The sequence below is a fragment of the Shewanella insulae genome, from assembly GCF_009831655.1.
Lineage (GTDB): Bacteria > Pseudomonadota > Gammaproteobacteria > Enterobacterales > Shewanellaceae > Shewanella > Shewanella insulae.
Map to the genome: position 1 here is coordinate 1 of NZ_WRPA01000011.1, position 57,088 is coordinate 57,088.

Consider the following 57,088-nt stretch of genomic DNA (forward strand, 5'->3'; position numbering starts at 1 on the left):
CAGAATCATTTGGGCGATGCTTTACTATAAAACCGAGTACAGACCTGGCTAAACAACAAGAGCAATTACATACCCGAAAAACCGAACACAATTAATGAAGTAACAGGTAATACCGGCCTTCGAAAATGCTGAGAGAGCACAAGGTGTTGTAACACCGAACGGACGATAAGCAGCGAAGGCGCGGTTCTCATTAAGGCCAGAGCACAAAGATGCTCACAAACAGGTCGGATATACGTACGCAGTATTACTTTCTGTTACTCACAAAATGTTTGATCTATCCGAGGTGTCCATATATGTGCTTGTACCGTGCCAAAAGAGTGCTTACAGATGCGTCGTTCCTTCACATCTCACCCATAGGGATATGGAAAATGTCCGCTTGATGTAGGGAAGGTCACCGAGCCTGTGATCACGACATTGGCTCTTCCATGTATCGCCCTAAAATACCAGCCATGCCGATGGTTGAAGCCTCGTCATAGGGCAAGCATGTTGATTTAGGCCTTGATGACTCTAGGACGAATGAGAGAACCAATAATATTACCAAGCAGTTCCTTATACATTAGCTCTATTTCTTCCTTACTTATGCTCCCCCCACGTATGAGCATCTCTTGCATTTGATCCGGCTCTTTAACGAGATAACCAGTAGAAATAAAACCATTTTTTTCATAAAAGGCTTTGCGCTTTATTCGTTGCCGATAGTTTCTTGCCTGCTCATTAACTTCTTCAATATTCAATACCATCCTTTTTTCTGGGTACAGATCACCTAAGGCATCCATGACCTTACTTCCATAGCCCTTAGAACGGATTGATTCTGATACAGCCAAGAATTGTACAAATACAATATCCCTGTACTGAGTGAGATAGATAAGACCAATCCACTCTTCTCCATCATAAAGTACGCTAAAGCCCTTCTTACCCTTTCTCAGTTTAAAACGAAGCAGAAATGTCGGTATGCGTTGCGCACCGGGAAATGCCTCTTTATAAAGCTCGATCACTTTCGAGTAATTACCGTCACTCTTATTAAACGGCCGGAAATTGATGCTCACATCTAGTACACCTAACCTTTTTAGTGCCCGTGTGCCTTTCTCAGCAACCCGCTGAAAACCCAAGCCTTAACTATCTGTAATGCATAGAACTTATCAGCATTCGCTTAAACAAACCAACTGGAAAACCTGCTAGCAGCAGATGTAGCTAAATCGAAGAGATAGAATAAGCTGGTACAGATGCATCTGCGGACATGGATACCAGGCAAAAATCCCACTAAAACCGTGAGGTTTCCCCCCGTAGTCATTTCCCTTATAATCGCCGCTCATCCGTTCAAAGGTAAGCCAAGATGTTCCATATCGCCCTCTATGAGCCAGAGATTGCCCCCAACACCGGCAATATCATCCGCCTATGTGCCAACAACGGCTGCCAGCTGCACCTTATCGAGCCTCTGGGATTCGATCTCGAAGAGAAGAAGCTGCGCCGTGCGGGCCTGGACTACAGCGATCTGACCCGGGTCACCCGCCACAAGGACTTCGAGAGCTTCCTTGGCGCCATGGCTGGCAAGCGCATCATGGCCTGCACCACCAAGGGGAGTCGCCCCCATAGCGAAATAGCCTTCGAGAAGGACGACGTCTTGCTCTTTGGTCCCGAGACCCGCGGCCTGCCGATGGAAATCATCGAATCGATCCCCACCAGCCAGCGCCTGCGCATCCCAATGGCCTCCAGCAGCCGCAGCCTCAACCTGTCTAACTCGGTCGCCATCATCAGCTATGAGGCCTGGCGTCAGCTCGGCTACGAGGGCGCCTGCTAAACCCTTTCTGTGGAGTTTATGAGGCAGGATTAAGGGCGATGCCACGATAGACTTGATAGTCGTCATCGTCCTGATCCAGATATTGCACCTTCTGCAGCCATAACCAGCCATCCCCCTGCGGTGCGAAGCTGAGACGGATCATCGCCGGGCGCTGCTGCACTAGGCCCTTGCCTAAGAGAGAGAAACCCAGCTCATTTCGATAGAGGGTGAAATTGAGGGTCTTGTCCGGATCGACACCGTTGAAGTAGGTGAGCCTTATCTCGCCATCGCCCTCGCGGAACCACCAGGTCTCGCTCAGCGGATGGCTGGCGTGTTCGCTCACCGTGAGCATCAGCTGGCGCCGATCACCGCTGCAGAGTCCCTGTACCCTAACGGCTTTCACCAGCCACCTAGGCCTGGAAGCCTCCCCCTGCCAGCTTCCCGCCAGGGCCTGACAGAAATCGGCCAGGGCTATCTTCTGCGCAGAGACCGAGGGCGACAGCAAGATGGCAGAGAGCACCAACATGATGGCTAAGAGCAAGCGTGGCGATTTAAAACAGTTCAACATCTGGTTTTGTTTGGTGTAAATGGGTTTCTCGATAGGCATTTAACGCCTCGTGTATCGGCACGCCCTCAAGCAGGGCCGCAAACATCTGCCGTTCACAGTCCAAAGAATAATGCGCCTGTATCTCCCCTTGCAAGTGCATCCAGGCCGCTTGGGAATGACGCCGGGTCTTATCCCCCAACATGGCTTCCATCAGACTCAGCGCGGTGATCACATGGTTCAGTCGCTGTGAGATACGATCGTAAAACTGAAACGCCATCACCCCGCTGTCGATAGCCTGCATCAAACCATCGCTGTGAGCCAGGATCGCCTCTGGCGTATCGGCGTTGCCGTGGAGATGACGATTGACCTCGGACAGATGCTCGGCCATCTGGGTAAACAACTGCCCCAGCCCGGTCACGTTATGGTCGCCATCGGTCAACGACAGCTCTATCTGCGCCGTCGCCAGCAGAAGCAGCTTAGTGGTCTCCTGCAGGTGACACCAGTCGGCGTCATCACACACACATGCCTGGCAGCGAACGGACTCTGTAGACGGGTTGGCAGATTCCATGGACATCTCCTGATAAGGCTTGGCTAATACTCGGCTAGTACTCGGCTAATACTCGAGCGTGAACCTTATTAAACCTAGATGAAAGCCCATCGAAATGCGAACCCAGAGGGCGGAAAGCGGCCCCTTGGGAATGCCAGATAAAAAAGGCCCGCCGGGATTAACCGGCGAGCCTTATGCTGTCCCATGACTTAATGCTTACTGCGAGAAGCCGACTCCATTGATCTCCACCTGCTTCACCTCACCATACTGGGCGGCGATATCGGCGATCTTGCTGGCGTTGCCGATCAGCACGTATTGCAGCTTATCCTGAGGGAAGTAGCTCTGCACCAGACGCTGAGTCTCCGCCAGGGTCAGGCCATCGACATTCTTCTGGAAGTCGTTGATGAAGCTGTCGTCGAAGCCATAGAGGTACATGCTCGACAGCAGGCCGGCCAGTTGCGCACTGGTCTCGAACTTAGGCGGGAACTGCCCCTTCACATAGGCCTTGGCCGAGTCCAGGGTAGGCTGATCTATCCCCGCCTGCCATAGACGTGAATAGGTCTTCAGCGCCAGATCGATCGCCTCCTTGGTGGTCTCGCTCTTGGTGAAGGTGCTGATCCTGAACACGCCCCCCTGGGAGTAAGGGGTAAAGGCCGAGCGGGCACCATAGGTCAGCCCGGCGTTCACCCTTAACTCGTCATTGAGCCAGGAGGTGAAGCGGCCACCCAGGATAGTGTTGACCACCTGTAGCCCCACATAGTCAGGATTATTGCGGCTAATGCCCTTACCGCCGATCAGGAAGGTGGTCTCGATGGCGTCACCCTTGTTGACCAGCAGCACCTTGCTTGCGTCTAGCGAAGGCTGATCTTTGGCCAGGTCTTGCTTGGCGATCTCCTCGCCGTTTTGCCAGTCACCAAACAACTTGTCGAGCCTTGCCTTCATCTTAGTCGGCTCAAAGTCGCCGACAACGGAGATGGCAACATTCTGCGGCTGATAGTAGCTCTTGTGGAAGGCGCGCAGCTGGCTGACCGTCAGTTCTGCCAGAGAGTCACGGTTACCCGATGCCGGATTACCATAGGGGTGCTCGCCAAACACCAGCTTATCGAAGTAGCGGTGGATCACCACACGTGGGCTCTCCTTCTCCTGGGCCAGGCCCGCCATCTCGCGCTGACGCAGCTTATCGAACTCACCGTTATCGAAATCCGGTGCACGCAGCAGATCTCGTACCAGAGGTAGCATCTTCTCCGTGTCTTTGGCCATGAAGTCGGCATCGATGAAGCTGCCCTCTTTGCCTGCATCGGCGGCAATCGAGGCCCCGAGGAAGTCGACCATCTGCTCTATGTCTGACTTGCTCTTGCCGTTAGCCCCCAGCAGCAAGGACTTGGCCGTCATGTTGGCCACCCCAGAGGTGGTGTCCTTGACCGCACCGGCGCGCACCACGGCGCTAACGGTGATCAAAGGCACCTCTGTCTGTGGCATCAGGTAGACGGTTAGGCCGTTAGCCAGTTGATACTGCTCATAGGCGGGCATGGTGAAGCTGCCGGTATCGACCGTCTGGCTCTTTGTTGTCGCGGCGCAACCCGAGAGTGCCAGGGCGCCAGCTACCAGAGCTGCCGTACCCAACTTGGCGAATCCTTGGGGAATTTGAGTCAATAGGGTCTTCATTGGTCACTCTCCTCTGTGGCCGCGAGTACGCCAACGGTACGGTTGGCGCGACGTAGATAGGTTTGTGCGACACGCTGAATATCTTCTGGAGTCACCTTGTTATAGGCCTCAGGCGCATTGAACAGCTTGTCATAGCTGCCGAAGTAGAGCTCGTAGGTGCCTAAGGTATTGGCCTTGCCATTAATGGTTTCCATGGCGCGGTAGAAGTTCATCAGTTTGATGTTCTTCACCTTCTCAAGCTCATCCTGGGTCACACCTTGTTGTGCGATGCGATTGATCTCGCCAATCATGGCGCTCTCTAACTCCTTGGCGGTAATGCCAGGGTTGGCGACGCCCATCACATAGAAGAGATTAGGGTCGAAGCTCATCGGCATATAGGTTTCCACCTCGATGGCCACCTGCTTCTCTACCAAGGCTTGATACAAACGCGAGCTGTTGCCCGTGGTCAGGATAGAGGAAAGCAGATCCAGGGCGTAGTAGTCCTGATTCGAGGTCGCCGGCACATGGTAGGCCAGCATCACGTTCGGCGTGCTTACCGATGGCTTCTGCACGAAGACGCGGCGCTCCCCCTTCTGCAGGGGTTCGACCGTCTTCACCTCCCGTGGCGGAGTCTGGGCGGGAATAGGCGCAAAGTACTTGTTGGCCAGGGCTTTGACCTCATTAAGCTTCACATCACCGGCAATCACCACCACGGCATTGTTGGGCGCATAGTAGGTCTTGTGGTACTGCACCAGATCGTCCTGGGTCCAGGCGGCGATATCCGACTCGTGACCGATCACCGACCAGCTGTATGGATGAGCGCGAAATGCCGAGCCCTTAACCTCTTCCTGCAGGGTGCGCCAGTTGGAGTTTTCCAGGCCTGTGGTGCGCTCCGAGGCCACCACGCCGCGCTCGCTCTCTACCATCTGAGGATTGATATCCAGGTGCGCGATACGATCCGCCTCGAGATCGAAGATGGTCTCCAGGGCGTTGGCCGGGAACCAATCTGTGTAGACGGTAAGGTTTTCTGTGGTGTAGGCGTTGTTGGCACCGCCAGCCGCCTCCATGGTGCGGTCGAACATCTTAGGACCAAACTTCTTCGAGCCGTTAAACATCATGTGTTCGAAGAAGTGGGAGATCCCTGTGATGCCGGGCACCTCGTTGCGGGATCCCACCTTCCAAAATAGATACATGTTGGCATTTGGGATGGATGCATCTTCTAGCACCATGATTTTCATGCCATTATCTAGCGTGAAGCTTTTTATGTCTTCGACCTGAGTTGCCTGCGCCCCCATGGAGGAGAGGAGTCCCCCAATGGAGAGGCACAGCGCGATCATCTTTCGCATCATCTGTCGTTCCCTCATTCGTGAGCAGATAGAATTTATCTCGGTATCCGGTGGCGACTCACGCGAGCCGTCTACGTTTATTCGAGAACTATAAGAGGCGAAATTATAAATAAGATCAAGTCTGTTGTAGCGACTATCGCGGGAGAGAATTGTAACTTATTGCTTTTATGCCATGCTTAGACACAAACAGACGACACCTAACATGACGATACCTAAGCCGAGGGAACGCGCCTTGCCACACACCACAGAGATAGATCTAGCCTATCTAAACCGCATCAACTGCAACACAGAGGCGCAGTTGCAGATACTTACCCCACTCAGGCCCATCAGGCTAAAGACCCGACTGATAGGCATTGATCCCGATAACGCCATCATACTCGCCTTAGGCCAGGACAAATACTGGCAGGCCGCCCAGGACTATATCACTCAGGGGCAAGGGGTCGTGGTGCGCCTGATCAACAGCGACGATCCCGAGGCTAACATCCTCGCCTTTCGAAGCCAGATCAAAACCTTGCTCAACAATGCCGGCCGCTGGCTAGTGGTGAATTACCTCAAGGAGTTGCAGAGTGTGGCCCTGAGACAACACTGCCGCATTCCGGTCCACCTGGCCGCCTCGATACATGAACGCCAGGCAGAGGGTCACTCCACCCATGTCTGCTCCAGCGGCTTCCTGCAGGATGTCTCGGTCAAGGGGGGGCCTACATAGGCGAAGAGATAGAAGGGGCCACCCTAGACAAGGGCTACCGTTTACAAGTCAAATTTGAAGAGACGCCAGAGACACTTAGCGTGCCTATCACATTGAAAAATATTCAGTCTCCCGAGCCGGGACGCAGTCAGTATCAATATGGTTTCACCTTAGACGAGAGCCAAGAGGAAGAAACCCCGAACGACTTTGCCCAGAAGGTGATCATCAATCACCTGATGCAGCAACCTAATAATTAGAGATGGCCGGGTTTACAAGCCTAGCTTGGTAAAGAAGACCACATCCTTGTCTATCACCTCCAGCTGCCAGTTAAACGCTTTGGCGATCCACTCGAAGGTGGCCGTGCTGTAGAAGCGGATATGAGTCTGGTCCTGCTTGTAATGCCAGTTGGCAAAGGCGGCTTCGCCCAGCACCCGCTTGGTCATGATAGCCAGACAGGTGCCCGGCTTCATCATGGCATCCAGGCGTTTTAGCAGGGCTGAGGCATCTGCCACATGCTCTATCACCTCTGTCATGGTGATGAAGTCATATTGCTGCTTAAGCAACTGCTCGTCGGGGAAGTAGTAGAGATCATAGTTCTCCATGGCGATGCCCACCTCGCCCGCCATCACGCTGATGGTCGGCCCTGGACCACAGCCGAAATCCAGTCCTCTATGGTCACTGGTCAGTCGCTCGCGCAGGGGTAACCAGGTACGCCCAAGGAAACGCCTGTAGCCCTGATCCCTGCTGTCATTTTGGTGATGATCGTAAAACGCCTTCTCCGCCTCGGGAGTCAGGAGATACGCATCGGGGACGCTCACCAGCTGACACCGATTACAGATCTTATATTCTCTGTGCTTATCGCGATGAAAGCACGCCAGGTTCTCACTATGACAAAGGGGACAAAGACTCACAGGGTATCCAACTAGCTTTTAGGTTTGGGAATTTTTCTTTCTTGGGCCGCGGCTTCGCGCGCCTCTTTAAGGTATTTAGACTCACGACGCTCGCGTTCATTAAACTGACGCTGAGCCTTCTCGCGCTGGGCCTCTTGCCACTCACCCGATTGCTGGCGCTCGAGCACTGCCTGCTCCCTGTCCTGGGTAGCCCTGGCCGCCTCTCTGGCCTTCTTCAGCTGCTCGGCCTCCGTCTGGCGCGCAATCTCACTTGCCTCCTCGGCCTTAGGACTCATACGCTTATGTTCCTTCGCCGCCAGATCTAGGCTCAGGCTAGCCAGCAACACCAAGACGATGCAAGAAATTGAGCGGGTCGACATGAGAGTTATCCTTAACCAGATGAGAATCTGTGCCGATTCTAGCACTATCGCGCGCACAAAGCTGAAAAACCTCAGGCCCATGCCCTGCGGGAAATTGTTAACATATGTCATAAAAATGACTGAAAAACCATGCAAAAACCTATCCTTAGGTTTGAGTCTCTTGCCAATTCGCGGTATTTTTAACCCAATCGGCAAAGAGATAAGCAGCGAAGACACGATGAAGGCTGCTCATTGCCCCATTTGCTAGCCATCACCCGGAGCACCCTATGGGCCCTTGGTTAACCTTACTGGCGCAGCTAGACAGCGCACAGCCTGAGATAAAACGGCAACTCGACAGTTGGCGCCAGGATGAGTGTGCTTACCTGGCCATTCTCAAGGGACACTCCTTTATCGGCGCCAGTCAGGGCACGCTGGACTACTTCCACACCCAGCGAGACAGCTTTATCAATGCCACCCCCTACGACTTCTCACCACGCATTCAAGCCAGCGGCATCAACAGCATAGAGCAGGCCCAGCAGCTAATTGAGCGGGTCCACCAAGGAGAGGTTGTCAGCACAAACTGGCTGCACATGAGTCAACTGGGCCGCGAGCTGCCCACTAGGGTCTCAATGCTGCCGGCGACACATCAGGACGGCCAGGTGATCTTGGTGCGCTTCGATCCTGCCGACCGCAGGGCCAAGAGGCGAGAAGATGTTTCCAACGGCTTCGATCGTCTGCCGCCGCAGCTGATCTCAAGCATATTGGAAGATAGCGCCGAGGCCGTCTACATCAGCAACCGCAAACATAAGGTGATCGCCGTCAATAAGGCGATGTGCCGCATCTATGGTTATAGCGCCGATCAACTGCTCGGCCGCAGTTCGTTGGAGCTACAAGGTTTTTGCGACATCAGCGAGAGGCAAACAGATTTCCTGCAGAGCCTGGAAGATCGCGGCAGCTGGCAGGGCGAGACCCTCAAGACCCGCTCCGATGGCAGCCAGTTTCCCGCCTGGGAAAGCTGCCGTAAGCTGCAGATCGATGGCGAGACCTTCTATGTCACCCTCTTCAGCGACATCAGCGCCAAGAAACGTCTTGAATCGCGCCTGACCCAGCAGGCCATGGTCGACACTCTGACCGGCCTGCCCAATCGTCACCAGCTCAAGCTACAACTGGATCAGGCCCTTGTGATTGCTCAAGAGGAAGGCAAGCTAGGCGCCGTCATCTTCATGGATCTTAACGGTTTCAAGAATGTGAACGATTGCTTCGGTCACGCCACGGGCGACAAGGTGCTGCAACTGGTCGCGGCTCGCCTGGAGGCCAGCTGTATCGACAAGGCAAGCATTGCCCGCCTCGGTGGCGACGAATTTACCTTAGTGCTGAGCGATTGCCAGGATAGAGAGGAGATAGAGGCCATCTCGAAACAGCTGCTGGCCATATTCGACGCTCCCTTCGAGATCAACGGTCAGAAATTCTACCTGGGCACCAGCATAGGTATCGCCCTCTTCCCAAAACACAGCGATCAGGCAGCTCAGCTGCTCAGCTTTGCCGATACCGCCATGTATTGCGCCAAGAAGAGCCCCACCCATGTGCTCTTCTACGATAGCCAGATGCACAGGGATGCCCAATACAAGCTAAAGACCATCAACGACCTGCGCCATGCCTTCAACCTCGACCAATTCAAGCTAGCCTATCAGGTGATCGTCAATCTCGATGGCAGCCAGGTAATAGGCGTCGAGGCCTTACTACGCTGGCATAAGAGTGAGGAGGAGATCGTCGAGGCCTGTGATTTCGTGCCCCTACTGGAAGAAACCGGCCTGTTGATCAACATAGGTCAGTGGGTGCTCACCACCGCCTGCGAACAGGTTGCCAAGTGGCGCGCAGATACGGGCAAGCCGCTACAGGCCTGCGTAAATGTCTCAGCGACCCAACTGGAACACCCGGATTTTGTCCAGCAGGTGACCCGCGCCTTAATCTCCAGCGGCCTGCCCGCCAAAGGCCTGGTGCTGGAGATCACCGAGTCGGCCCTGCTACGCCAACCTAAGCGGGTCAAGAACACCCTGCTCCACCTCAAGGCCTTGGGCGTAAGCATCGCCATCGATGACTTCGGCGCCGGGCTCTCTTCACTCAGTAAATTAGGCAGCCTGCCCATAGACACGCTCAAGATAGATGCGGGCTTTGCCGAGCGCCTCAACGAACCTCAGGGACGAGAGCTCTGCCAGGCCATGATTCAACTTGCTCAGGCACTCAAGATTCAATTTGTAGTAGAAGGGGTCGAGACGCTGGAGCAGAAACAGATTCTGGCGGGCATGGGCCAAGGGTTTGCCCAGGGGTACTTTTATGGGTATCCGACGGCGGCAGAGCAGTTTACCAAGGCAAACTTCATCCTGCATTGAACCGATAACTGTGTCAGCGCCTCGAAGGCAATACTGCCTCCCTGCACGGACAGTAAACTGACACAGCTATCTGACCACTCTATCTTGAGTGACTCAGACTATTAGACCTTAATTCGTTTCAGATTATCGTGATCTACCCCATAGGCTGTTCCGGCAACCTATGGCTGGTTCACAGTTTTATCACCAAGTTATTTGGGCTCGTATCTTTGCCTCACCGCCGCGGGCATGGCCGCCAGACGTTTCTCTACCAGAGCTGCCAGGGCATCATGGAGTGGCGACACATCGCAGCCGGGTTCCAGGGTCTCAATGGCCAGCGCCGCCGCCTCCAGGGTCGACAGGCTATCGTCACGCTTGGCCTTACGTATGGTGTACTTGGAGGGGGCGTCGAGATCCAGATGTACCCCTGTAAACTCAAGCAGCCAGGGATTTAACTGCAACAACTTGTAGGCCTTGCGCCAGGTGCCGTCTAGCAGCAACAAGATCGTATCATGGTGCTGCACAGACGCCTCGAGCGGCTGGCTGGTTTCGCTGGGGTAGAGCAGACACACGGGCCGGCTTTGCGCCGCGAGATATTCCCTCAGGTCGGCAAAATCTTCCGGTGTCTCTCCCACCACCAGCCGCAACTGCTCCCCCATCACCGCCTGCATCAGCTTGACGCTGTTCTTGGCATGGGACACCTCGCTGGGGTGCTGCAACACGATCAGTTCGACGCGGGTAGATAACTGACGAATACTGTCACACAGGCAGGCATTGACTGGGTATTGGCATTGGGGGCAAACGGGACGGCTCACAAGATCCTCGATAGAGATGGCTGGGCGCTAAACCTAACCGAGTTGACACACTGTGCGACTCGGCCACTTAAAACTCACGCATAAAAATCAAACCTTTACACAACAATCGATTAACAAATATAATCCGGCGCTGGGCAATGGCTCGTCTTAAAGCAAGATTATAACGGGCAGCTGAGTGTTATCACAGCATGGACGCTGCCAATATAACTACAAGGAAGAAGAACATGAAAAAACAGCTACTCACACTCCCTCTGCTCCTAGGGTTAACGACACAGGCGTTTGCCGGTGAAGCCGTTAACACCTTTCAACATGAAGCCAATGTAAATTTCGGCACCGACACAGATCACTTCGAGGACGGTGTCTGGAACCTTGACTACCGCTTCTATTTTAAACCTGTGGAAAACAACAATGCTCCCCAAGCACTAGCGGGATTCCTGGCGCAATCCTCCTATCTAGGCGGTATGTATGCTCAGGCCAACGCCTATGACGATACGGTTCGCTACACTGTGGATGGCCGATATGTGATGGACTCCAATTGGTTCATAGGTGCAAATTATCTCTATCTCGACGTGGATCAAGAAGACTTTATTGCGGTGCCGAGGGATGAAGATCAAACCGGTTATGGCATCAACTTCGGCTACTATTTTAACGACAGCTCCGAAGTCGCCATCTATTACCAGTACCAAGGCAACTCAGACTCTTGGAGCCTGATCACAGAGGAGGTCGTTGATTTCGATCTAGACAACAATCTTTATGGCGCTCATATCCGTACCTACTTCCCGCTACAATCGACCACAGGCTTAGATCTAAAGGCCCAGATCGAATATGGCAAACTAGAAAGCAGCAGTGTCATCGCTTCCCGATCGATAGAGAGTCGCTATAAAAATGACACCACTCAAGTGAGTCTGAGCGCCGACTGGTATATCACCCCAGCCTGGTCCGTTGGCGCCGGTTATAGCTGGTTCAATAGTGATGCAAAATCCCAGTTGCCCACCACAGAGAATACCGTTAGCACATACAGCTATGATGACAGCATCAACCTGTTTAGCCTGTCGACGAAATATTGGTGGCAAATCTCCAACAGCTTCGCCGCTAACTTCGCCGGGATTAAGCGATTTTCCGATGAAGATACCGCAGATGACTTCCTTATCGGTATTGGGGTAAACGCCCGCTTCTAACGTCAGCCCTAAAAAAAAGCCTGCATTGAGGTCACTAATGCAGGCTAAAAGGGTGTTGCTAATGGATTAGGTTGCGCCTATCAATGGGCGTGACGCTCTTGGTGCCAGGTGTCCAGGCGGCTGATATTCATGGCAACCAGCAGCAGGCTCGCTAGGCCACCCATGACGACGACCACGGCGTAGGGGGCGGTAAGCGAGGTCTGCTGTACCAGGCCCGCCAGAATCGAGGCGCCGCTCATCTGAATGAAGCCAAGCATGGCGGTCGCCGTACCTGCACGCTCACCAAAGCCCGCCAGGGCCATGCTGGTCGCCGGACCGAGCAGCAGGGCGAAACCGATACACAAGAGCATCATAGGCAGCATGAAGCCGAAGGCGGCCGCGAGTCCCGCCTGTGGGCCTGCCCACTGCACACCAAGCTGCAGCAGTGCCGAGACCAACATGGTGCAGAGGGCTAAGATAACGGTCGGGCGGTTACCCAGCTTTTGAATCACCACTGGCGCCGCGAAACAGGCGGCAATATTCACCAAAGCATTGAGGCCAAACAGGCCACTAAAGGTCAGCTCGGACACCCCTATGGTCTCGATGAGCCACACGGGTGAATAGGAGACATAGGTCAAAATGGCTGCCATGCCCGCCATACAGGCAAAAGCATAGAACATAAAGTGCGGGTCCATCACGACAGGCTTGTAACGCGACCAGCGATAGAGGGCCCCTTCCGTCACCGTATTGGCCGGGCGCGTCTCTGGCAGACGATAACCGACGATGATCATAGTGATGATGGCGTATAGGGTCATAAACACGAAAGTAGAGCGCCAGCCAAACTGCAGTGCCAGCAGGCCACCCAGGGTGGGTGCCAGAGCAGGGATCACACAGATCACCCCGTTAAGATAGCTGTAGTAGCGGGCCCCCTCTTTGGGCGTGAAGCAATCTCGGACGGCACTAAAGACCACGATAGAAGTTGAACAGGCCGCTAGGCCCTGCAGCACGCGAGCCAGTTGCAGCCAGTGAAACTCCATCGCCACCACGGCCAACAGGCTACTGGCAATATAGAGCAGCAGACCACCTAGGGCTATGGGACGGCGACCGAAGCGATCCGCCAGCGGACCGATCAACACCTGACCGACCCCCATGGCAAACAGAAACAGCACCAGCGTCGATTGCACCTGACTGGCCGACACGGCAAATTCGGCCGCCATCACGGGCATAGAGGGCAGATAGATGTCGATGGCCAAGGGACTCAAGACCACCATCAACATGAGTATGGGTAACAGGTTTCGACGCATATTTCTCTAATTTTATGTAGGGGTAAAGGTAATGCTAACTATTTTAGTCCAGCCAAGTTATGAACAGAAATGGTATAATTTCAAAAGCTAATTTCCTGTAAGGAATATCTAATGAATCTCGACAACCTGGCACGAATAGACCTCAACCTACTTGTGATGTTGCAGGTGCTACTGGAGGAGCGCAGTGTGACCCGCGCCGCCAGCCGTCTGCACCTAAGTCAATCGGCCCTGAGCAAGAGCCTCAACCGCCTACGCGATACCCTGGGAGATCCTCTGTTCATCCGCACCGCACACGGCCTAAAGCCCACGGCTCACGCCGCCCTGCTAGGCCAGCAACTGCCGGACATGTTACAGGGGCTCTATCAGCTGACTCAGCCACCGAGTTTCAATCCTGCCAGCAGCAGGCGTCAGTTCTCCTTCGCCATGGTTGAGAGTGCCTACGAGACACTACTCCCCAATTTCATCGGCCCCCTGCTCAACAACGCCCCCAACCTCAGGCTAGACTCCTACCTGTGGACGGAGAAGTCCCTCTCCTCCCTGCAGAAGGGGCAGATAGACTTCGGCATCACGGGAAGAGACATCAACCCACAGTCGGATCTGATCATCGACAGGCTACCTGAGGGCATAGCCCATCAGACGCTGTTTACCGATCATCAGGTCTGTCTGGTACGCCAAGGCCACCCCATGCTGCCGGCCATTCGTAATCATCAGTGGGATCTCGACATCTATCTGGAGATGTCCCATGTGCAGGTGCGCTGCGAGGGTAACGAGTGGTGGGCGTTGGACTACTTTTTGGCAAAAAAAGGACAACGGCGTCACCTGAGCACCACAGTGCCGGACTTCTATGGCGCCGCCAGCGTCTGCGCCCATAGCGATCTTATCTTTACCCTGCCCTCCAGCTTTGCCGCCCACGCCCGCAAGCTCTACGCCCTGGAGGAGCTGCCGCTGCCGTTCGATTTCCACTCGTTGGCCTATGTGCTGCTGTGGCATGAACGTAACGATGACGAACCCGGGCACAAGTGGATTCGCGAGACCATCTGCAAGCGTGTCGCCCAGGCAGTTAACCTGCCCGAGGATGCGTTATCTGCATCCGGTTCAGCTTAGGTTAACCTTGCCCCGATTAAGATAAGTTTCTGCCGCCACCGAGACATTTGGTAACAGTTTACGAAGAAGATTAAACGAATTTAACGTGATCTCGCGGGGCGAATATGGGCACAATCGAGCCATCGCCAAAAGGAGAAACTATGATTTATCATCAATTTCAACAGACGCCTTTCCAGCATAGGTTCTCGGGCACTAAAGGCTGGATGGCCTTCGCTATCGGTTTAGTTGTGATGACATTGGTCTTGCTAGCGCTTCCCTTTGTCATTCTTGTCGGCGCCTTAAGCTTCATCATCCTGAGCCTGTTTGGCCGGGTCTTTCTTAAGCGCCAGCTGGCCAAGTTCCGCCAGCAGGGGAATGCCGCCTTCGGCGGACAGACACAAGGTTTTGACCACAAGGGGTTTTCGTCGCGGCCATTTGAGACCGCTTCGCCCTTTGGCAAAACCCAAGCCCCACGTCAGGGTCGCACCTTCGAGCACGACCCTAACGAATAATCTCGCTCGCCGCCCGCGGCCTTGCCAAGAGGGCGGCAAACGCCTTCCAGGCCTGTGCACTGTCACGGGCTTTTCTCGTAACATACTCCCCGACGCTTTCCTCACCGTGATGATAGTTAAGCACATAGCTGCGGTTAGCCAGATAGAAGCGTACCCGCTGCGCCGCCTTCTCTGGCGTGTAGAGAGCATAGTCCACCAGTAACCGCGCCGCCTCCTTGCGAGTTATCTCGCCGTCGATCAATTGCCTACACACCAAGGTATCCAGATTGGCCAGGGCTTTATAGGCTTCTATCACCTCATGATAATGGCGCAGATCGCCTGCAATCCCTGCCATGGGCATCAACACCTGGTGCTCAAAATCGATTCTCTCCTCCTTCGACATCAGTAGCGACAACCCAAAGTTAGCGCTGCCCTCGGAGAGAAATGAAATGGGACTATAGAGGGGATAGATGGCATATTCCCACCAGCCTAAGCCCTTCACCAGTTCACGCTCCTGCAACAGATTAAACACGTGATGGCCAGGGTAGCCCTCGTGGCTGGCCAGCTCCAGGGCACGCTCAAGGTGCAGAGGATGGTCTTGGTTGAGCTGGATCAGGCTAGTGTAATCTCCCTGATACCAGTTGTAGGCGGTCCAGATCTTGTCTTTGACGAACTCGACCCTGAACTGCTCCCCTTCAGGCAGGGCCAGATGACACCTTGTCAGCAGCCTCGCCTGCTCCACCGCGGCGGTAAACACCTGAGGCACCCTGTCTGCCGGCACGATAAACTGCTGCCGATAGGCGTCAAAACGCTTGGCCAGAGTGCCCTCTCCGGGCAGCAGGTTGTCTAGTCTGGCGAGCGCCTCGTTAAAATCAGTCAGACTATGCTCTGGCGCTCTGGTGTCATACAAGGCCCGGGATTCGGCATCGAAACTCAAGCTCTGTCCCATCGAGCGTTTTAGATAAACCGCCACCGAAGCTAGCTGCTTAGATAAGAAATGATGGCGATCCCGTAGCGACTGACATAACAAGCCATGACGCGCCTGTTCAAGCCGAGACACGAGATCCGCACTGTGCTCAACCAGAGTATCAAGCGACAAATCCTGAGCCTCAACCTGGGCCCGCCACTGGGCCGGCCCATAATAGGCGTCGACATAGAGGGGATCATGATGGCCGATGGCCAACACCAGCTTAACGTATTCTGTGGCCAGTTGGTTGAGAGTGTCGTTGTACTCGGCGCATCGGGTCAAACAAGGTGTCTGCTGGCAGAAATGACAGCGAATAGGTTGAGATAGTGACAAGGCGACTCCACACAGGCTGAGAACAGAGGCACATTTAGCCATAAGCGAATATTGTATGCAATATTTACTGAGTATTAAGCGGGATCGCTCAGCAGTTCTTGTGCGCGTTGCAGGGCCCTCTGCTCCTCGACATCTTGGGTGACGCTCAGGACCTTATCGATCTGCAGGGCCAGAGATTCCCATAGCGGGGCTATCACCTCACGTTCGCGATCATTGCCACGCTGGCGCGCCATCTTCAGCAGCGCCGCCGACCCCACCACGTCGATGCGACCCAATATGCCGTCGGCCAGGGCGATACTCAGCTCTATCATGGCTGGCACGCTGTGGCCATATTTCACCGCTTCTCTCAGGTAGCGTTCGGCCAGGGAGAAGTCATTGCCCAGGGCATTCTCGTTGTTGAGCATCTGCTGGGCGCAGTGCAGCATGGCATCGAGTTGTCCCTGCTCTGCGGCCTCGGCCATCCACTGCTCGCTTGCGAGAGTGTCTGCCTCGCAGCCCTCGCCCCGCGCCAACATGAGCGCCAGGTGATACTGTGCATGGGGGAACCCTGCCTGAGCGGCGCTGGAGATATAGTGAAACGCCTGGGCATAGTTGGCCTGCTGATAGTAGAGCACGCCAAGGTTTGCCATGGCTTCTGACTGCTCGCCATCGGCGGCCGCCTGCAGGTAACGATAGGCCAGCTGAGTATCTATGCTGATCTGCTCGCTACCGACCAGGTAGAAATAGCCAAGCAGGGCCATGGCATTCACCACACCGGCTTCGGCCGCGGCTATGATGGCGCTCTCGCCAGCGGCCACGTCCGCCTTGCCGGCATAACCGTGCAGCAGACTCACACCGTGTTCGTAATTCGCCTCGGGGAGATGGGACGCCGCCAGGGCAAACCAGTGGGCCGCCTGTTTGAAGTTGGCCTCGCTCTGTGGTTCAAGTTCAAGCTCAGTCTCGTCACGCAGAGCCTGCTCCTGCTCCTTCTGCATCAGGGCGCGGGTCTTGAGCGACATGCCCACCAGATACTGCGCCTGAGGATCATTTTCCATCACGGCGCGATAACAGAGATCCCGCCCGGCAAAGGCATCGAAAGGCTCGAAGCGATACTCGGGGACAGGTTCGCCGCAGAGCAGCGGATAGAGAGCTTCCACCAGCTTGATTAGACGTTCGATCGCCTTCTCGGCCAGCTGCTCAAGTGCCTCGGCGGTGAGGTGGTATTTCTCGGGATGCGCCCCACGGTTACCGTCGCTGCGCAGCCTGTGCAGGGCGCGGGTCAGGCGTACGTTTATCACCCTTTGCCGATTGAGCAGCTCGATACGGTCGTAGAGGTTGGGGCTGTCGAAGACAAGCTGCTGGGATGCCGCCAGCTTGTCGGTCAGTCTATGGGTGAAACTACGCACGTGCAGCAGTGCCTGGGTCGGCACGTCGCGTACATAGCTCTTGGCCACGCGGTAGTCTTCACCCAGGTCGTGCGAAAATTGGCTAACCAGTTCGATATCGCTAAGCAAGGTGAAGACTCCGTCTGTGGTGTATTAAAAGGCGCTGCTTTTTAGGATCACACCTGCTCGTCAATGCTAGGACGCGACACCATGTAGAGACGGAACAGGGCGACGTTGACGAACAGACCGAAGAAGGCCACCAGCACCTCGACTACCAGCACCAATGGGAAGCCCACTGATTGTGCCAGGCTAGACAGAGTGCCGCCGATGAGCGACAGCGGAATATAGAGCATGAGCACCAGCAGGGTCTTAAAGGCGATAGGACCGCTAAACTTGAAGCTACCCTTGATAGCCTCCAGCGGCGTCAGGCGCTCGACCACCACCATGAAATTTACATAGGCCAGGCGGGCGAAGATATAGATGCTGATCACCAGACCCACCAGCCAGATAGGGCCGAAGGCCGCAAACAGCATGACGGGTGCCAGGATTGCCAGACCAGAGAAGACACCGGCCAGCAGCAGTGGCGGCACGAAACTCAGGCTGGTCTTTAGCAGTATGCCTGTAGATGGCTCATGTCCATGGGATCTCACCTCCATAAACAGCGTCAGGGCGGCAATAAGCAGTGAAAAGACCAACAAGAGCACCATCATAGCGAGCATGTGGGGCACGCCAAACTGGGGGTTCTCTAGATCTGCGCTATTGATCTCCATTCCCAACCACATCTGAATCCCCACCTGTAGGAACAAGATAGGCACTGTGAGGGCGGCTAACTGGCGAATATGGTTACGAAAGAAGTTATAAGCTTCGGTCAAAATCGCTGATAATGACATGTGACTTTCCATTAGATAGATATAAACCAACTTGTGAGTTCGACAGGATACCGAAATTTGACCGCCAATGCACAACACATGTCTAAAAATAGATACAAACTTGTTGCCCGGCTGCGCTAGAATAGGTCGCCTATTTAGCACTTAATCACCATGGGATGGCGATTCATGAAATTATCCACTATCAGCGCGGTTATCTTAGGCACTTTACTGCTCACCAGCCCGGCATCCGCCGGCTGGTTTGACGACCTCACCAAGAAAGAGGAGGCGCCTCAGGTCGCCACCCAGACACAAAACAACGATCTCGTTGGCACAGTGATGTCTCAGCTCGGTCTCAACCAGACCCAGGCTGAAGGCGGATTGGGCAGCCTGCTGTCCCTGGCGAAGACGACTCTGGGCGGCGACAGCTTCGGCCCTATCGCCGAGGCGATCCCAGGCATAGATGGCCTGCTATCGGCGGCGCCACAGCTCGACAACGACTCTGGCATGTCGGGCCTACTCTCTAAGGCGGGCGATCTCGGTAGCTCACTGCAAGGTGGTGCCCAGGTCTATGATTCTTTTGAGAAGCTCGGCATATCCAAGGAACTGGCTAAGCCCATGGTCGATATCGTTAAGGGATACCTCGATGCCAACGCCGGCGCAGGTACCACAGATCTGCTGATGCAGGGCCTGGGCGCCCTGCTCTAAAGCGTTGATGAAGCAGAGTTCATCTACACAAGATGAACTCTGCCCTTTCCTGGGACTCTAACTTCTACCCAAGTGTTGAAAGGTATGTTCGATGATCGCCAAGCTCAAACAGTTTCTCGCCGCCCAGAACCAGTCTGAGTCACCCGAAGAGAAGGCCAAACACCTGCAATTGGCCGCCGCCTGTCTGCTGCTGGAAGTGGTCTATGCCGATCAGACCCTAGACGAACAAGAAGCCGCACTGCTGCCAGAGCTGCTCACCTCGGCGCTATCGCTGAGCATGCAAGAAGCCCAGGCCCTGATCGCCGAGGCTAAGCTGGTACAGGGCAATGCCACCTCACTGTTTGAGTTCACCAAGGAGATCAACGCCCAGTGTACGCTGGAGCAGAAACAGCAGCTGATCCTCGGCATGTGGACCCTGGCCTACGCCGATGGCAATCTGTGCCGCTATGAAGATCAGATCATCCGCCGTACCGCCGAACTCCTCTACCTCAAGCACAGCGAGCTGATACAGCTGCGAAACGCCGCCATCAATAAGACGCGCTAGGACTTCAAAAGCTAAGGTCTTTAACGCTAGGGCTTCACAAACTTAAGCACGTAACGGCTGGTCTTGCCGCGCACCGCCTCATCGAAGGCCGACAGCGTCAGCTTATCCTCTGGATTCTCCAGCACATCCAGACTCCCCTTCAGCTTAAAACCGGCCGTCTCCATGGCATCGATCGCATGCTGCTTGGCCAGACGGTGCAGCTCATGGGCCGTGCCGGTATCACTACCGGGAGCGGCGTCGTGATCGATAATCGCCACAATACCGCCGAATTTCAGGCTGATAAACATCTGCTCTAATAGCCTTTCCCTGTCGATGGCCGGCCAACCTGGCTCCTGGTAATAGGTGTCGTGAAAGCCCAGAATGAAGAAGATGCGATCTAGGCTTTCGTCAGGCAGTTGCAGCTCGTCGGCCTCGCAGATGATCAGCTCGGCATTGGGTAGACGCTCACGATAGTGGCGCTCGGCCAGATCTTCCTTGGCAAAGGGCAGATAGGCCTGATTATTGTGCACCAGCACACTGCCCTGCTCGCCTACCACACGCGCTAACAGCTCGCTGTAGTAGCCGCCACCGGAGAAGAGATCTAACACTCTCTGCCCTGGCGCCACCTCGAAGAAGTTCAAGATGGCTTCGGAATGTCGACTCCCGTCGCGCGCCTTGTCGCGGGCCAATCTGTCTTGACTCTCGACGGCTGCCCGTATCGCCGACGCGTCCGCTGCATTACTGAAATTGATGCCGCCCAAGCTCAAACCTCCCAATAGCGATAAAACAACAAAATTAAAAGCCTTCACACCTAACCCCCAGTTCATCTGTTTCGCCCTAGGATAAACGTCAAATGTAAATTATTGGTTATGCAAATGTAATCAAAGATATCTTAATTGAGCCCCAGAGTGATTTTTTATTAGCCAAGTCTAAAAAAGGGTGATAACCCTATAAGTTCGTTATTTACATTTGCTTACAAATAGGCGGTATCACTTGTAGCAAAGATAATAAGGTAAGGATGCTTTATGAAAGAAACTGCACTGTTCAAACGAACCTTTATCGCCATCTTAGGTGGCGTGATCACCCTGTCTCTGTTCGCTTTCATGGCCAAGCTCATCGATAACGAACGGCCCACTCAAACATACGCCATTGCAACACCCGACCTAAACCTCTCCTTCGAGCCCAAACCACCAATAGAGAAGCAGCGGGAAACCATCATCGAACCTAAACAAGATCCTGTGCAGCCCCCTAGGCGCGTCGAAGGCTTCGAAGAGAGTGAAACCAGCGAAACCGGGCTGCTACCGGGTGTCATCGAGATGCCTAAGGTCGTCAATACCATCCAAGACTCACCTGCGGTAAACGACACGAGCGATGTCCTGCCTATCATTCAGGTATCGCCTCAGTATCCCGTATCGGCTGCACAGGAAGGAAGGGAGGGCTATGTGCTGCTGGAATTTGATATCACGGCCAGCGGCGCGGTCGAGAACATCAAGGTGATTAAGGCTAATCCAAAACGCATCTTTAACCGTGCGGCCGTCAACGCGTTAAAGAAATGGAAGTATAAACCTAAGATGGAAGAGGGCCGGGTCACGCCACAAACCAGGCAGCAGGTGAGACTCGACTTCAAGCTAGATCAACAGATCTGAATCATATCGCCTTTTCCCAAGGAGGCTGACCAGACAGCCTCCGAACTCACTAAGCCTTTCCAACGGCCTATCCCACACGGCAGGTCTGCTTACGCACCAGATGGGTCTTCTGCCACCAGAGTAGCGGGGCGAGCACAGACACCAGCAGTAGGGCGTAGAGCATGTTTGCCCCCAGCGCCACGGCCATAGCCAGGCAGAAACTAACGCCCATGATCACCAGAGGCAGATAGCGCTTACTCAGCAGCCTGGCCGCCGCCAGCATGGACACCAGATAGATGAGCACGAACACCCCATTGGTCCAGGCGATCAGATGTTCCAGCTCCTGGCCGAACAGGTAGGTCAAACAGATCACCGTCGCCATAGTGAGCAGCACGGCCACCAGCGCCCGTACCGGCACCCTGTGTTGATTGAGATTATCGAAATAACGGGGCAGCACACCTTCGCGGCTGAAGCTCCAGATCAGCCTGGCTACGCTGGCGGTATAGACGTTGACCGTGGATAGCCCGCCGGCAATCCCCAGAATCCCTATCACCTGAGCGCCATAGCCACCTAGCAGATGATCGAAGGCAGTCACCATGGCGAGCCCTTCCCCCTTAGGCACAAACAGCAGGAGTAAGGTGCAGGCGACATAGACCAGGCCCACCAGTATGGTGCCTATGATCATCGCCGGCAGCATATCTTTATCCGGACGCTTGAAATCGTTAGCCAGATGGGTCATCGCCTCGATACCGAGAAAACTCCAGAAGGCGATACCGGCCGCCGCCATCACCAGCCCCATATCGCTTCCCGCCTGGGGCGCCGCCAGCTCGAGATCGCCGAGCTTGGCACCACCGGCGCCGAACAGGATCACCACCACGGAGACGATGGCCAGGGTCAGGGCAAACTGCAACTTGGCAGAGACCTGTATTCCCTTGAGGTTAAGCGCCAGTAAGAGCAGCAACAGGGCCAGCTCGGTCATCAGCTGCTGCCAGCCCACCAAGGGCACCAGGGCATTGATAAATTGGAAGGTCATCAAGATGGCGGCGGGCGTGCCTATGGGCACCACCAGGAGGAAAATCAATCCGGTCGTGCGCCCGGCGGTGCGGCCGAAGGCCTTCTCGACAAAGTAGGCCGGGCCGGCGGCATGGGGAAATACCCCCGCCAGGCGAGCAAATACCAGGGTCACAGGAATGATCGCCAGGGTGAGTAAGATCCAGGCCAGCAGGGCACCACTGCCCGCGGTGGCAATCGTCATCTCCGGCAGGATAAATACGCCTGTACCAAGCAAAGTGGTGGCCATCAGACCGGCACCTTGCCAGCGACCAATAGTACCGTGATTATGTTCCATCTTAGGTTCTGTTAGGGTTATCTATGGCGATAGTATAGACTTAGCGGGTCAAACAATCTGTCAAAGATTTCCGCCGAAACTCAAATTAGAGCCGACACTTTGACGGAATTTTATCAATTTACCGACACTTTGTCGGTCACTTGCTTTGTCAGCAACAGGAGAGGACAGCTTGGACAAGTTTGATAAGGCCATCATCAACGCCCTGAGACAAGACGCCAGACAGAGTGTTTCCAGCATCGCCGAGGCCGTTAGCCTGTCCCGTAGCGCGGTTTCCGAACGGATCAAGAAGCTGGAGCAGACGGGGATCATCCGCGGTTATCAGGTATTGCTCAGCGAATCACAGAAAGAGGGCGTCTCCGCCTACTTCGAGATCCAACACCGCTGTCCCCGCTGCGCCGATGTGGTGCATGTGTTCCAGTCTATCCCCGAAGTTATAACTTGCCGCGGCATCACGGGCGACATGGATCTCCTGGTCTATGTGCAGGCCGACTCCATGCGCCGGCTGCATGAGATCCGCGAATATATCGACGCCCAGACCGACATCATCAAACTCAAGACCCATGTGGTGATGAGCGAATGGATCGACAATCGTGGCTGACGGCTTAACATGGATATTTCCCATGCCTGAACATGAGTAACAGTTTAGGCCTGTGGTTTCCTTTACTATATGCTTAACGATAGACTATCGTTTAACTCTTTCATTGGTTAAACCATTATGCAGATTGAAAAAACCGCCGAATTGAACCTTCTTTGGGGCTCGCTTATTCTAGAGGAGCTGGCACGCCTTGGAGTGCAACATGTCTGCATGGCGCCCGGTTCTCGCTCGACCCCTCTTACCTTGGCGGCAGCCAAACAGACCAAGCTCAAGCAACATCTTCATTTCGATGAGCGTGGTCTGGGCTTTCTCGCCCTGGGACTGGCCAAGGCCAGCCGCGCCCCAGTCGCCATCATCACCACTTCAGGCACGGCAGTTGCCAACCTCTATCCGGCCATAGTCGAGGCTTGGCTGACTCAGGTACCGCTAATCGTCTTGTCCGGCGATCGCCCGCCAGAACTGCTGGGCTGCGGTGCCAATCAGGCGATAGTGCAACCAGCCATCTTTGCCGACTATGCCAAACAGGTCAATCTGCCGACACCGGATATGGCGATACCGCCCCAGGCGCTGCTCACCCTGCTGGATGAGTCGGTTGCCAACGCCAAGCGGCCGGTGCACGTCAACTGCATGTACCGTGAGCCGCTCTATCCCGGCTCCATAAGCGCCGATTTCACCCATTACCTGAGCCCACTGGGTAACTGGCAACATAGCGCCCTGCCCTATAACCAGTATGCCGACACCCAGCTTATCAGCGCACCGACGCCGGACGCCCTGGCACGCTTCGTTCACGGCAAGGGAGTGATCATCGCGGGGACCCTGGCTCCCGAGGAGCAGCCAGAGTTGTTAGTCGAACTGGCACAGAAACTCGGCTGGCCGCTACTGACCGACGCCCAGTCTCAGCTGAGACAGCATGGCGCGGCCATAGGCAACATAGATCAACTCCTGCTGCAACCTAAGGCCAAGGCCCTACTGCAGGAAGCCGACACGGTGCTGGTATTCGGCGGACGGCTGCTGTCGAAACGTCTGATTAGCTACCTGGCCGAGCAGAAATGGAAACGTTACTGGCAGGTGCTGCCACGTCAGACCCGCCTCGATCCCAGCCATAGCGCCAAGCAGGTGTGGATAAGCCCGCTTGCCGCCTTTGCTCAACTGCCCTGGCCGAGATCTTCCGAGGCCAACTGGGCACTACAACTGGTTGGGGCCAACGAGCAGCTGGCAACCCTGTTCCAACAGCAGATAGACGATGCCGAGTTTGGTGAGGCCCAGGTGGTGCGCACCATCGCCGGGCGCGGCGAGCAGCAGCTGTTTATCGGTAACAGCCTGCCGGTGCGCCTCTACGACATGTATGCCCCCATCACACCAGCCGCGCCTAATGTCTTTACCAACCGCGGCGCCTCGGGTATCGACGGCCTGCTGGCCACCGCCTGCGGGATAGCGGCCCACAAGGCTAGCCCGACCACGCTGATCATCGGCGATCTGTCACAGCTGCACGATCTCAACTCCCTGGCACTGGCGGCGAAACAACAGGGCACATTAGTGATCGTCATACTCAACAACGACGGTGGCAACATCTTCAACCTGCTGCCCGTGCCCGACGAGAAGCTACGCAGCGACTATTATCGTCTGGCCCACGGCCTGGAGTTTGGCTATGGTGCGGCCATGTTCGGCCTGCCCTATAATCGCGTCGAGGATCTCGTGAGCTTCAACGAAGCCTACAACGACGCTCTCGCCTACCCGGGTGCCTCAGTTATCGAGGTCTGTGTGGCGCAGGATCAGGCCAGCGAACAGATCGCCCGCATCGCCGCCTGGATCAAGCAAAGCTGATGCTGGCCTACCGATGTGATGGCGACAGCCAGCAGCCTGTCTTAGTCCTGCTGCATGGGCTGCTGGGGGATAAGGATGACTGGCAGGCCATCCTCCCTCGGCTAAGTCGTCACTTTTTCTGTATCGCCCTGGATCTACCCGGTCATGGCGACAGCCCTGCGCTCGATGGCGATCCGCACTCGAGCGGTTTTCGGCGGGTCGTAACACAGATCCTCTCGACCCTAGACAAGCTAAAGATAAGCCACTTTCATCTGCTGGGTTATTCCCTCGGTGGCCGTATCGCCCTGCATCTGGCAAAGCACCTAATACAACAGGCGCCCGAGCGCCTGCTCAGCCTGCATCTGGAATCTTGTCACCCTGGGCTTAGGGATGACGAAGAAAGAGCACTGAGGCTAAAGCAAGACAGCACCTGGCAGCAAAAGCTGCTCTCCCTGCCTATTACTGATTTTCTCGCCCTCTGGTACCAACAGGGAGTATTTGCCTCCCTCGATGATCAACAAAGACAGAAGCTCATCCAGGCGCGAGCCCATAATCGCCCCGAGGCGCTGTCCAGCATCTACCTGCCAACCTCTCTGGGTCAGCAGACGGATCTGGCGCTACTGCCCAGTGAGCTGGCTATCCCCTGGCACTACTATGTCGGCCTACAGGACGATAAGTTTCTCGCCCTGGCGAGCACCTGGGAGGCGAAACAGGGAATATCTGTCACCAAGGTGCCGGGAGCCGGTCACAACGTGCATCTGGCGCAGCCAGAAGCCTTCTGCGATGCCCTCATCGCCCATCTCAGGACACAAGCATGATACTCAGTCAACTAAGCCTCTACCGCTATCAGATCCCCCTGGACAAGCTGCTACCGGTGGGGAAACAGCGTATTGATAACCGTCAGGGGCTGGTCCTCAGGGGCAGTGCGCTAACCGAGCAGGGTGAAGCAGTGACCGCAGAGGTGGAGATTGCCCCCCTGAGCGGCCAGGATGTGGACGAACAACCCCTCAGAGGCTTTAGCCAGGAGCCCCTTGGTCAGGTGATCGACCAGCTCATGCCCCTGCTGGATGAGCTGATAGACAAACCGGTCGACGAGCTGGCAAGACTCGCCCAAGAGACGCAGCTTCCCTCCTTGGCATTTGGCCTGTCGCTACTTCACGCCAGACTCTCGGGGCGACTGCCCGCCGCCAGACGCGGCGCGCGAACGATTCCCCTCATCTATCAGGCCCAAGACGAGGCGCCTCAGGCACTGGATGCCCGCATCGATGCCCTGGAGCGTTCGACTCATGCGGTCAAGGTCAAGGTGGGGCAGACCTCGATGGAGCAGGAGATCGCCATGATCCACCGAATCCTGGCCCGTCGCCCAGACCTCAGGCTGAGGCTGGACGCCAATCGCTGCTTCACCCTGGAAGCGGCAATCGATTTCCTCGCCTGTCTGCCGTTAGAGGCGATCGAGTATATCGAGGAGCCTTGCCAAGACCCAGGCGACAATGCGGCCCTGTACCAGGCCTTGGGGGTGGGGTTTGCCTTGGATGAGACCCTGAATAACCCTGGCTACCAATTTACCATGGCGTCGGGGCTCAGCGCCCTTATCATCAAGCCGATGATCTTAGGCTCGCTGGCGGATCTTCAGGCATTGGCTCAGGAGGCCCATGAGGCTGGCGTGCGGGTCATCCTCAGCGCCAGCCTGGAAGCCAGCCTAGGCATCAATGCACTGAGAGATCTCAGCGAGGCCCTGACCCCTGACGAGGTGCCAGGACTGGACACCCTAAGCGCCTTCAGCGCCGATCTGCTCATTTCTACCGGTAAGAATCGCTGCCTGACACTGGAAAACCTGATCTGCCTGAAACAGGTCACGGGGGAGGCGGTTTGAAACCCAACCACGAAAATGGCCTAGACATTGACCAAGAAAGCATAAGCGTCTCGCCGCTACACCTGATGGCGGCGAAGGTGCCTGGACAGATCGCCCTGCATCACTGGCATGATAGCGGCTATCACCCCCTCGACTATGCCCAGCTCGCACAAAGGGTGCGACAGTGCGCGGGTCAGCTACATAGCCTGGGGTTAAGACCGGGCGACAAGCTGGCCTGCATCGATCAAAACTCTCTGGCGCTGGTGATCCTCTACTGGGCCTGTATCGATCTCGGCGCCATCTTCTGCCCGTTAAACCCAAGATTCCCCAAGGCACAGATCGCCACAATTGCCGAGCGCTACGGTTTCAATCATTTCTGGGCTGGCGAGACCTATCAAGACTTGCTGCCGGAGCCCGGCCTGACGCTCACATTAGACGCAAATAGCTTTGCCTCTGAGTCAGCAACCAAGAGCGAGACAAGTGAACAGGCCTCACCACCCCAGATAGACACTACGCGGCCCTGCAACATCATACTCACTTCGGGCAGCAGCGGCATGCCCAAGGCCGCCGTACACTGCCTCAATAATCATATCGCCAGCGCCCAGGGCTCGACCCAGAAGATCCCCCTTGCTCTAGGGGACAACTGGCTGCTCTCCCTGCCGCTGTTTCATATCGGCGGCTTGGCCATAGTCAATCGCTGCGCCTTGGCCGGGGCGGCCCTGACCCTGCCAGCGTCCGGTCTGTCGTTGGCAAGGCAGCTGGAGGCAATGCCCCTAACCCACCTCTCCCTGGTGGCCACCCAACTAGTGAGATTGCTTAACGACGCCCCCGAGATCCTCAAGGGCCTCAAGGCGCTGCTGCTGGGCGGCGGCGCCATAGATGAGCGACTGATCGAACGCCTGACGCCGCTGGGCATTCCCGCCTTTACCAGCTATGGAATGACAGAGATGAGCTCACAGATCACCACGGCCAGGGCCAATGCCCTGGGCAGTTGCGGCGCGCCCCTGCCCGGACGCGAGCTGAAAATTGTCGATGAGGTGATCTATGTACGCGGCGAGACCTTGTTTCTCGGCTATCTGGGCGATAAGTCGCCCCATGAGATCAATATACCTCTGGATAAGGATGGCTGGTTATGTACCCAAGATCGCGGTCGATTCACTCCCGAGGGCGAGCTGCTCGTCCTGGGGCGCACAGACAACATGTTTATCTGCGGCGGCGAGAATATTCAACCCGAGGAGATAGAGGCTGTGCTTAGAAGCTATCCCGGCATAGAGGAGGCGCTGGTGTTCGGCATTCCCGACCAGGAGTTCGGCCTGCTGCCGGCAGCCATCATAAAGGGGGGATCTCCTTCGCCTGAGAAGCTCGAAGCATTTCTTTGCCAGCATATCGCCCGCTTTAAACGCCCACGGCACTATTACCCCTGGCCCCAGGTTGAGCAGACGGGGCTCAAGTTGCCCCGCAAGCTCGTAATACAGGCGGTGGCCGAGCGCCATGGATTAGCCATAAAAAAACCTGCTTGATAGCAGGTTTTTCTTTAATGCTTTGCCACTCAAGATCGGGGCATTCACATCGCTGAAGTTACATTTCCATGCGGCCCTTGAGCTTGTTCATGGCGTTCTTCTCAAGCTGCCTGATACGCTCGGCAGAAACTTGATAGGTGGCCGCCAGCTCTTGCAGCGTGGTCTTCTCTTCATCCAACCAACGCGCCTGTAGAATATGCTGGCTACGCTCATCAAGGGTCTTGATGGCCGCCAGAAGACGGGTTTGGTTATCGGCTTCGAAGTTGTCGTTTTCAACCTGTGAGGCGATATCAGACGAATGATCCTCGAGATAATGCACGGGTGCATAGTCCTGATCATCATCGTTGTCGCTGGCAAGATCGAAGGCTGGATCCTGGGCCGCCATGCGTGATTCCATCTCGGTCACATCGTTCTTAGAGACACCCAGGTTCTCGGCAACCATGGTCACCTCTTCATCGCTAAACCAACCGAGACGTTTCTTGGCCTTACGCAGGTTGAAGAACAGCTTACGCTGCGCCTTGGTGGTCGCGACCTTAACGATACGCCAGTTTTTCAACACGTATTCGTGGATCTCGGCTTTAATCCAATGCACGGCAAACGAGACAAGACGCACACCCACATCGGGATCAAAGCGTTTTACCGCCTTCATCAGACCAATGTTACCCTCCTGGATCAGATCAGCCTGTGGCAGACCATAACCCGCGTAACCTTTGGCGACATGAATAACGAAACGAAGATGAGACATAATCAACTGCTTCGCAGCCTGAATGTCACCGGTCTCCTGCAGACGTTTCGCCAGCTCATACTCCTCATTCGCCTCCAACATAGGAATGTTGTGCGCAGAATGGATATAAGCCTCTAAGCTACTGCTGCTTTGAGGTACCATTAGTGCCATTGATTGCGTTTGATTTGTCATTAACGCTCCTAACTTCTTATCTTGCATAAATTTAACGCTTTGGGTGCTCAGCGCCGCCTGAAAACGGCATTCCGTGGGAGTATAAAGAAAGGGGATTACGCCCAGGGACAAGCTGATGAACTATTAACTATCTGACAGTCTATGTCAACACTCGAAGCTGAACAGGGTTTAATTTCACCCGATTCTATAGACATTGCAAGTGAATAATAGTTCATAAAATCGCTAGGGGCTGTCGACCACGCCAGCCTGTTTCTGCGGCAATTGAACCAGCGACATACCCTCTAGGAAGGCTCTATCGCCCTCAGATGTTGGCGCACCGACAAGTAGGAACCCAACCAGCCTAGGAAGGAGGCCAAGAGTATCAGCTCGCCCAGCTCAACCAGAGTCAGCGACTGCATTTCCAACGAACTCCCATAGAGGCCGAGCAGGCTGGCCAGGGCGCCGTCCAGATACCAGACCAGCAGGTTGATGATCATCCAGGCCAGTACCCCGCCTATCACCCCAAACCAGATCCCGGTATAGAGGAAGGGACGCTGAATAAAGGCCTCCGTGGCGCCCACCAGCTTCATCACCTCGATCTCGGTGCGGCGATTCATGATGGCAAGACGTATGGTATTGCCTATTACCAACACCACGGCCAACACCAGGAGGGCGGCGATAGCCATCACGGTGCGCTCCAGCAGCCTTACCACGGCCTGTAGGCGCTCCAGCCACTCGATATCCAGGCGACCAAAGCTGACCTCGGGCTCAAGTTCCAGCTTCTTCAATAGCTCGCGAGCACCATTAGGGCTGGCGTACTTCATACTCGGGGTTACCGTGATCACCGCCGGTAGCGGGTTCTCGTCCAGATAGGCCAGGGCCTCACCGAAACCCGACAGGCGCTGAAACTCCTCCAGGGCCTTGTCGCGGTCGATATAGCTGACGGCGCTCACCTCACTGTAGGCGCTTATACGGCTGATGAGGCTCTGTATGCTGCGCTCGCTGCGACCCTCATCGATAAACAGGGAGATCTCGGCGGCGCTGTTCCAGGACTGGGTGATGGTCTCGGCGTTCTTCACCAACACCTGCAGTGCCGCCGGCAGGCTCAGACTCACGCCCAGCACGGCCATGGTCATCAGCGAGGAGACGGGATTGCGCCACAACTCCCCCATGCTGCCCATGGCATGTTGAATATGGCGGATAAAAAACATCACGATTCGACCACTGATAGGAAGCTTACTGCGCACCAATTGAGGTTGCTGACTCATCTTACTCTCCTCAATTATTGGCCGAAGACGCTGGCTTTAGGTTGGGTGCTCGCCAGCTCGTCACCACCCAGGATACGGCCCTGTTTCAGGGTCAGGGTGCGATAACGCATTCTGGCAATCAGGCCCAGATCATGGGTGGCGATCAGCACGGTCGTGCCGGCATCGTTAAAGGTCTCAAACAGGCGCAGGATATCCATGGACAACTTAGGGTCCAGGTTACCCGTGGGCTCATCGGCCAGTAGCAAAGGCGGCTTGTTGACTATGGCGCGGGCGATCCCCACCCGTTGCTGCTCACCACCGGATAACATGATGGGATAGTGACGCTCCTTGCCATACAGGCCTACCATATCCAGGGCCGCCAGCACCCGCTTCTTGATCTCGTGCAGGGCGAAGCCCTCGATCACCAGAGGCAGGGCAATATTGTCGAAGACGCTGCGATCCATCAGCAGGTGATGGTTTTGGAAGATCATGCCGATATCCCGGCGTAGGAAGGGGACATCCTTGGGGCGGATATTAGCGATGTCATGGCCATTGATGGCGACACGGCCGGCATTGGCCCTCTCGATCACTGTGATCAACTTAAGCAGGGTACTCTTGCCCGCCCCTGAGTGGCCAGTTAAAAATGCCATCTCACCGCGTTTCAGATGAAAACTCACGTCGGTAAGGGCCTTCTGGCCACCGGGATAAACCTTGCTAACCTGCTCAAATCGAATCATAAGTACCCAATCTTAGGTTGTTTAAATCAGATTGTAGACATTAGATTGTTGCAATAGTGTCTTGATGGGCCAGCCGAATTCGACTGGCCCTGGCTTTACACCTAGCCGTTTGCTACTTGGCCTCATCCTCATGGCTGAACAGGGCGTCGATAAAGTCTTTCGCATCGAAAGGTCTTAGATCATCGATCTGCTCACCGACACCTATGTGTCTAATTGGTATGCCAAATTTATCGGCGATGGCGAAGATCACACCACCCTTAGCGGTGCCATCCAGCTTACTCATGGTGATACCCGTAACGCCAACCGCATCCTTGAACAGCTGCGCCTGACTGATAGCATTCTGACCCGTACTCGCATCCAGGGTCAACATCACCTCGTGGGGAGCAGTCTCATCTTGCTTCTTCATCACACGAACTACTTTCTTCAGCTCATCCATCAGGTGGGCCTTGTTCTGTAGACGTCCCGCCGTGTCGGCGATCAAAATGTCTATCTTACGGGCACGTGCCGCCTGCAATGCGTCGAAGAGTACCGAGGCGCTATCTGCTCCCGTATGCTGGGCGATCACAGGAATATCATTGCGTTGACCCCAAACCTGTAGCTGCTCGACGGCCGCCGCGCGGAAGGTGTCACCCGCCGCCAACATCACCGACTTGCCCTGTTGTTGATACTGCTTGGCCAGCTTACCGATAGTGGTGGTCTTACCCACGCCGTTGACACCGACCATGAGGATAACGAAAGGTCCATCGCTGTTTTCCGGCACCAATGGAATACTGACCGGCTCCAGGGTCTTCTGCATCTCCTCGCGCATCAACTCGTAGAGGGCCTCGCCATCTTTAAGCTGCTTACGGCTCGCCTGTTCGGTCAGGCTGTCGATCAGGCGACTGGTGGTTTCCACCCCCACATCGGCGATCAGCAGCTGCTCCTCCAGCTCTTCGAACAGTTCATCATCGATCTTCTTGCCCTTGAACAGACCGATGAAACCACTACCAATATTCTCGCTGGTGCGCTTCAGTCCACGTTTAAGACGGGCAAAGAAGCCCTCTTTGGTCGGCTTCTGCTGAGGCTCGGGCTGTTGTTCAACCTGTTCCTCCTGCTCTGCCTGTTCGGCGGCCTGGCGGGCATTCTCCGCCTCGACACGAGCCAGCTCCTCGGCTAGACGTTCCTGCTCTGCCTTTTCGGCAGCCAGACGGGCATTCTCCGCCTCGATACGGGCCTGCTCCTCGGCTAGGCGCTCCTGCTCTGCCTTTTCGGCGGCCAGGCGGGCATTCTCCGTCTCGATACGGGCCTGCTCCTCGGCTAGGCGTTCCTGCTCTGCCTTTTCGGCGGCCAGACGGGCATTCTCTGCCTCGATACGGGCCTGCTCCTCGGCTAGGCGTTCCTGCTCTGCCTGTTCGGCAGCCAGACGGGCATTCTCTGCCTCGACACGGGCCTGCTCCTCGGCAAGACGTTCCTGCTCTGCCTTTTCGGCAGCCAGACGGGCATTCTCTGCCTCGACACGGACCTGCTCCTCGGCTAGACGTTCCTGCTCTGCCTTTTCGGCGGCCAGACGGGCATTCTCCGCCTCGAAACGGGCCTGCTCCTCGGCAAGACGTTCCTGCTCTGCCTTTTCGGCAGCCAGACGGGCATTCTCAGCCTCGACGCTGGCCTGCTCCTCGGCTAGGCGTTCCTGCTCTGCCTGCTCGGCCTCAATTTGGGCCTGTTCGGCTTCAGCCTGGGTCGAAACTTCTACTTCTGGTGCCGCCGCTTCCTGCTTAGATTTATCTTTGCGGAACCAAGAAAAAAAACCTTTTTTTGCCATGTGTAATACCAGTACTCAACTAACTGATTCAAAATTCGCTATAAAGTCGTTTTGCGCCCGTTATTATAACCAGATAGCTAGGCTAATGACGCAGAAAAACACGGCATTTTTTCGCTAATGCCCCAGGCTTTACACCTTTTTCTTATGCTTTACGTTAAAATAGCGACCTCAATTTAGCGCAACAGTCTAACACTTAATCTGGTCAGGCCAAATTCCGCTAAATGAATCCACAAAATACAGGTAGAAAATGGCAAGAAATCGACCCGCGAGCGGACAGGTAAGGATCATCGCCGGACAATGGCGCTCCAGAAAACTCCCGATACAAGATCTCGAGGGGCTAAGGCCCACCACAGACAGAGTCAGAGAAACCCTGTTTAACTGGATCGCGGGGGATCTGCCCGGCGCCCGCGTGCTGGACTGCTTCGGCGGCAGTGGCGCCCTCTGCTTCGAGGCGCTGTCTCGGTACGCCAAATACGCCAAGGTATTTGAACTACAGGCAGGCGCGGCCAAACAGCTCAAGCAGAACCTCGCCACGCTAAAATGCGACTGCGCCGAGGTGGTACAGGGCGACACCTTAGTGCAGCTCAAGACCCCACCCGCCGAAGGATTCGATGTGGTCTTCATCGATCCACCGTTTCGCAAGGGATTAGCTCAGGCCTGTATCGACGGCCTAAATGCCCAGGCTTGGCTGAATGAGGATGCCCTCGTCTATGTTGAGACAGAGCGCGAACATCCGCTCCTGAACTTGCCTACCGGCTGGCTCCCCCTCAAAGAGAAACAGGCAGGTCAGGTGACCTATCGTCTTTATCGAGTAGAACGCCCGGAGGCAGAATAATGAAAATGGTCATTCTCATCGGCAAGGGGATCACCCTGTTTGCCTGGACCGTGATGCTCTACAACCTGTTTGCACCGGCAGAAGGCAACATAGGCATGCTGCTGACGCTACTGCTTGGGATCACCCTGGTGATGCACGGCCTGCAGACGCTAATCTTCCGCACCCTGTTTAAGCCGCTGATGACCTTAGGTTATGGCGATTACCTGAGTGTCATGCTCTTTGGCGTCTTTAGCCTGCTTGAATATCGCCAACGGGTGATGCAGCAGGGCATGACCGACAACCAGGCCTAAATGCAGGTCTTTTGTTAAAGAGAAGCAGCCATCAAAAAAGCCCCATAGAGGGGCTTTTTTGTATCTTATACCAATCGTAGTAAATAACTGAACATACGAGCTTGTTAAAACGTCCGATAACGGCGTTACTATTTTTGATTGTAGAATAAATACTTATCGAAAAATCATGCCTTGTTCTCGACCATTTTTCCTACGCTACTTCTGATCACATACTTACCGTGATTGATATTAATCTCAACCACTAGAGGCCGGGGACTCGTCCCTGATAATTGATCGGGTAATAGCCCTGGCTGTCACGCTTACCCAAGAAGCTTAATGCCTTTTTAAGATCCTCAGGTTGGGCCTCGGTCTCCTTGATCTTGGCGGTCACCTGCACCAGCTTATCAGCCTTAAACAGGGCATGACCACTAAGCCCGAGGGCATTCATGCTGTCATCTGTCTGCACCTTGATGTTGCCATCGACACAGCTAAGCGCCACGGCGACATCACCCAGTGGATACTTGCCGAACTGATTATTCACCTGCAGCTGCTGAGCAAAGAGTTTCCCCGTGAGCTGCTGGCACCAAGGCTCGCCCTGCTCCAGATTTTGCAGCATCAGGCTGAAGTTACCACCAATCTGAGTGCGAAATGGCAGACGCGTGTTACCCACCAGGAATTCACTTGGCGCGTCGAAACGCACGCCGCTAGCGTCGATGCCAGACATAGAGAGGCTCACGAACCCCTTACCGTTGACGGCCGTAGCGCGGCTGCCCACCAGGAAGTCGATGTTGGCCTTGCCGGTCAGAATACCCCAAGGGCTCAATTGCCAACTCACCTGCTCTAGGCGACGCTTCTGCAGCATTAAGGTATCAATCTCACCGGACCAGATGGTGCCTGAGATCCCAGAGGCACTCACCTGCTTTGGCAGGGGCGCCAGCTTAACCGCAAGACTCGCCGGAAACAGGGCGATCAGAAACACCAGATAGACGAGAACGCCGATAACAACTTTTTTCACTAGACTCACAAAAAACCCTTACTACTTTGTTACTGCGAGAACTGGATGCGACGCACCTTGACGAAGCCTTCGGTCTCACCATCGGCCAGATCGACATTCTCCAGGGAGAGCCCCTTCTGTTGCACCAAATCGCTCAGGTAATCCAAGAGCGAATCGAAGGGCACCTCATCCATCCACACCTGGATCTTGTTGCCCTGGGGCTGCATACGGGTGATCTCCAGGCCATAGCTTTTAGCGCTCTGGGTCACCACGGCGCTGAGACTGCCGGAGAAGCCCTTCTTACCGCCGCTTTGCTTGAGGCCAACTATCTTGTTGGCCGTCTGCTTCACATAGTTGAGCGTGCTCTCTTGAGCCGTAAGGTTGCGCCGGGCATCCTCCTCGGCCTGGCTTATCGGTGTCCAGATCCCCCAGTAGAAGATGCCAAGCACCAACACTATTGCGCAAGCCGCCACGAGCTGCTGCTCGCGCAACACTAAGCCATTCCACCACGTCTTAATGTTGTCCATCTTACTTGCTCCTCAGGGTTAAGGTACTGGTCACTTCATCCTCGCCGCTGTTCATTGCCCCCAAGTTTACCTGGAAGTGAGGCAAGATCAGCTCCTTGAACTGCTCAATCTGGGCATAGCTCTTGGCGGTGATCTGCATGCGTAGCTCGTTTCGGCCACTGTCGAAACGCAGGCTGGTCGGCTTAAGCTGCGGCACCTTGTCGAAGCCAACGGCAAGATCGTCGAGCATGGTGAAGAAAGCCATGCCGCCGCCCGCACCCTGCAAGCTGCGCAGCTGACTCTCCATCTGTGAGCGTACGTTCACCATGCGCGAACTGCCCATCACCTGCCTAAAGATCTCACCCGTCTGCTGCTTCAAGCCTTCGCGCTCGACATTCATCTGATGAATGTTGAGTCCCTTGTTTACCAAGGCCAGCACTAAGGCCACCAGGATGACGATGGCGGTATTGCGCCACAGCATCAGGTGCTTACTGTATTCACGCTTAGGGGTATAGATGCCGCTGAGCAAATTTAATGGCGCATTGAGGATCCCCTTGGCTAACACCAACATGGGCAGATCCAGCGGCTGCGGCTTCACCTCGACGCCTTTAATATCCAGATCGCTGTAGCTCGCCAGGGTAATAGGCGTCTCTTCCTCTCCCTCGGCAAGCTTTGGCAGAGCAGCCTGAAACCAGCTGGCATCTAGGCTCACACCACTCCCCCTGCTGGTACGCAGCAGGTAATCCGGGCCGAACTTCATCGCCGCCCACTGGCACTCCTGCAGCGGCAGGGCCAGACAGTCAGGCACCAATTGACGCGCCTTGATACCGGCGTCGCTCAACCAGGAGAGCCAGGTCTGCATCTGCTCGTGGGCGACCACTGCAACGCTCAGAGACTCACCATTACGAGGGCCAGGGACAAAATGCAGTTCATCGACATTCTCGGCCAGACTCTCTTCCATCATGAAAGGTAGGGCCTTGAGCGCCTGACGCTGCCCCTTCTCGGGGAGCTGCACCGACGTGAGGGTGATGGCAGAAGTCGGCACCAGGATATCTACCGGACGGTTACCGGCGCGCTCGGTCAGGGTCGACAGCCCCTGGGCGTCGCTCAGCTCTCCCGAGGCGATGATCTCCTGCTCTTGCTCCGACCATACCAGCCAAGAGCAGCTCTGCTCCGCGCTTCTTCCTAATCGGATAAATAATCTTTCACTCAATGTCTTTCTCCACAAGTCTCATTAAGTTGCTCTCGATGAGCTTGTCCTTTTATTAGCCTAGACGAGCATGGCCCACCTAAGTGATTATTTTTGGCCGCCATATTGACGGGTCAAGACGTCCAGCTGGTTGTTACCGCCCACACGTAATACACTTTGCATCCTAAAGGTGGCGCTATCAACCTTAGCGCCCGCCTCTAATAGAAAATACTTACTCTTGAGGCTAAAGCTCGATTCCAGGTTCTTTTGCTGGCGCAACCCAGAGATGGAACCATTAGACCAGAAGTCTTCCAGGCTGTCATAACCATCACCCGGGCGTTGATTGATGATGCTCTCGGCCTCACCTACGCTGATCTTATTATCAAACATCCCTGCCAGCAGCGCCGCCTGCTCCACCTCAATGGTGTTGACGTTCAACACCTGGCGATCATAGCCGGGGATGATGCAGATGTAGGGGGCCAACTTGAGGTAGACCTCCTGGCTAAAGCCAATGACCGCCCTTAGCTCGCTGCGATGACTCATCAGGGTATTCGCCGCCCGGTAAGGCACGGTGCGCGACTCATAGTCTGCATCTTCGGCACCGAAGGGGCTGGCGACCGTGTCCTCATCGATATAATCTTTCAGCGTATGGGTCAGACGCTCGGCGGAGAAATCATCCATCCCCAGCGCCACCAGCAGCCCCTTAAACTGTACCGCCGCAAGCGGTAACTTAGGCTGGCCATTTTCCACCTCTGTAGTCTCAATCGCCAGGGCGTTGAGGTTAAAACAGGCCTGCAGATCGCTAATACGACCGCCTATCTCTCCCTGCTCGGCAGGAAACACCACATCGGCCTGGGCCCAATATTGCTGGCGATGCACCTTGCCTTCGTCGGCATCGTCTAAGTCTTGCTTCAACACCTTCTTGGCCAGCTCTTCGGCCGATATCGCATACCAATAGGCCTGGTCATACTGCGCCAGGTTAATGGTGCGGCGCACCGAGATCTGGTTGCGGCTGTTAATATTGGTGGCAATGATGGCGATCATGGCCACGATCAATAGAACGACGATCAGCGCCACGCCCCGCTGCTTTCCAGGCAAGCTACCCATTTTCATCTTCCTTGCCACCGGAGCCGCCACCTTTCCCCCCGCCATTGTTACCACCGGAGTTGTTGCCGTTATTGTTGCCGCTGTTATTACCGTTATTGTTGCCCGAGTTGTTTTGATTGTCTTTAGTCAGCATAGCTCCTAAAGGTAATAGAAACTTACGTTGCACCGTACCCAGGCCTTCTACCTCGACTGCCATGGCTATCGCCTTTGGCAGACTGGTGGCATCAAACTTACGTTCCCACTTGTCCTCGACAAAGAAGGAATACTCCACCGAGAGGACATTTTTAATGACTACTGTCTTAATCGGCTCGGCGCCAAACTCCGGCTCGGGATAGGGAAAATACCAACGTTCCAGGTTATTTTCCTGCACCACATAGGCCACAGATTGTAGGCTGCCCCGGGGCAAGAGCCCATCAGGGTTCAACCAGCCGATACGATAGAAGACGATGGCCTCCGACTCGGAGTCGAACATATCTTTACCGGTCTGAATCACGGTCGAACCACGCCCGCCTTCCAACAGACGAGGCGTGCGGGCCACCATCTGGCCAAAATCCCGCTCCAGAGCACCGAAGCCCTGCTGCAACGACTTGAGCCGCTGGGCAAACTCGGCGGTGACTTCATCGTTTTTCATCACAGTGCTAAGCACGGCATTGGCCGCCAGGCCCAACATGGCAAAGATGGCGATGGCGATCAGCATCTCCAACAGGGTAAAACCGCGAGTAGTCTTATTCTTCTTTAAGGACATAGCTACCCACCTGGGCGATGACGCGACTGAAGCGTTCATCGTCACTGACGCTGATGCGGATCATGCGAAAATTATCATCTGTGGTCTTCACCACCTCTTTGCGCCAATACCACTCTTTTCCCGCCAGCTCGACGCTGCCGTCTTTACGACCCAGATCCGGGAATTTCTTCTCCAGGCGGGCATCAACCATCTGATTGCTGGCCACCCACTGGGCCAGAGTGCGCTCCTCTAGGATGGGCATGTTAGCCATCTGCTCACCCAGACTCTTGGTGATAGAGACGGCAGCGATGGCAAATACCATGAGGGCCACGATCACCTCGAGTAGCGTCATGCCGGCGCTTCGGCGCCTAGCCTTGATGCTCAGGCCTAGCCTAGGCTTAATCATCGAATCCATCCTCTCTGCCCAGAGTCAGACGGCCTAAGGCATCGCCCACTACCAGGACTTGGATCTCCTGACCTGCCTCATCCTTGCCGATAAAGGTGAGCTCGAAGGCGCTCATTTCACCGCTGGGAAACAATAGTACCTGCGGCTCGGGAAACTTTTTCTTCTCATCTTCGCTGCGTTCGATAAGCGGCTCATCGAACCAGGACTCATCCTCTTCATCTTCCTGGGTCAGGGGGAGACCATCGAGCACTAAATCCATCTCGACCCCAGGTTCCATCTCTTTAGCCGCCAGCAAACGATCCTGCTGCAGCGGCTTCCATTTGCCCTCATCGTAGAAGACAAATTCATAGTGCCTATCATCGATGACGATGCCGATGAAGTGACCGCTGAGTATGGTCTCATCCAACACCAGCTCGGTGGCCGCGATAAACTGGCGCGCCGTGCGCTCTAGCGCCTTGTGCTGATCGGCACCGCTAGTGGTATAGGTCACCGCGGCGGCAGCCAATCCCATCAGCAAGACGACCAGCAGGACCTCTAGCAGGGTAAAACCGAATTGGCGGACGCCTCGCATAAACAGACTCGACTATGGCTTATTGGAATTCTTGCAGATTCCAGCTACCGATATCGTCTTCGGTACCCGGCTGGCCGTCAGGACCGGCACTGAAGATGTCGATCTTACCTTGCTCGCCAGGGCTCAATAGCAGGTAATCGTTGCGCCATGGATCCTGTGGCAGACGCTTCACATAGCCGTCTGCGCGGTAGTTGCGCGGCTCGGGTGAGATGGTCGGCTTCTGCACCAGGGCTTCCAGACCCTGCTCGGTCGTCGGGTAGATGCTGTTGTCCAGACGATACATATCTAAGGCATTTTCCAGTGCAACAATGTCAGATACCGCCTTCTGAATATCGGCTTTATCTTTGTTGCCCATAAGGTTAGGCACAACCATAGAAGCAAGGATCCCTAAGATAACGATAACCACCATGACTTCCAGTAGGGTAAAACCTTTTTGCTTGTTTCTTGCTTGCATTAATACTTCCTCTATAAAAAATGCCCTAACATCTACGGCTAGGACGGCTGTTGGTAGTCAACGCTTGGGCGTTAACCACTAATCATGTTGTTGAGTTCTAAGATCGGCTGCAGAATCGCCAGGACGATAAACAGGACCACGGCCGCCATGCTGACCACCAGCATAGGCTCGAAAACCCCTAGGGCGATGTTGACGTTAGACTCAAATTCTCTGTCTTGGTTGTCGGCGGCGCGCTCAAGCATCTGCTCCAGCTGACCGCTCTTTTCACCCGAGGTGATCATATAGAGCATCATAGGGGGAAAAAGTTTAGTATTGGCGAGCGCCGCGCCTAGGCTAGTACCTTCACGTACCCTGGCGGTGGCCTCCTCCACAGCCGCCCGCACCCTGACATTCATCAAGACCTCGCTGGCGATACGCATGGCATCGAGCAGGGGAACCGAACTGGCGGTAAGAATACTCAGGGTGCGCGCAAATCGCGCCGTATTCAAGCCCTTACTCACTCGCCCAACGACCGGCATACCTAATATCGCGGTATCGAACTTCATCCGATTGGCGGCGCTGCGCAGTAGCTGTTTGGCACCGATCACCAGGGCAATAATGACGCCCATGACGATCAGACCATAATCGCGGACAAAGTCCGATGAGGCGATCAAAAACTCTGTAGTCCAGGGCAGTTCCTGGCCCATATGTTCAAACTGTCCCACCACCTGAGGCACCACGGCCGCCAGCAAGATGGCGATCACGCTGATGGCGACCACGGTCAATACGATGGGATAGATCATCGCCTGGGTCATCTTGCCCTTGAGCTGCTGTCTACGCTCGGTATAGTCGGCCAGGCGGTTGAGCACCACCTCGAGATGACCAGACTTCTCACCCGAGGCAACCATGGCGCGATAGAGATCGTCGAAGATATGGGGAAATTCGGCCATGGAATCGGCCAGGCTGTAGCCCTCGACCACGCGAGAGCGTACCGCCATCACCATGCTGGCGAGGCGATCTTTTTCACACTGCTGCCCCACGGCCTTGAGGGCCTCCTCCACCGGCAAGCCGGCCGCCACCAGGGTAGCGATCTGGCGGGTGATCAGGGCCAGCTCGGCGACTGAGATGCCACGCTTGAGGCTGAAGCCGCCGCTCTTCGCCTTGGCTTCCTTCTCGACCACTGGAGTGATCTCCAGAGGCATCAGACGCTGCTCGCGCAGTTGCCCCCTGGCATGGCGAGCCGTGTCGGCCTCGACAACCCCTTTCTGCTGTTTGCCCTGGGCGTTTAACGCCTTGTACTCAAATGCTGGCATGGCTACTCCTCGCGAGTGACGCGCAGCACTTCTTCCAGCGTAGTCACCCCGTCGAGGACTTTGATCATGCCGTCATGGCGAATGCTAGGTACCGTCTGACGAATATACTTCTCGATGGCCAGCTCGCCGCGTCCTGTATGGATCAACTCGCGTACGTTGTCGTCCACCAATAGCAGTTCATGGATACCGGTACGGCCACGATAGCCGTTATTACCACAGGCCGGGCAGCCGGTGGCGCGGTAGATGGTGCGGGGATCGTCTTCGCCGATCCCCAGCAGCTCCCGTTCACGCAGATCGGGCGTGTGCTCCGACTTACATTCGGGACACAGGGTACGGATCAGGCGCTGCGCCAGCACCCCGAGGAGACTCGAGGAGACCAGGAAGGGCTCGACCCCCATATCCTGCAGACGCGTGATGGCGCCAGAGGCGGTATTGGTATGCAGGGTGGAGATCACCAGGTGCCCCGTGAGCGACGCCTGCACCGCAATCTGCGCGGTTTCCAGGTCACGGATCTCACCTATCATCACTACATCCGGGTCTTGACGCAGAATCGCCCTCAGGCCACGGGCGAAGGTCATGTCGACCTTGGTATTGACCTGGGTCTGACCTATGCCCGCCAGCTCATACTCGATAGGATCTTCGACGGTCAGTATGTTGGTGTCGATAGAGTTGATCTCGGTCAGGCCCGCATACAGGGTAGTACTCTTACCCGAGCCTGTTGGGCCCGTGACCAAGATGATGCCGTGGGGCTTGCGGATCAGCTCATCGAACTGCTCGCGTATGGTATCTGTCATCCCTAGCTGTTTAAGGTCCAGGTTACCGGCATTCTTATCCAGCAGACGCAACACCACGCGTTCGCCGTGGCTGGAAGGCATGGTCGAGACACGCACGTCGACCGCACGACCTGCGATACGCAGCGAGATACGACCGTCTTGGGGCACCCGCTTCTCGGCAATATCCAGACGCGCCATCACCTTGATACGCGAAACCAATAGCGAGGAGAGCTTGCGGTTTGGCTTGAGCACCTCTTTGAGCACGCCGTCGACGCGGAAACGCACCACCAGCTGTTTCTCATAGGTCTCGATATGGATATCCGAGGCTTCCTCTTTGATCGCCTCAGACAGGAGCGCATTGATCAGCTTGATGATAGGCGCATCGTCGTCGCCCTCCAGCAGGTCTTCTGTCTGTGGCAGCTCCTCGGCCAGGGTAAACAGATCCATCTCGTTACCTATATCTTCCATCAGCTGCTGCGCCTCGGAAGAATTGGCCTGATAGACCTCTGTCAACTTGGTCTCGAACACGGTCGACTCCAACTGAGCCAGTGCCAACTCTTGCCCCGTGTAACGACGCACCTCCAGCATCGCCTCTATCGGCGTGTTGGCTGTGTGATATAGCGTCAGCCTGGCTTCGTCATCCTTGCCCAGCACCAACTCGAATCTGTGGGCGAAGGCAAAGGGCAGACGATCCCGGCTGCTTGAGTGAAATACCTCATCGGATTCGGCCTCTGAGGCTAGCCCGAGCTCACTCGTTACCTGGGCCAGATCCTCGTTTTGCGTGGCTTGGATATCACTCATCTTGCTTATCTTGCTGCTTGTTTTCGTTGATCTGTTTCAGCGCAGGATCTGTCTCACGCATCTTGGTATCCAACCCCTTGCGATCCTTGTAACGCTGAAGCACCTCATTAACTTCCGGTGGTAGGTATTCTTCCTGGTTCCACTCTTCCAACACTGGGACATTTGTATTTGGCATCAGGTTCACACCACGCTCCTGCTGCTCTAGCTGCAGGGCTCGGAAGTAGTTGTATTTACGACCGGCAATGCCTTCCATGGTCACGCCATCGCGTATAATGGTTGGCTTGATGAAGACCATGAGGTTTTTCTTCTTCTTACCGCTAGAAGAGGACTTAAACAGGTGACCTAGGATAGGGATATCGCCCAGGAAAGGCACCTTCTGCACACTCTCCTGCACCTCTTCGTTAATCAGACCACCCAGCACCACAATCTGACCCGAATCGGCCATCACAGTCGTCGTCAGGCGGCGGGTCGCGAAGGTTACATCGACCCCTGTCTTACCGTTAATGCCAGAGACTTCCTGTTCGATGGTGAGCTTAACCGTGGTGCCTTCGTTGATCTGTGGCACAACTTTCAGCTTCACACCCACTTCCTTACGCTCGACCGTCTGGAAGGGGTTACTGTTACCGTTACTAGAATTCTGGCTGCCCGTCAGTACAGGTACCTCATCACCCACGATGAAGGAGGCTTCCTGATTGTCCAGGGTGGTGATAGAAGGCGTCGCCAGGACGTTCGACTTGGTATCGCTCGACACCGCCTGGATCAGGGCGCCGAAGTCACCCATGGCCACGCCCCATGCCATACCATTCACCTTGCCCAGCGCCTGCGCCAGCAGGGTGATATCACCCTTCTTCTTAGGGTTCTCGGTACAAGTACCATTCTCAGTACAGACCTTAGTTCCATCTTCTTCTTGCGCCGCCCAGATACCGGCACCGATCTCGCCGATAGTGGGGCCTAGGTTATTAAACTGAGTACCGCCACCGGCCTCTGTGGCCCATTGCACACCAAAACCGACATCGTCACCCTCGGCGACCTCGACGATAATGGCTTCCACCAATACTTGCGCGCGGCGAATATCCAGCTGATTGATGACGCTCTCAATAGTGCGCATCTGATCTGGCTCGGCGCTAAGCACCAGGGCGTTGGTGTCTGGGTGAGCCATGATGTTAATTTCGTTGCGGCGCTTGCTGCGACCGCCCTGGGCCTGACCGCCATCCTGATCTTTGGCCAGCTTCTCGGCAAAGCCGGTCAGCACTTCCACTAAGTCTTCGGCCTTGGCGTAACGCAGGTAACGCACCTTGGTATTACCTGTGGTCGCCTGTTCGGCATCCAGTTTTTTGATCAGGGCCACCACACGCTGACGACTCTTCTCGTCACCGCTGACGACCACAGCATTGGTACGCTCGTCGGCCACCACCTTAGGCGCCTGACCCGGCAGCTGTGATTGATTGGAACTGGCACGATACAGGGTATCAATAATGCGCACCATCTCACCGGCAGAGGCGTATTCCAGCGCCACAACCTGCACCTCGGTATCACCCTGCTTGTCGACGCGGCGAACGATCTCGACCAGCTTGTTTACCACGGCCGCACGACCGGAGATCATCAAGACGTTTGACGGATCGTAGTTAACCACGTTGCCGCCACCGGCATTGTCGTTGAGCTGACGCAGCAGGGGCGCGAGCTGTTTCGCCTCTGTGTTGTAGAGGGCTACGATGCGGGTCACCATCTCATCGCCAAGGCCAGGGGTGTTGTCGTCGGCGACGCGGATCGCCGAAGTCTTAGCGTCCTTATCCTTGATCACCTTGATGATGTTGTTGTCCATCTCGACCACGGCGTAGCCATAGACCTGCAACACGTTCAGGAAGAATTGATAATACTGCTCATCGTTGAGTAGATCGTAACTGCGCACGTTGATCTTGCCGCGCACGGTAGGGTCGACGATGATAGTCCGGTTCAGGTTCTTACCAACTATGTTGATAAACTCCTGAATGTCAGTGCCCTTGAAATTAGCCGCGTATTGTTCCGACCACGCCACTTGTGGCGCTAACAGCGAGGCGCCCATCACGACGCTCGCGATAAGGTTGCGGCGTATTTTCTTGTTGTTCATTAATGACTTCCTCTAACCCTTTTTATTGCGGCAAACTAAACATGATCTCAACCAGCTGACCCTCTCTTTCGACCATCAGAGAAATTTCGGTCAATTCTGGCAACTGCGCCATCACTTCCAATGCTTGACTCATATCAGTCAGATCATAGCCGTTCATTGATTTTGCTAAATCGTTGGCCTTAAAGCCAGCCTGTTCAAATAATTGTCTGTCCTTGCCTGGGTTTAAGCGATACCCCTGCAGCTCGCCGCCGGCGTTAACCGGTGAAATCGCCAGGTAATCGGTGATCTTGCTGGGATCTTCCAGCAGGGCGTCGCGCGACTCTTCCAGTTCTTTAGAAACGGCGCTGTTGTTGCGCTTATCTATGGTGCGGACATCGCGAGAGGAACGTGCCTCTTGCAACAAGTTATTGGCTTCGCCCTGAGCCTCATACTTGAGGCCATCAAGCATCAGCGTCTCGTAACGACCAGTGTTAGAGATGATAATGCGATCGGCGTACACCTCTTTAAGCGAGGCTGAGGTGCCCTGGATCTTGTCGCCCAGGCTATAGGTGTTCTGGCTACCACGGGACTCGATCACCGCTAGCCCATTCTGCTCGGCAGTCGAGGCCACCACGCCGGTCAACTGAATCGACAGCGAGGTCTTAGGTGCATCGGTGATCTTCTCCTCCACCACAGGCTTAGGCTTATCCGAGTTGGGGTCGGCCTTACCGAAGAGGGCTAATGCTTGCAGCGTAGAGACATTCACCTGGGACGATGACTGACTGCTGGAGACAGGGGTCGCCTGCCATTTTTGTGGGGTTTCAGCGACGGGCACCAACTTCCATGTGATTTGCGCCAAAAGATAGATAGCGATAATCAAACCGAGCCAGAATACGGCCGAACTCAGAGGCTTCTGCGGCACGGCAGCGGCCTTAGATATTACTTTGTCTAATAAATCCATATTATTGTGGACCCTCTATGCAGGCCTCTAATCTGATTATGATAATTTCCTAGCTGTGGCTCATGCTAACCTACACAGCTAATCGCAACAAGCCCATAACAGTCTCTTTATTGGCCTATAGAGGCGATTTATGCTAACTTTACGCGCCTAAAAAGGGTGTGAGGTCTGTCGCTATCTCATCTGTTGGCTAACAACAAGTATGGACTATTTTTTAAGCCTGTGAGCTTGCACATCTTTATACACCTAAGGAGACCTGATCACCATGACCTCAGAGAAAGAGCTTGGCGTTCGGCTCGACAAGTGGCTGTGGGCCGCCCGCTTCTATAAGACGCGTGCAATCGCCAAAGAGATGATCAACGGCGGTAAGGTGCACTACAATGGCCAGCGCACTAAGTCGAGCAAGCTGGCCGAAGTCGACGCCGTGATTAGATTACGACAAGGATATGACGAAAAAGAGATCGTCATAAAAAAATTATCCGAGCAGCGCCAGAAGGCGGTGGTCGCCCAAACCTTATATGAAGAGACGCCAGAAAGCATAGCCAAACGCGAGACCTATGCCGAGGCAAGACGCTTGAATGTGCTTAACAATCCCGCGCCGGATACCAAGCCAGACAAGAAACAGCGTCGCCAACTAATACGCTTTAAAGAAAGCTAACTGTGAGACACAAATGAGTAAAGATATCTTAAACCGTTACCTATTCGACAACGCCGATGTGCGCGGACAAATCGTACAGCTAGAGAAGAGCTATCAAGAGATCTTATCGGCTCACACCTACCCTGAAGCCATTGCCCGTCTGCTGGGCGAGCTGATGGCGGCCACCTCTTTACTCACCGCCACACTGAAATTTGATGGTGATATCAGCGTACAGGTGCAGGGCAACGGCCCGGTATCGCTGGCGGTGATCAATGGCAACAACCTACAACAGCTGCGCGGCGTCGCACGCTGGGAAGGCGAGGTCGCCAAAGACGCCAGCCTACAACAGCTTATGGGCCAGGGACACATGGTGATCACCCTGACTCCGAGCAACGGCGAGCGTTATCAAGGCGTAGTGGCATTGGAGAAGGAAACCCTGGCCGAGTGTCTGGAGCAATACTTCCTGCAGTCTGAGCAGCTGCCGACCGCCATCCGCCTGTTTGCCAACGGCAAGCAAGCCGCCGGCATGTTGCTCCAGGTCTTACCAGGCGAGAACGAGCACAACCAAGAGTTCGAACATCTCGAACAGCTGACCAGCACCATCAAGGCCGAGGAGCTATTTGATCTCGAGGCAACAGAAGTATTGCACCGTCTGTATCACCAGGAAGAGGTTCGCCTGTTCGATCCTATCGAGGTCACCTTCTCCTGTACCTGCTCCCGTGAGCGCAGCGGTCAGGCACTGAAAACCGTGGCGAAGGAAGAGTTGGACGCCATCCTGGCAGAACAAGGCAAGATCGAGATGGGCTGTGAGTACTGTAACTCCAGCTACAGCTTCGACTCCATCGATGTCGAGGCACTATTCAAAAATGCTCCCAAGTCAGATACTCAACAGTAAATCATCGGCCTAATTTCACTAGATAAAGAGGATGCCTGTGCGCATCCTCTTTTTTTTACGATTTTCGCGATCTTCCTCACACATTCAATTCCGCTTAAGTTACAATCGGGCCTCTGCAAATCATGCAGATAAAACAAAAACAAGCTGGCACAGACCGGCCAACCCTACTCGAATGATGGAGACCTTACAGATGGCGGATGGATCTAAGCAGACTCATAGAAATCCCTCTACGGCACAACTAGTTGAGTTTGCACTCGCACGCGGCGAAGGAGAGCTAACGGCGAATGGTGCATTAGTGGCAAAAACTGGCGAGCGTACCGGACGCTCACCCAACGACCGCTTTATCGTGAAAGAAGCAAGTAGCGAAAATGAAATCGATTGGGGTTCGGTCAACAAGCCGTTCGCCATGGATGCCTTTAACGCCCTATGGGATCGCGTTGCGACCTACCTGGCCGACAAGGAGACTTTTGTTTCTGAGCTGGAAGTGGGTGCCGACCCTGAGCACTACCAACCTATTGAAGTAAAAACCGAGACCGCCTGGCATCAGCTTTTCGCCCGTAACCTGTTTATCGTGCCTGAGCAGTTTAACGTCGCCAACAAGCCCGTTTGGCAGATCATGAACGCCCCGGGTTTCGAGTGTGATCCTGCCCGTGACGGCACCAACTCTGACGCCACCGTCATCATCAACTTCGCCGATCGCAAGGTACTGCTGGCAGGCCTTAAGTACGCCGGCGAGATGAAGAAGTCTATGTTCTCAGTGCAGAACTTCCTACTGCCTGCCAAAGGCGTACTGCCAATGCACTGCTCGGCCAACGTCGGCAGCGAAGGCGACACCACCCTATTCTTCGGTCTATCTGGCACAGGCAAGACCACACTGTCTGCCGATCCTAAGCGTTTCCTCATCGGCGACGACGAACATGGCTGGGCACCAGGCGGCGTATTCAATATCGAAGGTGGCTGCTACGCCAAGTGTATCGATCTGAGCCAGAAGAACGAGCCGGTGATCTGGGACGCTATTCGTTTCGGTACCGTACTTGAAAACGTGACTCTGGATGAGCAACGCGTTCCTGACTACAGCAACACAGAGCTGACCGAGAACAGCCGCGCGGCCTACCCGCTGGAGCACATCGCTCAGCGTAAGGAAGAGAACCGCGGCGCTGAGCCAAATGCCGTGGTTTTCCTGACCTGTGACGTATCAGGCGTACTGCCTCCAGTGTCTAAGCTGAGCAAGGAACAGGCGGCCTACCACTTCCTCTCTGGCTATACCGCCAAGGTAGGCTCGACCGAGATGGGCTCTACCTCTGCGATTCAGTCGACCTTCTCGACCTGTTTCGGCGCGCCATTCTTCCCGCGTCCGGCTGGCGTATATGCCGAGCTGCTAATGAAGCGTATCGAGTCATTCGGTAGCCAGGTATATCTAGTCAACACCGGCTGGACCGGCGGTCCACACGGCGTAGGTAAGCGTTTCGATATCCCAACGACCCGCGCCATCGTCGATGCCATCGTCAGCGGCGAGTTGAAGGATGTGGAAACTGTGCACATCGACAAGCTAAACCTGGACGTGCCTGTGGCCGTGTCTGGCGTCGATGCCAAGCTGCTTAACCCGGTCAATACCTGGACCGATAAGGCTGAGTACGACAAGTACGCCCAGCAGCTGGCAGAAGAGTTTGCCGCCAACTTCACTAAGTACGACGTCTCTGACGCCATCAAACAGGCTGGCCCTAAGGCTTAAGCCCTGCGTCCGATAACAGTATAAAAATGGCCCCTCGGGGCCATTTTTTGTTGCCTAACTCTCAGCAAGCCCCGCCTTCCAACCTACCCGTTCGGGTAATGGTAATTTAATCAAAGCCATAGATAATGTCCTTTCAGCCGTATTGGACCTTGGCTAAGTTGTCGTTGTCGGGTCCTTTTCATTGTTAATATTTGTAAGGACACAAATATGCGTTTAACTCACCTTAGCTCTCTGCTGCTCGGTACCTGTCTACTCAGTGCCTGCGGCGGCTCCAATGACGATTCAGATACCCCAACCGACGGTGGCGTGCCACCCACAAGCTTCGATCATCAAGTCATAGGCACTGTGGTGTACCAGGGCGCGGTCGCCGGCGCCGAGGTCTGTGTGGATCTCAACCAGAATGCCAGCTGTGATACCGACGAACCCAGCACCATCGCAGATGTCGATGGCAAGTACCAGATCGATTGGAGCAGCGATGTCGAGATGCCTGTCTATGATCTGATCGCCAACTGGCAACAGGCGGCAGAAACCGCCACTAAACCGGCCCTGCTCAAGGCCGCATTTCGCACCGATGCGCTCAATGCCAATGCCTCCAAATCCGATAGCAATCAGGGCGTGATCTCCATGGAAGGAGTCGGCAAGTTGGTGGCCCTGCAGGAACACGGCGGTGAGATCAACCCTATGACTCATCTGGAGTATCAGCGCGTCGCCCGCATGCGCGCCGCCGGTACCACATCCCTTGATATCGTCACTCAGCGCGGTCTGCTGGCCGCTCTATTGCTGAATATCTACGAGCGCGACGGCAATCCCTATAAACTCAGCGCCGAGCAATCCCTCAGCCCTGAATTTGTCGACACCTACCAACTGCACCGTCATCTCGAGGCGCTGATCGGCGAGCAGCTCGGCGATGTGCTGGCCGTGGATGACATCATGTCGATTACCCGTGACCAGCTAAGAGACCTGGTAGATGAGAGTGGCATGAGCACCGAGGATTATTTAGCCAGCGACCCCATGGCGGTGCGCTTCCTGGTCAACAATGCGCTGATCGCCGAAGAGTATATCGAGACGCCCATAGATGCGAAGATCATGTCAGACGCCGATTGGCAGGTGATAACCACCAATTACCTAGAGGAAGGGCAGCAGCCCAGTATGTTCAATCTGGGCCCTGCAATACTCGAGCATTTTTTCACTCTCGATTATGGTAACCCAGAGCTCTCTTTCATCGGGAGAATTAGTGACAATCAGGTGACAGGTCTGGTCCTCAGGACCCCTGTCGAGGAAGATGATCACCTAGAGTGTTGGAATACCGACATGAAAAAATGGATTAATCCAGATAGGAAAGATCAGGGCTACCAGCCTCCAGCCATGACATTCATTGATAATACTATGAATAGTGTCTACAGCGGTACTAACGTCCCGGTGACAATTGAATTCACCAAATATTCAGGCACTGGCGAGGAGTGGCAGGCCATTCTCAGCACCACACCACCGGCTCTCAAGCTGGCCGAACTCAACTGGCCAAGCCAGGTATATCGCTACCGAATCCATCAGGCGGAAGACGTGATGTGCCGAACAGAGGAGTTCGACACTAAGGAGATGCCACTCCATCAAGATCCTCAGCAACTGACCACGGCGGATGTCGCACGTCTATCTTGGCCATCCCTCTATCCTGACGAACTAGTTATAGACGAAGAAAATCAACGCATTACAAACAAAATGACCGAGGCCACCTTTGAATGGTCATTAATTGACAGTCCGAGTGACCAGTCGATAATCCACATAGTAGAGATCGTCGAGCCTCAGTTTGCCAATTTTGTGCTGGCTACGGATTACCTAATTGACGGTGCTGATATTTTCGAGGTGATGATCAACAAAGGCTCCTCAGAGTATAGTCAGCGTCATCAACACCTAAGCATTACCTATGATGGCGAAGAGGATGGCTTCAACCAACGCTTCTACAAACACCTGGAGGCGATCGTCAAGGGGCAATAGCATTATGCCGGACGCGTTAGAGCTTACTGCTAAGCAAAGGTAAGCCATAGAGTCAGCTAAATAAGAAAGAGGATGGTGAATGCCATCCTCCTTTTCTTTCTCAGTCTCTTTCAACAAATAGTTTCCCCAGCAGTTTGCCAAATGAGTCTCTCTATTCAGCCCAAAACCTCGCCGCTCGCATCCAATACTTAGACTCAGTACTTAATCTCAGCTTAGGCTTTATCTCCAGGATAAGCCCCAATTCACAGACTCCTCCCCTCGCCCGTGCTACGCTGCGCGCCTGCAAGACTATACTCATTTCAAAAGCATAAGTGACGACAAGACGAGGCAAAGGTGAAAACCAAGACAAGTAAGCTACTAGGCAATATCGGGGTACAGGTGGTGATCGCCATGATTATCGGTGCCGCCGTCGGTTTTATAATGGGTGAACAGGCCAGCATGTTTGCACCGCTCGGCACCATATTTATCCACCTAATCAAGATGTTGGTTATTCCTTTGGTGCTGGTCTCCATCATCTCCGGCGCCGCCAGCCTGGGCGACAGCCCCTCGGCGGGCAAGATAGGCATAGGTACCTTTGGTTTCTTCATCCTCACCTCGGGCGTGGCCGTCTCCTTGGCAATACTGCTGGGTAACCTGTTCCAACCCGGCAAGGGTGTCGATTTCACCGCCCACAGCGCCAGTGGCCTGATGACGGTAACCGAAAAACATGGTGCCCTGCCCGGCGTGATGGACACCTTTATCGGCATGATCCCCACCAATGTGTTCGAATCGCTAACCGGTGGCAATATCCTGCAGATCTTAGTCTTTAGCATCTTCTTCGGTATCGCCCTCACCAAGGTGAAGGGGGAAGGCAGCAAGCCGATCCTGGCGGCCCTCAACACCATAGTCGACGCCTTTGTCTGGATGATCAACTGCGTCATGGTGATCGCCCCTATCGGCGTGTTCGGCCTGATGGCCGACTCGGTCGGTACCTTCGGCTTCGACGCACTAGAGGTGGTATTTAAGCTGTTTGCCGTGTTTATCTTCGGCATCCTGCTGTTTGGCTTCCTCTTCTTCCCTTTGCTGGTGCAGCTGTTCTCCAATGTCAGCGCCAAGAAGTTCATCAGTGTCATGAAGAAGCCCCAGGTGATGGCGCTCTCTACCGCCTCCTCCATGGCCACCCTGCCGGTGAACATGGAAACCTGTGAGGAAGAACTGGGCGTCTCTAAACCTACCGCCTCCTTCGTGCTGCCCCTGGGCGCCACCATCAACATGAGCGGTAACGCCATCTACTACGGCCTAGTGGCTATCTTCTTTGCCCAGATGTACGGCATAGATCTTAGCCTGGGCGCCTACATGGCGATCATCTTCACCTCGACTCTGGGCGCCATAGGGCAAGCAGGCGTCCCCGGCCCCTCCTTCCTGGTGGTGGCCGTACTGCTGGCCGCGGGTATTCCCATCGACGGCCTGCCGCTGCTGTTCGCCCTAGACAGGGTGTTTGACATGATCCGTACCTCGCTCAACATCACAGGCGATGCCGCCTGCGCGGTGATCTTGGATAAATACACCAAGGCCGAGTAACGGGCTTTACGACTTTCTCTTAGCCGGGTGCAATCAGCACCTGGCTATCTGCTCCCACCTATCAGCTATCGCTCAATAAGCTGTGCTTTCGCTCAATCCTTCTCTCCGATGCAAATCCAGTCTCAGCATCATTCCCAGCCACTCGAAAGTCAAATAAACCAAACTTTATGTAAAGCACACTTGACTATGCTTCTTTTTTAGCCTAACTTGTTATGTAAAGGGTATTTGACATTTTAAGCAAGCGAGAGGAACTGCACATGAAACAGATCATCGACGCCATCTGCTCCAAGGGGCTACCGTTAAGGGATATTCAAAATGCCAATCGGGTGAACCTGCTCGCCCTGCTGTGGGCGCTCAGCCTAGGCGGCACCTCCTTCCTGGCCCATCAAGGTTATCTGACGACCACCTGGGTGCTGGCAAGCAGCTTCATCCTCCATGGGGTCATCGGCATCTGGATGCTGTTGGCCTTTAAACGCTTCCTGCGCCAACTCGACGAGATGGAACGTAAGATACAGCTCGACGCCCTCGCCTTGGCCGTCGGCGTCAGTATCATAGGCTTCTCTCTCTATTCGATTCTGGATATGGCAGATCTGCTACCGGATCTCAAGGCGGCCTATCTGGTGGTGCTACTGTCGCTCACCTATATGCTAGGGATAATCTTCGGGAGACTAAGTTACAGATGAAGAACCGTCTAAAACCCCTGCGCGCCGAGCATAACTGGACTCAGGCCGACCTGGCGGGCCTGCTGGATGTGTCGAGACAAACGGTCAACGCTATCGAGAAGGGTAAGTACGATCCCAGCCTACCGCTAGCCTTTAAGATCGCCCGGCTGTTTCAGCTCCCTATAGAGGCGATCTTCGAAGATGAAGATGCCTAGGGCATTAGCGACGATCGGTGCCAGTATCGCCGTGGTTGCTCTGCAAAATAAGTCCTCCTCGCCGTTCACTCATGGGATACTTGCATCACAACTGGCGCCGTAACGACTATTGCTCCATAAGGTGGGGCGCCTCGGCACGTGCCAGACACCACACCTGCACCTGGATGTAGCGCGCCTCGAACAGCTTGGCGATCTCCTTAGCCGTGGTGCCGGTTGTCACCACATCATCGATCAGCGCGACACGCTGAAAATCGAACTCCTCTATCAAACGAAAGGCGCCGGCGAGATTGCGCCGTCGCTGCTTACCCGTCAGCCCCGCCTGGGGCGGCGTATCGCTGAGTCGCTCCAGAGCATCTGGCAGCACAGGCAAACCTAGGGCTCGGCCGAGTTCGCTGGCGATAACAAAGGCCTGATTAAAGCCCCTCTCACGCAGGCGACGTGGATGCAGGGGCACGGGCAACAAGGCCTGAGGCAAGGAGATGATCTCCGCCTCAGCCAGCAGCCGAATACGCCTCACCAGAGCCTGCACCAAGGGAGTTAAACCTGCGAGTTGCCCCTGGTACTTGATCGCCGCCACCGTCTCCCCCAGTCCCTGGTGATAACTAGCAGGCGCCACCACCTTGAGGGGCTGGCCCGTCATGCAGCCGCCACAATAGGCTTTCTGCTGAGGCATAGCGCGGCCACATCCCAGACAAGTCGGCGACGAATAGAGCCCGGCATCGAGACAGGTGAGGCAGATGCCTCGCTGTGGCAAGACCACCCTTTGATGGCAGATCATACAGCGATTGGGTAGACTAGCCGCCAGCAGTCGCCGCAGTTGCACGAGCCACTGCCTGCGCGATAAATGCAGATGAGTTCTATCCATTTAACTAACCTTACGATCCAGAGGCATCTTAGTGAGTCAGCAATCCTTGCATATTGAAACTATAGGCCAAGGCCGCCCCATCGTCCTGCTGCACGGCTGGGGGGTGAACAGCGCCGTCTTTACCCCTTTGCATCACGCACTCAAAGATCATCAACTTCTGTGCATCGATCTGCCGGGCTTCGGCGATAGCCCAGCCATAGAGGGAGATCTGGATGCCTGGGTCGACCACATCATGGCTCAGGTGCCAGAGCGGGCGATCTGGGCCGGTTGGTCGCTGGGGGGATTGGTCGCCACCCGCGCCGCCCTGCGTTACCCAGAGCGCATCGATGCCCTGTTGACCATAGCCTCCTCTCCCTGTTTCATGGCGCGTGACGACGAGGGTTGGCCGGGTATTCCCCCGCAAATTTTGGGGCAGTTTGGCGACCAGCTGGAGAAAGATCTCGGTAAGATGATAGAGCGTTTCCTGGCCATCCAGGCCATGGGGAGCGAGACCGCCAAGCAGGACATCAAGCGGCTAAGAGATCTGGTGATGGCCAAGCCGCTGCCGGATGCTGGCGCGCTGCGCACCGGCCTACAGATGCTCAAACAAGTAGATCTCAGGCGTGAACTCACAGAAATCAAGGCTCCCTGGCTCAGGGTATGGGGAAGATTAGACGGCCTGGTGTCCCGCCGGGTACAGCCGCTGATGCCGGTTTGCGAATCACGCTATCAAGATATCATGCTGCCCAAGGCCTCCCATGCCCCCTTCTTCTCCCACAGGGATGCCTTCGTCCAGGGAGTCGAGGCCTGGCTGAAGACGCTTAAAGAATAATCACTTTAACTTCTATCACTTTTTGATTATTATTTAAGCAGTTCTCTGAGGGGGTTTCTATGTTAGTGGTGACCAACTATCCGCAAGTGCCTATCGCGACGACCAACGCCGCGACCGATAGCGCGCGGGTAGAGAGTCAGCAACGCCCACCTATCATACCTGCGCCGCAACTCGCCAAGAGCAACGAGGAACGCCCCTTCAATCCGCAGAACGAACGTGCGGCAGAGCAGGCCAACGTTCAGGCTAAGCTCAACGAGAAGGTGCAGGCCAAGCAGCAGGGACAGGGTCAACATCAACAGGAAGGTCAACATCAACAGCAACAGGCTAAACAGGGGGCTGCGGCCATCATACGGCCGCTGATAATGAAGCCTGCGCTGGCACGTCGCGACATACGTAGCGCGCAGACTGAGACGCCAAGAGAGCCCCAGAAACCTAAGACCCGCTTCGAGAATCAGGCCAGCAGCTTCTATCAGAGCGTGTCGGCCCACATCGCCAGCTTCTACCAGACTCAGACCCTCCCCAAGGGAGAGCCCGAGTTATCCACCTTTATCTGATCGACGCTTCATCCGACGATTTGTTCGATGCCGTGCTCTGCTGCGGCGTCTGATACAGCTGTTGTTGGTAAGCCATGCTACCCCACAGCGCCCACGACAGTGCGGTCTGCTTCATCTCATCGCTCTGAGGCTTATGGGTCAGCGCTTTGTTTGCAAAGTCATAGGTATAACCCGTCGGCTCGCGCTCTGGCTGCAGGATAACCACATCGTCACCCCTTAAATAAGCCATATTCTTGTCGTACTGCATCAGGGCGCGGCCTGGCCAGTTTTCATCCATCTTAGTCAGATCCCGACCCAGCATAGGATAACTGCCAGAGACGCCCATCAAGGACAACAGGGTCGGCGCCAGATCGATCTGGCTCGCCACACGCTGATCCAGCTTAGGCGTGATGCCATCACCAAGAATAATCGCTGGAATGCGGAACTGCTCCACAGGTACCAGAGAGGCACCGCCTACGCGGCTCTCATGGTCGGCCACCACCACAAATAATGTGTCTTTCCAGTAGCTGGACTCTTTCGCCAGCTTAAAGAACTCACCCACGGCGTAATCGGCATACTTGGCCGTGTTGTTACGAGTCTGCTTGGTTTCATCATAAAGCTCGATGCGGTCATCGGGGAACTCGAACGGCTCATGGTTAGAGGAGCTAAACACTAGACTAAAGAAAGGCTTACCCTCCTTATGGAACTGCTCAAACTCGTTATTGGCTCGCTTGAGTAAGTCTTCATCCGACACGCCCCATGAACCGACAAACACGGGATCTTTATAGTCGTTCTGATCCACGATATCGCTAAAGCCGTTGCCCAGGAAGAAGCTGCGCATGTTGTCGAAATGGCTCTCGCCGCCATAGATAAACTGGGTCTCATAGCCGTTCATCTTCAGCAGATCGGCGATAGTGAAGAAGTCGGTCTGGCTCTTACCTAGCTTAACCACGGAACGTGCCGGGGTTGGCGTAAAGCCGGTAGTGACCGCCTCGATGCCGCGCACCGAACGGGTACCCGTGGCGTAGAGAC

At 55.1% G+C, this 57,088-nt stretch carries 58 protein-coding genes (1 of these 58 cut by a window edge); 26 read left to right on the forward strand and 32 right to left on the reverse strand.

Annotation, left to right across the window (positions count from 1 at the left end):
* Positions 1-491 precede the first annotated feature (491 nt).
* A complete protein-coding gene (locus GNT65_RS12560) occupies positions 492-1,043 on the reverse strand; it encodes a GNAT family N-acetyltransferase (RefSeq protein WP_160796712.1) in 552 nt (183 codons plus the stop codon).
* 287 nt (positions 1,044-1,330) lie between these two features.
* Between GNT65_RS12560 and trmL the strand changes: the two genes are divergently transcribed.
* The gene (trmL, locus tag GNT65_RS12565; protein WP_160796714.1) at positions 1,331-1,795 is read left to right on the forward strand and encodes a tRNA (uridine(34)/cytosine(34)/5-carboxymethylaminomethyluridine(34)-2'-O)-methyltransferase TrmL; all 465 of its coding nucleotides are present in this window, start codon (positions 1,331-1,333) and stop codon (positions 1,793-1,795) included.
* A gap of 16 nt (positions 1,796-1,811) precedes the next feature.
* Here trmL and GNT65_RS12570 read toward each other — a convergent pair whose 3' ends face one another.
* The 4 genes from GNT65_RS12570 to GNT65_RS12585 all read right to left on the reverse strand — a co-directional run bounded on the left by GNT65_RS12570 (position 1,812) and on the right by GNT65_RS12585 (position 5,861).
* On the reverse strand, positions 1,812-2,342 hold the full coding sequence (locus tag GNT65_RS12570; RefSeq protein WP_160796716.1) for a hypothetical protein: 531 nt from the start codon (positions 2,340-2,342) through the stop codon (positions 1,812-1,814).
* On the reverse strand, positions 2,326-2,889 hold the full coding sequence (locus GNT65_RS12575; RefSeq protein WP_160796718.1) for a hypothetical protein: 564 nt from the start codon (positions 2,887-2,889) through the stop codon (positions 2,326-2,328). The genes GNT65_RS12570 and GNT65_RS12575 overlap by 17 nt, the downstream gene beginning before the upstream one ends.
* A 195-nt stretch (positions 2,890-3,084) precedes the next feature.
* Positions 3,085-4,533 carry a M16 family metallopeptidase gene (locus GNT65_RS12580; protein WP_160796720.1) on the reverse strand — a complete coding sequence of 483 codons (1,449 nt, stop codon included), beginning with the start codon at positions 4,531-4,533 and terminating at the stop codon, positions 3,085-3,087.
* Positions 4,530-5,861 carry a M16 family metallopeptidase gene (locus GNT65_RS12585; protein WP_160796722.1) on the reverse strand — a complete coding sequence of 444 codons (1,332 nt, stop codon included), beginning with the start codon at positions 5,859-5,861 and terminating at the stop codon, positions 4,530-4,532. The genes GNT65_RS12580 and GNT65_RS12585 overlap by 4 nt, the downstream gene beginning before the upstream one ends.
* 199 nt (positions 5,862-6,060) lie before the next feature.
* Here GNT65_RS12585 and GNT65_RS12590 point away from each other — a divergent pair, with 199 nt between their 5' ends.
* Entirely contained in the window at positions 6,061-6,564 is a 504-nt protein-coding gene (locus GNT65_RS12590) for a flagellar brake domain-containing protein (RefSeq protein ID WP_160796724.1), read from the forward strand.
* A gap of 80 nt (positions 6,565-6,644) precedes the next feature.
* Complete coding sequence (locus GNT65_RS12595) at positions 6,645-6,800, forward strand: hypothetical protein (RefSeq protein WP_160796726.1); 156 nt, start codon at positions 6,645-6,647, stop codon at positions 6,798-6,800.
* Between the two features lie 12 nt (positions 6,801-6,812).
* On the opposite strand, the gene GNT65_RS12600 is transcribed toward GNT65_RS12595, so the two are convergent.
* On the reverse strand, positions 6,813-7,454 hold the full coding sequence (locus GNT65_RS12600; RefSeq protein WP_160796728.1) for a methyltransferase domain-containing protein: 642 nt from the start codon (positions 7,452-7,454) through the stop codon (positions 6,813-6,815).
* A gap of 11 nt (positions 7,455-7,465) precedes the next feature.
* Entirely contained in the window at positions 7,466-7,813 is a 348-nt protein-coding gene (locus GNT65_RS12605) for a hypothetical protein (RefSeq protein WP_160796730.1), read from the reverse strand.
* A gap of 266 nt (positions 7,814-8,079) precedes the next feature.
* Here GNT65_RS12605 and GNT65_RS12610 point away from each other — a divergent pair, with 266 nt between their 5' ends.
* Positions 8,080-10,182 (forward strand): putative bifunctional diguanylate cyclase/phosphodiesterase, encoded by a 2,103-nt coding sequence (locus tag GNT65_RS12610; RefSeq protein ID WP_160796732.1) that lies wholly within the window; start codon positions 8,080-8,082, stop codon positions 10,180-10,182.
* A gap of 188 nt (positions 10,183-10,370) precedes the next feature.
* Here the strand turns inward: GNT65_RS12610 and GNT65_RS12615 are convergent, their stop codons facing one another.
* The gene (locus GNT65_RS12615) at positions 10,371-10,973 is read right to left on the reverse strand and encodes a DTW domain-containing protein (protein ID WP_160796734.1); all 603 of its coding nucleotides are present in this window, start codon (positions 10,971-10,973) and stop codon (positions 10,371-10,373) included.
* Positions 10,974-11,197: 224 nt separating this feature from the next.
* On the opposite strand from GNT65_RS12615, the gene GNT65_RS12620 reads away from it, so the two are divergent.
* Complete coding sequence (locus GNT65_RS12620; RefSeq protein ID WP_160796736.1) at positions 11,198-12,151, forward strand: MtrB/PioB family outer membrane beta-barrel protein; 954 nt, start codon at positions 11,198-11,200, stop codon at positions 12,149-12,151.
* Between the two features lie 80 nt (positions 12,152-12,231).
* On the opposite strand, the gene GNT65_RS12625 is transcribed toward GNT65_RS12620, so the two are convergent.
* Positions 12,232-13,434 carry a multidrug effflux MFS transporter gene (locus GNT65_RS12625; RefSeq protein WP_160796738.1) on the reverse strand — a complete coding sequence of 401 codons (1,203 nt, stop codon included), beginning with the start codon at positions 13,432-13,434 and terminating at the stop codon, positions 12,232-12,234.
* Positions 13,435-13,545: 111 nt separating this feature from the next.
* On the opposite strand from GNT65_RS12625, the gene GNT65_RS12630 reads away from it, so the two are divergent.
* Positions 13,546-14,538, forward strand: a complete 993-nt coding sequence (locus GNT65_RS12630; protein WP_160796740.1) for a LysR substrate-binding domain-containing protein — start codon at positions 13,546-13,548, stop codon at positions 14,536-14,538.
* Positions 14,539-14,678: 140 nt separating this feature from the next.
* A complete protein-coding gene (locus GNT65_RS12635; protein WP_160796742.1) occupies positions 14,679-15,029 on the forward strand; it encodes a hypothetical protein in 351 nt (116 codons plus the stop codon).
* On the opposite strand, the gene GNT65_RS12640 is transcribed toward GNT65_RS12635, so the two are convergent.
* From GNT65_RS12640 to GNT65_RS12650, 3 genes are all read right to left on the reverse strand, one after another.
* A complete protein-coding gene (locus GNT65_RS12640) occupies positions 15,019-16,308 on the reverse strand; it encodes a hypothetical protein (protein WP_244952178.1) in 1,290 nt (429 codons plus the stop codon). The genes GNT65_RS12635 and GNT65_RS12640 overlap by 11 nt on opposite strands.
* 74 nt (positions 16,309-16,382) lie before the next feature.
* Positions 16,383-17,801 carry a DUF4145 domain-containing protein gene (locus GNT65_RS12645; RefSeq protein WP_160796746.1) on the reverse strand — a complete coding sequence of 473 codons (1,419 nt, stop codon included), beginning with the start codon at positions 17,799-17,801 and terminating at the stop codon, positions 16,383-16,385.
* Positions 17,802-17,848: 47 nt separating this feature from the next.
* Positions 17,849-18,562, reverse strand: a complete 714-nt coding sequence (locus GNT65_RS12650) for a hypothetical protein (RefSeq protein WP_160796748.1) — start codon at positions 18,560-18,562, stop codon at positions 17,849-17,851.
* Positions 18,563-18,727: 165 nt separating this feature from the next.
* On the opposite strand from GNT65_RS12650, the gene GNT65_RS12655 reads away from it, so the two are divergent.
* Both GNT65_RS12655 and GNT65_RS12660 read left to right on the forward strand, forming a co-directional pair.
* Complete coding sequence (locus GNT65_RS12655) at positions 18,728-19,246, forward strand: DUF2780 domain-containing protein (RefSeq protein WP_160796750.1); 519 nt, start codon at positions 18,728-18,730, stop codon at positions 19,244-19,246.
* A gap of 91 nt (positions 19,247-19,337) precedes the next feature.
* Positions 19,338-19,790: a tellurite resistance TerB family protein gene (locus GNT65_RS12660; protein WP_160796752.1), complete on the forward strand. Its 453-nt coding sequence runs from the start codon at positions 19,338-19,340 to the stop codon at positions 19,788-19,790.
* 26 nt (positions 19,791-19,816) lie between these two features.
* Here the strand turns inward: GNT65_RS12660 and GNT65_RS12665 are convergent, their stop codons facing one another.
* Positions 19,817-20,596, reverse strand: coding sequence for a class I SAM-dependent methyltransferase (locus GNT65_RS12665; RefSeq protein ID WP_160796754.1), 780 nt, complete (start codon positions 20,594-20,596; stop codon positions 19,817-19,819).
* Between the two features lie 198 nt (positions 20,597-20,794).
* On the opposite strand from GNT65_RS12665, the gene GNT65_RS12670 reads away from it, so the two are divergent.
* Positions 20,795-21,415 carry an energy transducer TonB gene (locus GNT65_RS12670; RefSeq protein ID WP_160796756.1) on the forward strand — a complete coding sequence of 207 codons (621 nt, stop codon included), beginning with the start codon at positions 20,795-20,797 and terminating at the stop codon, positions 21,413-21,415.
* A 67-nt stretch (positions 21,416-21,482) separates the two neighbouring features.
* Here GNT65_RS12670 and yjeH read toward each other — a convergent pair whose 3' ends face one another.
* Positions 21,483-22,742 (reverse strand): L-methionine/branched-chain amino acid transporter, encoded by a 1,260-nt coding sequence (gene yjeH / locus GNT65_RS12675; RefSeq protein WP_160796758.1) that lies wholly within the window; start codon positions 22,740-22,742, stop codon positions 21,483-21,485.
* A gap of 169 nt (positions 22,743-22,911) precedes the next feature.
* On the opposite strand from yjeH, the gene GNT65_RS12680 reads away from it, so the two are divergent.
* From GNT65_RS12680 to menE, 5 genes are all read left to right on the forward strand, one after another.
* Positions 22,912-23,340 (forward strand): Lrp/AsnC family transcriptional regulator, encoded by a 429-nt coding sequence (locus tag GNT65_RS12680; RefSeq protein ID WP_144201461.1) that lies wholly within the window; start codon positions 22,912-22,914, stop codon positions 23,338-23,340.
* A 117-nt stretch (positions 23,341-23,457) separates the two neighbouring features.
* Entirely contained in the window at positions 23,458-25,161 is a 1,704-nt protein-coding gene (gene menD / locus GNT65_RS12685) for a 2-succinyl-5-enolpyruvyl-6-hydroxy-3-cyclohexene-1-carboxylic-acid synthase (RefSeq protein ID WP_160796760.1), read from the forward strand.
* Positions 25,161-25,958 (forward strand): 2-succinyl-6-hydroxy-2,4-cyclohexadiene-1-carboxylate synthase, encoded by a 798-nt coding sequence (menH, locus tag GNT65_RS12690; RefSeq protein ID WP_160796762.1) that lies wholly within the window; start codon positions 25,161-25,163, stop codon positions 25,956-25,958. Before menD ends, menH begins: the two co-directional genes overlap by 1 nt.
* Positions 25,955-27,013 (forward strand): o-succinylbenzoate synthase, encoded by a 1,059-nt coding sequence (gene menC, locus GNT65_RS12695; RefSeq protein WP_160796764.1) that lies wholly within the window; start codon positions 25,955-25,957, stop codon positions 27,011-27,013. Before menH ends, menC begins: the two co-directional genes overlap by 4 nt.
* A 65-nt stretch (positions 27,014-27,078) precedes the next feature.
* On the forward strand, positions 27,079-28,512 hold the full coding sequence (menE, locus tag GNT65_RS12700; RefSeq protein ID WP_160797008.1) for an o-succinylbenzoate--CoA ligase: 1,434 nt from the start codon (positions 27,079-27,081) through the stop codon (positions 28,510-28,512).
* Positions 28,513-28,570: 58 nt separating this feature from the next.
* Here menE and rpoH read toward each other — a convergent pair whose 3' ends face one another.
* The 4 genes from rpoH to ftsY all read right to left on the reverse strand — a co-directional run bounded on the left by rpoH (position 28,571) and on the right by ftsY (position 33,189).
* A complete protein-coding gene (rpoH, locus tag GNT65_RS12705) occupies positions 28,571-29,428 on the reverse strand; it encodes an RNA polymerase sigma factor RpoH (protein ID WP_160796766.1) in 858 nt (285 codons plus the stop codon).
* Between the two features lie 281 nt (positions 29,429-29,709).
* The gene (gene ftsX / locus GNT65_RS12710; protein ID WP_160796768.1) at positions 29,710-30,675 is read right to left on the reverse strand and encodes a permease-like cell division protein FtsX; all 966 of its coding nucleotides are present in this window, start codon (positions 30,673-30,675) and stop codon (positions 29,710-29,712) included.
* A 14-nt stretch (positions 30,676-30,689) separates the two neighbouring features.
* Positions 30,690-31,391, reverse strand: coding sequence for a cell division ATP-binding protein FtsE (ftsE, locus tag GNT65_RS12715; protein ID WP_160796770.1), 702 nt, complete (start codon positions 31,389-31,391; stop codon positions 30,690-30,692).
* Positions 31,392-31,503: 112 nt separating this feature from the next.
* Positions 31,504-33,189 (reverse strand): signal recognition particle-docking protein FtsY, encoded by a 1,686-nt coding sequence (ftsY, locus tag GNT65_RS12720; protein ID WP_160796772.1) that lies wholly within the window; start codon positions 33,187-33,189, stop codon positions 31,504-31,506.
* A gap of 247 nt (positions 33,190-33,436) precedes the next feature.
* On the opposite strand from ftsY, the gene rsmD reads away from it, so the two are divergent.
* Together rsmD and GNT65_RS12730 are read left to right on the forward strand one after the other, a co-directional pair.
* Entirely contained in the window at positions 33,437-34,024 is a 588-nt protein-coding gene (rsmD, locus tag GNT65_RS12725; RefSeq protein ID WP_160796774.1) for a 16S rRNA (guanine(966)-N(2))-methyltransferase RsmD, read from the forward strand.
* Positions 34,024-34,314: a DUF1145 domain-containing protein gene (locus GNT65_RS12730; RefSeq protein ID WP_160796776.1), complete on the forward strand. Its 291-nt coding sequence runs from the start codon at positions 34,024-34,026 to the stop codon at positions 34,312-34,314. Before rsmD ends, GNT65_RS12730 begins: the two co-directional genes overlap by 1 nt.
* Before the next feature lie 241 nt (positions 34,315-34,555).
* Here the strand turns inward: GNT65_RS12730 and GNT65_RS12735 are convergent, their stop codons facing one another.
* The 12 genes from GNT65_RS12735 to gspC all read right to left on the reverse strand — a co-directional run bounded on the left by GNT65_RS12735 (position 34,556) and on the right by gspC (position 46,157).
* Positions 34,556-35,317, reverse strand: coding sequence for a type II secretion system protein N (locus GNT65_RS12735; protein ID WP_160796778.1), 762 nt, complete (start codon positions 35,315-35,317; stop codon positions 34,556-34,558).
* A 20-nt stretch (positions 35,318-35,337) separates the two neighbouring features.
* Positions 35,338-35,814 carry a type II secretion system protein M gene (locus tag GNT65_RS12740; RefSeq protein ID WP_160796780.1) on the reverse strand — a complete coding sequence of 159 codons (477 nt, stop codon included), beginning with the start codon at positions 35,812-35,814 and terminating at the stop codon, positions 35,338-35,340.
* A gap of 1 nt (position 35,815) precedes the next feature.
* On the reverse strand, positions 35,816-37,006 hold the full coding sequence (gene gspL, locus GNT65_RS12745; protein ID WP_160796782.1) for a type II secretion system protein GspL: 1,191 nt from the start codon (positions 37,004-37,006) through the stop codon (positions 35,816-35,818).
* Between the two features lie 84 nt (positions 37,007-37,090).
* On the reverse strand, positions 37,091-38,089 hold the full coding sequence (gene gspK, locus GNT65_RS12750; protein WP_160796784.1) for a type II secretion system minor pseudopilin GspK: 999 nt from the start codon (positions 38,087-38,089) through the stop codon (positions 37,091-37,093).
* Positions 38,082-38,834: a type II secretion system minor pseudopilin GspJ gene (gene gspJ, locus GNT65_RS12755; protein WP_160796785.1), complete on the reverse strand. Its 753-nt coding sequence runs from the start codon at positions 38,832-38,834 to the stop codon at positions 38,082-38,084. Before gspJ ends, gspK begins: the two co-directional genes overlap by 8 nt.
* The gene (gene gspI / locus GNT65_RS12760; RefSeq protein WP_160796786.1) at positions 38,815-39,219 is read right to left on the reverse strand and encodes a type II secretion system minor pseudopilin GspI; all 405 of its coding nucleotides are present in this window, start codon (positions 39,217-39,219) and stop codon (positions 38,815-38,817) included. The genes gspJ and gspI overlap by 20 nt, the downstream gene beginning before the upstream one ends.
* Positions 39,212-39,790: a type II secretion system minor pseudopilin GspH gene (gene gspH, locus GNT65_RS12765; protein ID WP_160796787.1), complete on the reverse strand. Its 579-nt coding sequence runs from the start codon at positions 39,788-39,790 to the stop codon at positions 39,212-39,214. Before gspH ends, gspI begins: the two co-directional genes overlap by 8 nt.
* Before the next feature lie 19 nt (positions 39,791-39,809).
* A complete protein-coding gene (gspG, locus tag GNT65_RS12770; RefSeq protein WP_160796788.1) occupies positions 39,810-40,244 on the reverse strand; it encodes a type II secretion system major pseudopilin GspG in 435 nt (144 codons plus the stop codon).
* A gap of 71 nt (positions 40,245-40,315) precedes the next feature.
* On the reverse strand, positions 40,316-41,536 hold the full coding sequence (gene gspF, locus GNT65_RS12775) for a type II secretion system inner membrane protein GspF (RefSeq protein ID WP_160796789.1): 1,221 nt from the start codon (positions 41,534-41,536) through the stop codon (positions 40,316-40,318).
* Between the two features lie 2 nt (positions 41,537-41,538).
* Positions 41,539-43,110, reverse strand: a complete 1,572-nt coding sequence (gspE, locus tag GNT65_RS12780) for a type II secretion system ATPase GspE (protein WP_160796790.1) — start codon at positions 43,108-43,110, stop codon at positions 41,539-41,541.
* Positions 43,103-45,217 (reverse strand): type II secretion system secretin GspD, encoded by a 2,115-nt coding sequence (gspD, locus tag GNT65_RS12785; RefSeq protein ID WP_160796791.1) that lies wholly within the window; start codon positions 45,215-45,217, stop codon positions 43,103-43,105. Before gspD ends, gspE begins: the two co-directional genes overlap by 8 nt.
* 22 nt (positions 45,218-45,239) lie before the next feature.
* The gene (gene gspC, locus GNT65_RS12790) at positions 45,240-46,157 is read right to left on the reverse strand and encodes a type II secretion system protein GspC (protein WP_041508812.1); all 918 of its coding nucleotides are present in this window, start codon (positions 46,155-46,157) and stop codon (positions 45,240-45,242) included.
* A gap of 262 nt (positions 46,158-46,419) precedes the next feature.
* On the opposite strand from gspC, the gene hslR reads away from it, so the two are divergent.
* The 7 genes from hslR (at position 46,420) to GNT65_RS12825 (ending at position 53,847) form a co-directional block, all read left to right on the forward strand.
* On the forward strand, positions 46,420-46,812 hold the full coding sequence (hslR, locus tag GNT65_RS12795; RefSeq protein WP_011867415.1) for a ribosome-associated heat shock protein Hsp15: 393 nt from the start codon (positions 46,420-46,422) through the stop codon (positions 46,810-46,812).
* A 13-nt stretch (positions 46,813-46,825) separates the two neighbouring features.
* Positions 46,826-47,686 carry an Hsp33 family molecular chaperone HslO gene (hslO, locus tag GNT65_RS12800; RefSeq protein WP_160796792.1) on the forward strand — a complete coding sequence of 287 codons (861 nt, stop codon included), beginning with the start codon at positions 46,826-46,828 and terminating at the stop codon, positions 47,684-47,686.
* Between the two features lie 190 nt (positions 47,687-47,876).
* The gene (locus tag GNT65_RS12805) at positions 47,877-49,418 is read left to right on the forward strand and encodes a phosphoenolpyruvate carboxykinase (protein ID WP_160796793.1); all 1,542 of its coding nucleotides are present in this window, start codon (positions 47,877-47,879) and stop codon (positions 49,416-49,418) included.
* 207 nt (positions 49,419-49,625) lie between these two features.
* Positions 49,626-51,410, forward strand: coding sequence for a hypothetical protein (locus GNT65_RS12810; RefSeq protein WP_160796794.1), 1,785 nt, complete (start codon positions 49,626-49,628; stop codon positions 51,408-51,410).
* Positions 51,411-51,743: 333 nt separating this feature from the next.
* A complete protein-coding gene (locus GNT65_RS12815; RefSeq protein ID WP_160796796.1) occupies positions 51,744-52,970 on the forward strand; it encodes a dicarboxylate/amino acid:cation symporter in 1,227 nt (408 codons plus the stop codon).
* 257 nt (positions 52,971-53,227) lie between these two features.
* Positions 53,228-53,653, forward strand: a complete 426-nt coding sequence (locus GNT65_RS12820; protein ID WP_160796798.1) for a hypothetical protein — start codon at positions 53,228-53,230, stop codon at positions 53,651-53,653.
* A complete protein-coding gene (locus tag GNT65_RS12825; RefSeq protein WP_160796800.1) occupies positions 53,650-53,847 on the forward strand; it encodes a helix-turn-helix transcriptional regulator in 198 nt (65 codons plus the stop codon). Before GNT65_RS12820 ends, GNT65_RS12825 begins: the two co-directional genes overlap by 4 nt.
* Before the next feature lie 106 nt (positions 53,848-53,953).
* On the opposite strand, the gene GNT65_RS12830 is transcribed toward GNT65_RS12825, so the two are convergent.
* Positions 53,954-54,712 (reverse strand): ComF family protein, encoded by a 759-nt coding sequence (locus GNT65_RS12830; RefSeq protein ID WP_160796802.1) that lies wholly within the window; start codon positions 54,710-54,712, stop codon positions 53,954-53,956.
* 31 nt (positions 54,713-54,743) lie between these two features.
* Between GNT65_RS12830 and bioH the strand changes: the two genes are divergently transcribed.
* Both bioH and GNT65_RS12840 read left to right on the forward strand, forming a co-directional pair.
* Entirely contained in the window at positions 54,744-55,523 is a 780-nt protein-coding gene (bioH, locus tag GNT65_RS12835) for a pimeloyl-ACP methyl ester esterase BioH (protein WP_160796804.1), read from the forward strand.
* A gap of 59 nt (positions 55,524-55,582) precedes the next feature.
* Positions 55,583-56,077, forward strand: coding sequence for a hypothetical protein (locus GNT65_RS12840; protein ID WP_160796806.1), 495 nt, complete (start codon positions 55,583-55,585; stop codon positions 56,075-56,077).
* Here the strand turns inward: GNT65_RS12840 and GNT65_RS12845 are convergent.
* Positions 56,070-57,088, reverse strand: partial view of an LTA synthase family protein gene (locus GNT65_RS12845; protein ID WP_160796808.1) — the 3' portion only. Its footprint extends 970 nt past the window's final position; the window shows 1,019 of its 1,989 coding nt (coding positions 971-1,989); its start codon lies beyond the right edge, outside the window — the gene reads right to left on this strand; its stop codon occupies positions 56,070-56,072. The two genes, GNT65_RS12840 and GNT65_RS12845, sit on opposite strands and share 8 nt — an antisense overlap.

Bases quoted from the DNA above. Each gene is read 5' to 3' on its own strand.
- GNT65_RS12620 (WP_160796736.1), top strand. From the start codon at position 11,198: ATGAAAAAACAGCTACTCACACTCCCTCTGCTCCTAGGGTTAACGACA.
- hslR (WP_011867415.1), top strand. From the start codon at position 46,420: ATGACCTCAGAGAAAGAGCTTGGCGTTCGGCTCGACAAGTGGCTGTGG.
- GNT65_RS12670 (WP_160796756.1), top strand. From the start codon at position 20,795: ATGAAAGAAACTGCACTGTTCAAACGAACCTTTATCGCCATCTTAGGT.
- yjeH (WP_160796758.1), bottom strand. From the start codon at position 22,742: ATGGAACATAATCACGGTACTATTGGTCGCTGGCAAGGTGCCGGTCTG.
- GNT65_RS12570 (WP_160796716.1), bottom strand. From the start codon at position 2,342: ATGTTGAACTGTTTTAAATCGCCACGCTTGCTCTTAGCCATCATGTTG.
- GNT65_RS12590 (WP_160796724.1), top strand. From the start codon at position 6,061: ATGACGATACCTAAGCCGAGGGAACGCGCCTTGCCACACACCACAGAG.
- menC (WP_160796764.1), top strand. From the start codon at position 25,955: ATGATACTCAGTCAACTAAGCCTCTACCGCTATCAGATCCCCCTGGAC.
- menH (WP_160796762.1), top strand. From the start codon at position 25,161: ATGCTGGCCTACCGATGTGATGGCGACAGCCAGCAGCCTGTCTTAGTC.
- ftsY (WP_160796772.1), bottom strand. From the start codon at position 33,189: ATGGCAAAAAAAGGTTTTTTTTCTTGGTTCCGCAAAGATAAATCTAAG.
- rpoH (WP_160796766.1), bottom strand. From the start codon at position 29,428: ATGACAAATCAAACGCAATCAATGGCACTAATGGTACCTCAAAGCAGC.
- GNT65_RS12585 (WP_160796722.1), bottom strand. From the start codon at position 5,861: ATGATGCGAAAGATGATCGCGCTGTGCCTCTCCATTGGGGGACTCCTC.
- GNT65_RS12820 (WP_160796798.1), top strand. From the start codon at position 53,228: ATGAAACAGATCATCGACGCCATCTGCTCCAAGGGGCTACCGTTAAGG.
- gspD (WP_160796791.1), bottom strand. From the start codon at position 45,217: ATGAACAACAAGAAAATACGCCGCAACCTTATCGCGAGCGTCGTGATG.
- ftsX (WP_160796768.1), bottom strand. From the start codon at position 30,675: ATGAGTCAGCAACCTCAATTGGTGCGCAGTAAGCTTCCTATCAGTGGT.
- GNT65_RS12840 (WP_160796806.1), top strand. From the start codon at position 55,583: ATGTTAGTGGTGACCAACTATCCGCAAGTGCCTATCGCGACGACCAAC.
- gspG (WP_160796788.1), bottom strand. From the start codon at position 40,244: ATGCAAGCAAGAAACAAGCAAAAAGGTTTTACCCTACTGGAAGTCATG.
- GNT65_RS12805 (WP_160796793.1), top strand. From the start codon at position 47,877: ATGGCGGATGGATCTAAGCAGACTCATAGAAATCCCTCTACGGCACAA.
- GNT65_RS12655 (WP_160796750.1), top strand. From the start codon at position 18,728: ATGAAATTATCCACTATCAGCGCGGTTATCTTAGGCACTTTACTGCTC.
- GNT65_RS12610 (WP_160796732.1), top strand. From the start codon at position 8,080: ATGGGCCCTTGGTTAACCTTACTGGCGCAGCTAGACAGCGCACAGCCT.
- GNT65_RS12830 (WP_160796802.1), bottom strand. From the start codon at position 54,712: ATGGATAGAACTCATCTGCATTTATCGCGCAGGCAGTGGCTCGTGCAA.
- GNT65_RS12635 (WP_160796742.1), top strand. From the start codon at position 14,679: ATGATTTATCATCAATTTCAACAGACGCCTTTCCAGCATAGGTTCTCG.
- GNT65_RS12580 (WP_160796720.1), bottom strand. From the start codon at position 4,533: ATGAAGACCCTATTGACTCAAATTCCCCAAGGATTCGCCAAGTTGGGT.
- GNT65_RS12665 (WP_160796754.1), bottom strand. From the start codon at position 20,596: ATGAACTGGGGGTTAGGTGTGAAGGCTTTTAATTTTGTTGTTTTATCG.
- GNT65_RS12575 (WP_160796718.1), bottom strand. From the start codon at position 2,889: ATGGAATCTGCCAACCCGTCTACAGAGTCCGTTCGCTGCCAGGCATGT.
- gspH (WP_160796787.1), bottom strand. From the start codon at position 39,790: ATGCGAGGCGTCCGCCAATTCGGTTTTACCCTGCTAGAGGTCCTGCTG.
- rsmD (WP_160796774.1), top strand. From the start codon at position 33,437: ATGGCAAGAAATCGACCCGCGAGCGGACAGGTAAGGATCATCGCCGGA.
- GNT65_RS12810 (WP_160796794.1), top strand. From the start codon at position 49,626: ATGCGTTTAACTCACCTTAGCTCTCTGCTGCTCGGTACCTGTCTACTC.
- GNT65_RS12825 (WP_160796800.1), top strand. From the start codon at position 53,650: ATGAAGAACCGTCTAAAACCCCTGCGCGCCGAGCATAACTGGACTCAG.
- gspC (WP_041508812.1), bottom strand. From the start codon at position 46,157: ATGGATTTATTAGACAAAGTAATATCTAAGGCCGCTGCCGTGCCGCAG.
- trmL (WP_160796714.1), top strand. From the start codon at position 1,331: ATGTTCCATATCGCCCTCTATGAGCCAGAGATTGCCCCCAACACCGGC.
- gspE (WP_160796790.1), bottom strand. From the start codon at position 43,110: ATGAGTGATATCCAAGCCACGCAAAACGAGGATCTGGCCCAGGTAACG.
- menD (WP_160796760.1), top strand. From the start codon at position 23,458: ATGCAGATTGAAAAAACCGCCGAATTGAACCTTCTTTGGGGCTCGCTT.
- GNT65_RS12730 (WP_160796776.1), top strand. From the start codon at position 34,024: ATGAAAATGGTCATTCTCATCGGCAAGGGGATCACCCTGTTTGCCTGG.
- GNT65_RS12740 (WP_160796780.1), bottom strand. From the start codon at position 35,814: ATGGACAACATTAAGACGTGGTGGAATGGCTTAGTGTTGCGCGAGCAG.
- ftsE (WP_160796770.1), bottom strand. From the start codon at position 31,391: ATGATTCGATTTGAGCAGGTTAGCAAGGTTTATCCCGGTGGCCAGAAG.
- GNT65_RS12605 (WP_160796730.1), bottom strand. From the start codon at position 7,813: ATGTCGACCCGCTCAATTTCTTGCATCGTCTTGGTGTTGCTGGCTAGC.
- GNT65_RS12630 (WP_160796740.1), top strand. From the start codon at position 13,546: ATGAATCTCGACAACCTGGCACGAATAGACCTCAACCTACTTGTGATG.
- gspK (WP_160796784.1), bottom strand. From the start codon at position 38,089: ATGGGTAGCTTGCCTGGAAAGCAGCGGGGCGTGGCGCTGATCGTCGTT.
- GNT65_RS12650 (WP_160796748.1), bottom strand. From the start codon at position 18,562: ATGTCATTATCAGCGATTTTGACCGAAGCTTATAACTTCTTTCGTAAC.
- hslO (WP_160796792.1), top strand. From the start codon at position 46,826: ATGAGTAAAGATATCTTAAACCGTTACCTATTCGACAACGCCGATGTG.
- GNT65_RS12660 (WP_160796752.1), top strand. From the start codon at position 19,338: ATGATCGCCAAGCTCAAACAGTTTCTCGCCGCCCAGAACCAGTCTGAG.
- gspF (WP_160796789.1), bottom strand. From the start codon at position 41,536: ATGCCAGCATTTGAGTACAAGGCGTTAAACGCCCAGGGCAAACAGCAG.
- gspI (WP_160796786.1), bottom strand. From the start codon at position 39,219: ATGATTAAGCCTAGGCTAGGCCTGAGCATCAAGGCTAGGCGCCGAAGC.
- menE (WP_160797008.1), top strand. From the start codon at position 27,079: ATGGCGGCGAAGGTGCCTGGACAGATCGCCCTGCATCACTGGCATGAT.
- GNT65_RS12625 (WP_160796738.1), bottom strand. From the start codon at position 13,434: ATGCGTCGAAACCTGTTACCCATACTCATGTTGATGGTGGTCTTGAGT.
- gspJ (WP_160796785.1), bottom strand. From the start codon at position 38,834: ATGTCCTTAAAGAAGAATAAGACTACTCGCGGTTTTACCCTGTTGGAG.